This window comes from Collinsella aerofaciens (genome assembly GCF_001404695.1).
GTDB lineage: Bacteria > Actinomycetota > Coriobacteriia > Coriobacteriales > Coriobacteriaceae > Collinsella > Collinsella aerofaciens_E.
In genome coordinates this window covers 1-57,671 of sequence record NZ_CZAQ01000013.1, presented here as the reverse complement: position 1 = coordinate 57,671, position 57,671 = coordinate 1, and the positions used below count along the sequence as shown (strand labels likewise).

General features: G+C 61.5%; 49 protein-coding genes and 1 tRNA gene. 38 read left to right on the top strand and 12 right to left on the bottom strand.

All coding sequences use genetic code 11. From position 1 onward, the window contains the following. Nucleotides 1-117 precede the first annotated feature (117 nt). From purF to AQ996_RS04895, 11 genes are all read left to right on the top strand, one after another. The gene (gene purF / locus AQ996_RS04945; RefSeq protein ID WP_055251559.1) at nucleotides 118-1,788 is read left to right on the top strand and encodes an amidophosphoribosyltransferase; all 1,671 of its coding nucleotides are present in this window, start codon (nucleotides 118-120) and stop codon (nucleotides 1,786-1,788) included. Between the two features lie 157 nt (nucleotides 1,789-1,945). Beyond that, complete coding sequence (gene purM / locus AQ996_RS04940; RefSeq protein WP_055251557.1) at nucleotides 1,946-3,049, top strand: phosphoribosylformylglycinamidine cyclo-ligase; 1,104 nt, start codon at nucleotides 1,946-1,948, stop codon at nucleotides 3,047-3,049. After that, entirely contained in the window at nucleotides 3,039-3,740 is a 702-nt protein-coding gene (purN, locus tag AQ996_RS04935; protein WP_055251555.1) for a phosphoribosylglycinamide formyltransferase, read from the top strand. The genes purM and purN overlap by 11 nt, the downstream gene beginning before the upstream one ends. 152 nt (nucleotides 3,741-3,892) lie before the next feature. Continuing rightward, nucleotides 3,893-4,357, top strand: a complete 465-nt coding sequence (locus AQ996_RS04930) for a PTS sugar transporter subunit IIA (protein ID WP_055251553.1) — start codon at nucleotides 3,893-3,895, stop codon at nucleotides 4,355-4,357. Nucleotides 4,358-4,492: 135 nt separating this feature from the next. Further along, nucleotides 4,493-5,713 (top strand): peptidylprolyl isomerase, encoded by a 1,221-nt coding sequence (locus AQ996_RS04925; protein WP_055251551.1) that lies wholly within the window; start codon nucleotides 4,493-4,495, stop codon nucleotides 5,711-5,713. A 54-nt stretch (nucleotides 5,714-5,767) separates the two neighbouring features. Further along, the gene (locus tag AQ996_RS04920; protein ID WP_055251549.1) at nucleotides 5,768-6,211 is read left to right on the top strand and encodes a GatB/YqeY domain-containing protein; all 444 of its coding nucleotides are present in this window, start codon (nucleotides 5,768-5,770) and stop codon (nucleotides 6,209-6,211) included. A gap of 361 nt (nucleotides 6,212-6,572) precedes the next feature. After that, a complete protein-coding gene (locus AQ996_RS04915; protein ID WP_055251548.1) occupies nucleotides 6,573-7,304 on the top strand; it encodes an amino acid ABC transporter ATP-binding protein in 732 nt (243 codons plus the stop codon). Nucleotides 7,305-7,312: 8 nt separating this feature from the next. Continuing rightward, complete coding sequence (locus AQ996_RS04910; RefSeq protein ID WP_082435536.1) at nucleotides 7,313-8,188, top strand: transporter substrate-binding domain-containing protein; 876 nt, start codon at nucleotides 7,313-7,315, stop codon at nucleotides 8,186-8,188. Between the two features lie 25 nt (nucleotides 8,189-8,213). Then, complete coding sequence (locus AQ996_RS04905) at nucleotides 8,214-8,960, top strand: amino acid ABC transporter permease (protein WP_055251544.1); 747 nt, start codon at nucleotides 8,214-8,216, stop codon at nucleotides 8,958-8,960. Between the two features lie 3 nt (nucleotides 8,961-8,963). Further along, a complete protein-coding gene (locus AQ996_RS04900; protein WP_006235796.1) occupies nucleotides 8,964-9,602 on the top strand; it encodes an amino acid ABC transporter permease in 639 nt (212 codons plus the stop codon). A gap of 48 nt (nucleotides 9,603-9,650) precedes the next feature. After that, nucleotides 9,651-10,274, top strand: a complete 624-nt coding sequence (locus AQ996_RS04895; protein ID WP_055251542.1) for a cytidylate kinase-like family protein — start codon at nucleotides 9,651-9,653, stop codon at nucleotides 10,272-10,274. Nucleotides 10,275-10,653: 379 nt separating this feature from the next. Here the strand turns inward: AQ996_RS04895 and gltA are convergent, their stop codons facing one another. The 5 genes from gltA to glmU all read right to left on the bottom strand — a co-directional run bounded on the left by gltA (nucleotide 10,654) and on the right by glmU (nucleotide 16,724). After that, a complete protein-coding gene (gltA, locus tag AQ996_RS04890; protein ID WP_022094914.1) occupies nucleotides 10,654-12,063 on the bottom strand; it encodes an NADPH-dependent glutamate synthase in 1,410 nt (469 codons plus the stop codon). Continuing rightward, nucleotides 12,054-12,893 carry a sulfide/dihydroorotate dehydrogenase-like FAD/NAD-binding protein gene (locus AQ996_RS04885; RefSeq protein ID WP_006235793.1) on the bottom strand — a complete coding sequence of 280 codons (840 nt, stop codon included), beginning with the start codon at nucleotides 12,891-12,893 and terminating at the stop codon, nucleotides 12,054-12,056. Before AQ996_RS04885 ends, gltA begins: the two co-directional genes overlap by 10 nt. A gap of 371 nt (nucleotides 12,894-13,264) precedes the next feature. Next, a complete protein-coding gene (pth, locus tag AQ996_RS04880; protein WP_172674616.1) occupies nucleotides 13,265-13,894 on the bottom strand; it encodes an aminoacyl-tRNA hydrolase in 630 nt (209 codons plus the stop codon). Nucleotides 13,895-14,133: 239 nt separating this feature from the next. Next, nucleotides 14,134-15,120 (bottom strand): ribose-phosphate diphosphokinase, encoded by a 987-nt coding sequence (locus AQ996_RS04875; protein ID WP_055251541.1) that lies wholly within the window; start codon nucleotides 15,118-15,120, stop codon nucleotides 14,134-14,136. A gap of 191 nt (nucleotides 15,121-15,311) precedes the next feature. After that, a complete protein-coding gene (gene glmU / locus AQ996_RS04870) occupies nucleotides 15,312-16,724 on the bottom strand; it encodes a bifunctional UDP-N-acetylglucosamine diphosphorylase/glucosamine-1-phosphate N-acetyltransferase GlmU (protein WP_055251540.1) in 1,413 nt (470 codons plus the stop codon). A gap of 204 nt (nucleotides 16,725-16,928) precedes the next feature. Between glmU and AQ996_RS04865 the strand changes: the two genes are divergently transcribed. Next, on the top strand, nucleotides 16,929-17,807 hold the full coding sequence (locus AQ996_RS04865; protein ID WP_055251569.1) for an energy-coupling factor transporter transmembrane component T: 879 nt from the start codon (nucleotides 16,929-16,931) through the stop codon (nucleotides 17,805-17,807). Then, nucleotides 17,807-19,261, top strand: a complete 1,455-nt coding sequence (locus AQ996_RS04860) for an ABC transporter ATP-binding protein (protein ID WP_055251539.1) — start codon at nucleotides 17,807-17,809, stop codon at nucleotides 19,259-19,261. The genes AQ996_RS04865 and AQ996_RS04860 overlap by 1 nt, the downstream gene beginning before the upstream one ends. A gap of 25 nt (nucleotides 19,262-19,286) precedes the next feature. On the opposite strand, the gene AQ996_RS04855 is transcribed toward AQ996_RS04860, so the two are convergent. Continuing rightward, complete coding sequence (locus AQ996_RS04855; RefSeq protein WP_148315854.1) at nucleotides 19,287-20,060, bottom strand: response regulator transcription factor; 774 nt, start codon at nucleotides 20,058-20,060, stop codon at nucleotides 19,287-19,289. Between the two features lie 210 nt (nucleotides 20,061-20,270). Between AQ996_RS04855 and AQ996_RS04850 the strand changes: the two genes are divergently transcribed. The 5 genes from AQ996_RS04850 (at nucleotide 20,271) to AQ996_RS04830 (ending at nucleotide 25,672) form a co-directional block, all read left to right on the top strand. After that, on the top strand, nucleotides 20,271-21,482 hold the full coding sequence (locus AQ996_RS04850) for an MFS transporter (RefSeq protein ID WP_055251535.1): 1,212 nt from the start codon (nucleotides 20,271-20,273) through the stop codon (nucleotides 21,480-21,482). A gap of 2 nt (nucleotides 21,483-21,484) precedes the next feature. Beyond that, entirely contained in the window at nucleotides 21,485-23,131 is a 1,647-nt protein-coding gene (locus AQ996_RS04845) for an amidohydrolase (protein ID WP_055251534.1), read from the top strand. Between the two features lie 14 nt (nucleotides 23,132-23,145). Next, on the top strand, nucleotides 23,146-24,336 hold the full coding sequence (locus AQ996_RS04840) for an MFS transporter (protein ID WP_172674615.1): 1,191 nt from the start codon (nucleotides 23,146-23,148) through the stop codon (nucleotides 24,334-24,336). Nucleotides 24,337-24,414: 78 nt separating this feature from the next. Continuing rightward, a complete protein-coding gene (locus tag AQ996_RS04835) occupies nucleotides 24,415-24,852 on the top strand; it encodes a hypothetical protein (protein WP_055251530.1) in 438 nt (145 codons plus the stop codon). Nucleotides 24,853-24,973: 121 nt separating this feature from the next. Next, complete coding sequence (locus tag AQ996_RS04830) at nucleotides 24,974-25,672, top strand: DUF6580 family putative transport protein (RefSeq protein ID WP_253274605.1); 699 nt, start codon at nucleotides 24,974-24,976, stop codon at nucleotides 25,670-25,672. Nucleotides 25,673-26,207: 535 nt separating this feature from the next. On the opposite strand, the gene AQ996_RS04825 is transcribed toward AQ996_RS04830, so the two are convergent. Further along, nucleotides 26,208-27,026: an exodeoxyribonuclease III gene (locus AQ996_RS04825; RefSeq protein WP_055251527.1), complete on the bottom strand. Its 819-nt coding sequence runs from the start codon at nucleotides 27,024-27,026 to the stop codon at nucleotides 26,208-26,210. Between the two features lie 113 nt (nucleotides 27,027-27,139). On the opposite strand from AQ996_RS04825, the gene AQ996_RS04820 reads away from it, so the two are divergent. The 4 genes from AQ996_RS04820 (at nucleotide 27,140) to AQ996_RS04805 (ending at nucleotide 31,772) form a co-directional block, all read left to right on the top strand. Continuing rightward, nucleotides 27,140-27,892 (top strand): NAD-dependent protein deacylase, encoded by a 753-nt coding sequence (locus tag AQ996_RS04820; RefSeq protein ID WP_055251525.1) that lies wholly within the window; start codon nucleotides 27,140-27,142, stop codon nucleotides 27,890-27,892. 95 nt (nucleotides 27,893-27,987) lie between these two features. Continuing rightward, nucleotides 27,988-29,709, top strand: a complete 1,722-nt coding sequence (folP, locus tag AQ996_RS04815) for a dihydropteroate synthase (RefSeq protein ID WP_055251523.1) — start codon at nucleotides 27,988-27,990, stop codon at nucleotides 29,707-29,709. Continuing rightward, nucleotides 29,710-30,411, top strand: coding sequence for a hypothetical protein (locus AQ996_RS04810; protein ID WP_055251520.1), 702 nt, complete (start codon nucleotides 29,710-29,712; stop codon nucleotides 30,409-30,411). It abuts the gene before it with no gap. A gap of 191 nt (nucleotides 30,412-30,602) precedes the next feature. Beyond that, complete coding sequence (locus AQ996_RS04805) at nucleotides 30,603-31,772, top strand: ATP-binding protein (RefSeq protein WP_055251518.1); 1,170 nt, start codon at nucleotides 30,603-30,605, stop codon at nucleotides 31,770-31,772. Between the two features lie 85 nt (nucleotides 31,773-31,857). On the opposite strand, the gene AQ996_RS04800 is transcribed toward AQ996_RS04805, so the two are convergent. Then, complete coding sequence (locus AQ996_RS04800) at nucleotides 31,858-32,631, bottom strand: type III pantothenate kinase (RefSeq protein WP_055251517.1); 774 nt, start codon at nucleotides 32,629-32,631, stop codon at nucleotides 31,858-31,860. Nucleotides 32,632-32,827: 196 nt separating this feature from the next. Between AQ996_RS04800 and AQ996_RS04795 the strand changes: the two genes are divergently transcribed. From AQ996_RS04795 to AQ996_RS04770, 6 genes are all read left to right on the top strand, one after another. Then, a tRNA-Met gene (locus AQ996_RS04795) sits at nucleotides 32,828-32,904 on the top strand. A gap of 284 nt (nucleotides 32,905-33,188) precedes the next feature. Further along, complete coding sequence (locus AQ996_RS04790) at nucleotides 33,189-33,398, top strand: hypothetical protein (RefSeq protein WP_055251515.1); 210 nt, start codon at nucleotides 33,189-33,191, stop codon at nucleotides 33,396-33,398. Between the two features lie 256 nt (nucleotides 33,399-33,654). Next, complete coding sequence (locus AQ996_RS04785; RefSeq protein WP_055251513.1) at nucleotides 33,655-35,160, top strand: FAD-dependent oxidoreductase; 1,506 nt, start codon at nucleotides 33,655-33,657, stop codon at nucleotides 35,158-35,160. A gap of 133 nt (nucleotides 35,161-35,293) precedes the next feature. Beyond that, entirely contained in the window at nucleotides 35,294-37,426 is a 2,133-nt protein-coding gene (locus AQ996_RS10190) for an FAD-dependent oxidoreductase (protein ID WP_055251511.1), read from the top strand. A 17-nt stretch (nucleotides 37,427-37,443) separates the two neighbouring features. Continuing rightward, nucleotides 37,444-38,520, top strand: coding sequence for an NADH-ubiquinone oxidoreductase-F iron-sulfur binding region domain-containing protein (locus AQ996_RS04775; protein ID WP_055251508.1), 1,077 nt, complete (start codon nucleotides 37,444-37,446; stop codon nucleotides 38,518-38,520). Nucleotides 38,521-38,714: 194 nt separating this feature from the next. Continuing rightward, a complete protein-coding gene (locus AQ996_RS04770) occupies nucleotides 38,715-39,695 on the top strand; it encodes a flavodoxin family protein (RefSeq protein ID WP_216594994.1) in 981 nt (326 codons plus the stop codon). Nucleotides 39,696-39,727: 32 nt separating this feature from the next. On the opposite strand, the gene AQ996_RS04765 is transcribed toward AQ996_RS04770, so the two are convergent. Beyond that, nucleotides 39,728-41,041, bottom strand: coding sequence for a PucR family transcriptional regulator (locus AQ996_RS04765; protein ID WP_055251506.1), 1,314 nt, complete (start codon nucleotides 41,039-41,041; stop codon nucleotides 39,728-39,730). Between the two features lie 497 nt (nucleotides 41,042-41,538). Here AQ996_RS04765 and bilR point away from each other — a divergent pair, with 497 nt between their 5' ends. The 7 genes from bilR to AQ996_RS04730 all read left to right on the top strand — a co-directional run bounded on the left by bilR (nucleotide 41,539) and on the right by AQ996_RS04730 (nucleotide 50,351). After that, nucleotides 41,539-43,569: a bilirubin reductase, long form gene (gene bilR / locus AQ996_RS04760; protein ID WP_055251505.1), complete on the top strand. Its 2,031-nt coding sequence runs from the start codon at nucleotides 41,539-41,541 to the stop codon at nucleotides 43,567-43,569. Between the two features lie 449 nt (nucleotides 43,570-44,018). Next, complete coding sequence (locus tag AQ996_RS04755; RefSeq protein WP_006235758.1) at nucleotides 44,019-44,414, top strand: helix-turn-helix domain-containing protein; 396 nt, start codon at nucleotides 44,019-44,021, stop codon at nucleotides 44,412-44,414. A gap of 286 nt (nucleotides 44,415-44,700) precedes the next feature. After that, nucleotides 44,701-47,583, top strand: coding sequence for a proton-conducting transporter transmembrane domain-containing protein (locus AQ996_RS04750; RefSeq protein ID WP_055251502.1), 2,883 nt, complete (start codon nucleotides 44,701-44,703; stop codon nucleotides 47,581-47,583). Between the two features lie 12 nt (nucleotides 47,584-47,595). Continuing rightward, a complete protein-coding gene (locus tag AQ996_RS04745; protein WP_055251500.1) occupies nucleotides 47,596-48,189 on the top strand; it encodes an NADH-quinone oxidoreductase subunit B family protein in 594 nt (197 codons plus the stop codon). Continuing rightward, the gene (locus AQ996_RS04740) at nucleotides 48,189-48,908 is read left to right on the top strand and encodes an NADH-quinone oxidoreductase subunit C (RefSeq protein ID WP_055251498.1); all 720 of its coding nucleotides are present in this window, start codon (nucleotides 48,189-48,191) and stop codon (nucleotides 48,906-48,908) included. Before AQ996_RS04745 ends, AQ996_RS04740 begins: the two co-directional genes overlap by 1 nt. A 5-nt stretch (nucleotides 48,909-48,913) precedes the next feature. Further along, nucleotides 48,914-50,002 (top strand): hydrogenase large subunit, encoded by a 1,089-nt coding sequence (locus AQ996_RS04735; RefSeq protein WP_055251496.1) that lies wholly within the window; start codon nucleotides 48,914-48,916, stop codon nucleotides 50,000-50,002. 7 nt (nucleotides 50,003-50,009) lie between these two features. Beyond that, nucleotides 50,010-50,351, top strand: coding sequence for a 4Fe-4S dicluster domain-containing protein (locus AQ996_RS04730; RefSeq protein WP_055251494.1), 342 nt, complete (start codon nucleotides 50,010-50,012; stop codon nucleotides 50,349-50,351). Nucleotides 50,352-50,941: 590 nt separating this feature from the next. Here AQ996_RS04730 and AQ996_RS04725 read toward each other — a convergent pair. Further along, nucleotides 50,942-51,571, bottom strand: a complete 630-nt coding sequence (locus tag AQ996_RS04725) for a response regulator (protein WP_055251492.1) — start codon at nucleotides 51,569-51,571, stop codon at nucleotides 50,942-50,944. Further along, nucleotides 51,568-52,758: a sensor histidine kinase gene (locus AQ996_RS04720; protein WP_148315852.1), complete on the bottom strand. Its 1,191-nt coding sequence runs from the start codon at nucleotides 52,756-52,758 to the stop codon at nucleotides 51,568-51,570. Before AQ996_RS04720 ends, AQ996_RS04725 begins: the two co-directional genes overlap by 4 nt. A gap of 151 nt (nucleotides 52,759-52,909) precedes the next feature. Here AQ996_RS04720 and AQ996_RS04715 point away from each other — a divergent pair, with 151 nt between their 5' ends. From AQ996_RS04715 to AQ996_RS04705, 3 genes are read left to right on the top strand one after another with little or no spacing between them, the layout of a single operon-like run. Beyond that, on the top strand, nucleotides 52,910-53,848 hold the full coding sequence (locus AQ996_RS04715) for an ABC transporter ATP-binding protein (protein WP_055251488.1): 939 nt from the start codon (nucleotides 52,910-52,912) through the stop codon (nucleotides 53,846-53,848). 9 nt (nucleotides 53,849-53,857) lie between these two features. Continuing rightward, on the top strand, nucleotides 53,858-55,045 hold the full coding sequence (locus tag AQ996_RS04710; protein WP_055251486.1) for an ABC transporter permease: 1,188 nt from the start codon (nucleotides 53,858-53,860) through the stop codon (nucleotides 55,043-55,045). Further along, a complete protein-coding gene (locus AQ996_RS04705; protein ID WP_055251484.1) occupies nucleotides 55,032-56,237 on the top strand; it encodes an ABC transporter permease in 1,206 nt (401 codons plus the stop codon). The genes AQ996_RS04710 and AQ996_RS04705 overlap by 14 nt, the downstream gene beginning before the upstream one ends. Nucleotides 56,238-56,282: 45 nt before the next feature. Here the strand turns inward: AQ996_RS04705 and AQ996_RS04700 are convergent, their stop codons facing one another. Next, nucleotides 56,283-57,416, bottom strand: a complete 1,134-nt coding sequence (locus AQ996_RS04700) for an IS110 family RNA-guided transposase (RefSeq protein WP_055251567.1) — start codon at nucleotides 57,414-57,416, stop codon at nucleotides 56,283-56,285. Nucleotides 57,417-57,671: the final 255 nt, after the last annotated feature.

Below are 57,671 nucleotides of genomic sequence, written 5' to 3'. Positions count from 1 at the left end.
ACGGATTATTAGCTCGGTGGGCTTTTAAAAAGCGCTGCTCATGCGCTGGGGAGCACGTCGCGCCGTGCGTATAATAAGGCGGGTAACGCCAAAAATACGAGGCTCTGAGGGGATACCATGTCTCAAGAAACCATCCGCGCGGCCGAGCGTGCCGCGGGACAGGTGAACACCATGTCGACGTATGATCCGGACTCCGACCAGCTGCATGAGGAATGTGGCATTTTCGGCGTATGGGCGCCCGATCGCGACGTGGCTCGACTGACGTACTTTGGCCTGCGTGCACTGCAGCACCGTGGCCAGGAATCGGCGGGAATCGCCGTGGGTGACGGCGGCACGGTTATGGTCCGCAAGGATCTGGGCCTGCTCGACCGCGTGTTCTCCAATGCCGACCTGTCGACGCTCTCCGGCCAGCTGGCCGTGGGTCATGTGCGCTACGGCACCGCCGGCGCCAAGAGCTGGGAAGCCTCTCAGCCGCACCTCTCTACCATCAACAGCGTCATTATCGCGCTCGCGCACAACGGCACCCTCGTCAACACCGACGAGCTGCGCCGCCAGCTGATCGAGCTGGGCGTGCCATTCCTCTCCAATTCGGATTCCGAGGTCGCGACCAAACTCATCGGCTACTTTACCCAGCGTACGGGCCATCTGCGCGAGGGCATTCGCAAGACCATGGAGCTCGTGCGCGGCGGCTACGCCATGACGCTCATCAACGAGCAGGCGCTCTACGCATTCCGCGATCCACACGGCATTCGCCCGCTCGTGCTGGGCAAGCTGGTGGACGAGGGTCTGGACCAGGCCGATGCCGCAGCCGTTTCGCAGCTGCCGTCGCAGGACGGCGCCGCGACGGTCGACTCCGCCGTCCGTGTCACGCGCGCCGGCGGCTGGGTCGTTGCTTCCGAGACCTGCGCACTCGACATCGTGGGTGCCGAGTACGTCCGTGACGTCCGTCCCGGCGAGATCTTGCGCATCAGCGCCGAGGGTCTGGTATCCGAGCAGGGCGTGCCTGCAGCCGAAGAGCCCGCCAACTGCATCTTTGAGCAGGTTTACTTTGCCCGCCCCGACTCCATCATGAACGGCAAGAGCGTCTATGCCTGCCGTTACGACATGGGTCGCCAGCTGGCACACGAGGAGCCCGTCGAGGCCGACCTGGTCATCGGCGTGCCCGACTCCGGCCTGCCGCCCGCGGAGGGGTATTCGCACGAGAGCGGTATTCCCTTTGGCGAGGGCCTTATCAAGAACCGCTACGTGGGCCGTACGTTTATCGAGCCTACGCAGGAGTTGCGCGCCATGGGCGTGCGTATGAAACTCAACCCGCTGCGCGACAATATCGAGGGCAAGCGCCTGGTCGTCATCGACGACTCCATCGTGCGCGGCACCACCATGGTGCAGCTCGTCAAGATGCTGCGCAACGCCGGCGCCAAGGAGATTCACATCCGCATCAACTCGCCCGAGGTCATTTGGCCGTGCTTCTACGGTATCGATACCGACGTGCAGTCGCAGCTTATCAGCGCCAACAAGACGGTCGACGAGATTTGCGAGTATATCGGCGCCGATTCGCTGGCCTTCCTTTCGGTCGAGGGCCTGCTTAAGGTCATGCCCAAGGGCGGCTACTGCGACGCGTGCTTTACCGGCCGCTATCCCGTGGCGATTCCCGAGAGCTTTGGCCGCGACAAGTTTATGGAGGGCTTTAAGCCCCGCAACCTGGACAAGCCGCTGTACTTTGACGACGACGCCGTGGTCGAGAAATACGACGACCGCAGCTGGGAAGAGGAGCACGGCGAGGCCTAAAACCTGCCATATGGGGACAGGTATATTTTGGTAGGTTTTACCTGCTGTTTTGTTGATATGACGGCGGGTGCTGTTATGGCACACGCCGAAATGAACGCAATTATGAGCACCGTTTGGCGCCCGCGCGGCGCGACGGTAGTGGGAGAGGAAGGCTCAGATGAGCGACAGCAAGCATGTGACGTACGAGGACGCCGGCGTCGATACCGCCGAGGGCGGTCGCGCCGTCGACGCGATTAAGCAGATGGTCAAGGACACCAATCGTCCCGAAGTTATCGGCGGCATCGGCGGCTTCGGTGGCCTGTTCTCGGCCGCCGCGCTTAAGGATATGGAAGACCCGATCCTGATCAGCGGTACCGACGGCGTGGGCACCAAGCTCGTGCTCGCCCAGATCATGGACCGTCACGAGACGGTGGGCCAGGATCTGGTCGCTATGTGCGTCAACGACATTTTGGCTTCGGGCGCCGAGCCGCTGTTCTTCCTGGACTACGTCGCCATCGGTCACATAGAGGCCGAGCACATGGCAAAGATTATCAAGGGTGTGGCCGACGGCTGCAAGCTCGCGGGCTGCGCGCTCGTGGGCGGCGAGATGGCCGAGCACCCGGGCGTCATGGCTCCGGCCGACTACGACCTCGCCGGCTTTACCGTGGGCGTCGTCGACCGTCCCAAGATGCTCGACCCCGCAAACGTCCGCCCCGGCGACGTGATCCTGGGCCTGCCTTCCACCGGCGTGCACTCCAACGGCTACTCGCTCGTGCGCAAGGTCATCGGCGTCGACGGCATCAAGCCGGGCACGCCCGAGGCCGCCGCTAAGGCCGAGGAGCTGAGCCGTCCGCTCGAGGAGCTCGGTGGCGCTTCGCTGGCTGACGCCCTGCTGGCCCCCACGCGCATCTACGTCAAGCCGATCCTGGAGCTGCTGCGCGGCGGCGCCAACGTGCACGCTATCGCCCACATCACTGGCGGTGGTATTACCGAGAACCTCAACCGTGCACTCGCCGACGACGTCGACGCCGTGGTCACCCGCAACGGCGCCGAGATGGGTTGGGACGTTCCACCCGTCATCACCTACGTGTCGCGCCAGGCCGAGCTCGCGCCCAACGAGGCATGCAAGACCTTCAACATGGGCGTTGGCCTGTGCCTGATCGTCGCCCCCGAGGACGAGGCCGCGGTTACCGAGGCCCTGGTCGCGCTGGGCGAGAAGCCGTTCCGCGTGGGCGAGTGCGTCGAGGGCTCCGGTAAGGTCGTGTACTCCGATGAGCGCTAACGAGCAGATGGCTGCCGCCGAGGGCCTGGACTTTGTGCCCTATACCCGTCCGACTGGCACCGATACGGCCGAGCCGCTTAAGATCGGTGTACTCATCAGCGGTTCGGGTACCAACCTGCAAGCGCTGATCGATCTGATCGCCGCCGGCAAGCTCAACGCCTCTATTGAGCTTGTGGTGTCGAGCCGTCCTTCGGCTAAGGGTTTGCAGCGCGCTGAGCGCGCGGGCATCCAGACGCTCACGCTGTCCAAGGATGTCTATGCCGACCCTATTGCCGCCGACGAGATCATCGCGCACGAGCTGCTCGAGCGCGGCTGCGAGTATGTGGTCATGGCCGGCTACATGCGCATGGTGCACACGCCTCTGCTGGCGGCGTTCCCCAACCGCGTGGTCAACCTGCACCCGGCCCTGCTGCCGAGCTTTACCGGTGCGCATGCGATTGACGATGCCTTTGCGCGCGGCGTCAAGGTAACTGGCGTGACTGTGCATTTTGCCAACGAGGTCTACGACAACGGTCCCATCATCGCCCAGCGTGCGCTGGCTGTTGAGGAGGGCTGGGATGTCGACACGCTCGAGGAGCACATCCACGCGATTGAGCACGTGCTGTATCCCGAGGTCGTGCAAATGCTCGCCGACGGCCGCGTCCACGTGCTGGAGAGCGGCAAGGTCACAATTGACGCGCCTCGCGGCTAGCGGTGCACAGTACAATTTAGTTGAGTGGTCAGGGTGGTCATTGGCGCCAAGGCGCGCGTGGCCACCTTTTGTTTTGGGTAGTCACCTGCGACGTTCTTGAATGACTAGTCGTTTAAGAACGTCGCAGGTGACTAGGTGAGAGAGGTGAGCGCATGGCGGATAACGAAGCGCTGTTTACGCCTGAGCTGGTGTTTTTTGATTGGGAGTGTGCGACGCCGGGTGAGGTGTTTGCGCAGCTCGAGAGTGAGCTTGCTCCGCGCGGCTACATTGCCGACGGTTGGCTCGACGCCGTTCGCACGCGCGAGGATGCCTATCCCACGGGTCTTGCCATGCCGGCGGCAAACATTGCCATTCCGCATACCGATCCGGGGTTTGTGGCCAAGCCCTATATCGCGGTGGTGAAGCCCGCCGCGCCCGTGACATTTAACGCTATGGCTGGCATGGGCGCTCCGGTGCCGGCGCAGATCGTCATCAATCTGGGCATCGCCGAGCCGGGCGGCCAGGTCGAGGCCCTGCAGGCTCTCATGAACATCTTTATGGACGCCGATGCCGCATCCGACGTGCTCGGCCAGACCACGCCGCAGGGCATGGTCGACGCTATCCGCCGTCACTTCTAAGGTGCCGGCTGCCAGAGCTGCCCCCTTTGCACCAAAATGGTGCAGATTAACCTGTCCCCAATGCACCAAGCGTGCCGCGGGGGCTGCGTTGTGACACAATGGCGTTTGTTCGATTCGTTATGCGAAAGGCCAACTATGGCAAATAAGAAAAAGAACCCCGCACCCGAGCCGACGCCCGAGCAGCAGGCTCGCGCCGCCTCCAGCTCTCGCAAGAAGCAGCGCAAGACCCGCGTGTCCAAGACCGTCAAGATCGTTCTGGTGGTCATCGGCGTGCTGGCAATGCTACTTTCCGTCTCGGCCATGGCGTGCTCCGGCCTGATGTCGCAGGCCGAGGACACCTCGGGCTACAAGCTTACCGGCGGTGTAGCTGCCACTATCAACGGCACCAACCTCACCGAGGACACCGTGACCAAGCAGATCATGAGCATGCGCACGTCCTACGGCTACACCAAGGACAAGGACTGGGCACAGTATCTGGTCGACAACGACCTCACGCCCAAGAAGTACCGCAAGCAACTCATCGACTCCTACACGCAGCAGATTCTGCTTCAACAGGCACAGAAGGAGAACGGCGTGACGGTGTCGGACGAGGAGGTCGAGAAGGCTTGGAAGGACGCGTGCAAGAGCGCGGGCGGTGCCAAGGCCTTTAAGAAGACCCTTAAGACCTACGGCTACACCGAGGACACCTACAAGGACTCGCTCAAGGAGAGCCTGGCGCAGCAAAAGCTTAAGGATGCTGTGGCGCCCACCAGCAAGCCCAAGGACAGCGAGATTGTCGATTACATCAACGAGAACCTGTCCAACTACAATGACGCCCGTCGCTCGTCGAACATCCTGATCAAGGTTGATTCCGACGCTTCCGACGAGGACAAGGCTGCCGCCAAGGCCAAGGCGCAGGAGTGCCTGGACAAGATCAACTCCGGTGAGCTGAGCTTTGAGGACGCCGTAAAGCAGTACTCCGAGGACACCGGGTCCAAGGAGAAGAAGGGCGATGTGGGCTGGGATAAGCTCACCACCTTTGTCGACAGCTACCAGACGGCGCTCGAGGGGCTCAACAAGGGCGACGTGAGCGAAGTCATCGAGTCGACCTATGGCTACCACATCATCAAGTGCACCGACTACTTCCATGTCGATAATCAGGTTGACGACATCAACCAGGTGCCCAAGGCCATCAAAAAGTACGTCTCCAACGTGGTGAAGACGCAAGCGGTCAGCACCGCGTACAGCGAGTGGCTGGAGCAGTACAAGAAGGATGCCGACATCACCGTCAACCCCATGCCCAAAGACGTGCCATACAACGTCAGTCTGAAGGGCGTCACCAAGAGTTCGACCGACGATTCGTCGACGACTGAGTAATCATGGGGCGGTGCTCGCGCGAGTGCCGCCCGCGCTATTAGAGAGGATTTGCAGATGACCAACGAAGAGCTGCAGAAAGAAATGATCGCGGCCATGAAGGCCAAGGACAAGGTTCGCCTGTCCATCATTCGCCAGGTTAAGGCCGAGGTGAAGAATATCGAGGTCAACGAGCGCCGCGATGTGACTGAGGAAGACGTCAACAGCATGATCAAGCGTCTGATTAAGCAGACGAGCGAGACGCTGGAGATGTCCATCAAGGCCGGCACCGACCAAGAGCGTACCGATAACCTGACCGAGCAGGTCAAGATTTTGGAGAGCCTGCTGCCCGCGCAGGTTTCGGGCGAGGAGCTCGAGGCCCTGATCGAGCAGGTTATCGCCGAGCTGAGCGCCACGTCCAAGAAGCAGATGGGCCAGGTCATGGGCGCACTCGGTAAGGCCACCGGCGGCAACTTCGACAAGCCGGCCGCGGCAAAGATCGTCGGCGCAAAGCTTGCGTAATTTGTTATGCGGTTTTACCAAACCGCATAACGGCTCGACGCTGCAAACCCGTACACACGGCAATCTGACGTTCAATTTCAAGGGCGCGACCATAAGGTCTGCGCCCTTTCATTTCACGTCACCTTGCTCGCGTGTACGGGTTTTCGCTGACTTATGCTCAACAAGGGCGGTTGAGCGCTCATTGGGGACAGACTTAAATGAGTGCCCGCTCATTGGGTACTCATTTAAGTCTGTCCCCAATGAGTGCCCAATGAGTGGGTGGAAGATTGCGGGTTCTTTACGGGGATGTAGTGTGGGCTGCGGAAACGTGGTTCTTTCCGTACAATAGTTCAACTCGTGTAAACGCAGGGAAGGGACATTCATGGCAGACATGATCGAGATCAAGCATCTCAACAAGTACTTTGGCGACCTGCATGTGCTCAAAGATATCAATCTCACCGTCAAGCGCGGCGAGAAGCTCGTAATGATCGGGCCTTCCGGTTCGGGTAAATCGACGCTCATCCGTTGCGTCGATTATCTGGAGGAGCCCACGTCGGGCGAGGTCATCATCGACGGTACGCCGCTCACCAAAAAGAATCACCTGGAGATGGCCCGCAAGTATAGCTCCATGGTGTTTCAGCAGTTCAACCTGTATCCCAACATGACGGTGCTGGGCAACCTGACGCTCGCGCCCATCAAGCTACAAAAGAAGAGCAAGGAGGAGGCGACCGAGATCGCCATCGCCGCGCTCAAGCGCGTTGGCATGGCGCATAAGGCCGGCGAGTATCCGCAGAACCTCTCGGGCGGTCAGCAGCAGCGTATCGCCATCGCCCGTGCCCTGTGCACCAAGCAGCCCATCATCCTGTTTGACGAGCCGACCTCGGCGCTCGACCCCGAGATGGTCCAGGAGGTTCTGGACGTTATGATCGAGCTCGCGCAGGAGGACATCACCATGATCTGCGTGACGCATGAGATGGGCTTTGCGCGCCAGGTGGCCGACCGCGTCATCTTTATGGAGGACGGCCGCATTCTGGAGGAGGGCACGCCCGAGCACTTCTTCGATAACCCCGAGAACCCGCGCTGCCGCGAGTTCCTGTCCAAGATTCTGCACTAGGCGCGGTGATGGACATGACGGATATGACGAGGGCGGCCGTGTCGCGCCGTCACTTTTTGCAGCTGGCGGGTGCCGGCATGCTTGCGCTGACGGGGACCGCGCTTACCGGTTGCGGCAACTCTACCAGCGGCGAGGGCTCCGACAAGGGGTCCAAGCTTGCGGCCATTAAGTCGCGTGGCCATCTGAATGCCGGCGTTAAGAAGGACGTTCCCGGCTACGGTTATTACGACACCGCCAAGGGCCGCTTTGAGGGCATGGAAGTCGATTTGTGCTACCAGATCGCCGCTGCCGTCTTTGGCGTGAGCTACAAGGAGGCCCGCGCCCAGGAGCTTGTCGAGTTTACCGACGTAACGCCCAAGACGCGCGGCCCGCTGATCGATAACGGCCAACTTGACGTGGTCGCGGCGACCTACACCATCACCGACGAGCGCAAGAAGAGCTGGGATTTCTCGACGCCGTACCGCACCGACTACGTGGGACTCATGGTCAAGAAGCGTTCGGGCTTTACCTCGATTGAGGATCTGGATGGCAAGGTCATTGGCGTGAGCCAGGGCGCCACCACGCAGGGCCTGATCGAGCAGATGATCAAGGACAACGGCTTTAGCTGCAAGCCAGAGTTTAGGGCCTTTAGCGGCTACCCCATCATCAAGAGCTCGCTCGACGCCGGCAATATCGACGTCTTTGCCATGGACCGCTCCACGCTGGCCGGTTACATGAACGAGACCGTTGAGCTGTTGCAGCCCGAGGTCAAGTTTGGCGAGCAGGGCTACGGCGTGGCGACCAAGAAGGGCTGCGACCTTTCGGCCGTGGTCGATCAGGTGATTTGCGACCGCCTGGCCGACGGCTGGCTCGACCAAGAGGTCAAGACCTGGGGTCTTGTATAGGCGCATCGTCCAAGGAAGGAATCAAATGCTCGAAGGATTATTTGACGCCGACCGTTGGTCGACGACATTTCAAAACATGGGGCCCTTCTGGGAGGGCTTTGGCGTGACGCTGCAGGTGGTCGTTGCCGGTCTGCTGCTGTCGCTGGTGCTGGGAACGTTGCTGGGCGTGTTCTCTACCACTCGTTCGCGCGTGCTGCGCGCCATAAGCCGCGTGTACGTGGAGTTTTACCAGAACACCCCGTTGCCTGTGCAGGTGCTCTTTATGTACATGGCCGGTCCGCAGTTTTTGCAGGTCATAACCGGTGCCGACCAGCCGGTGCGCATCGCGCCGTTCGTGCTGGGCTTCTTGGGTGTGGGCCTGTATCACGCGGCCTACATTTCGGAGGTCATCCGCACCGGTATCGAGGCGGTTCCGCGCGGTCAGATGGAGGCGGCCCAGAGCCAGGGCTTCACCCGGGCGCAGGCATACTGGTACATCGTACTGCCCCAGACGTTCAAGATCATTCTGCCGCCGCTGTGTAACCAGGCGCTCAACTTGGTCAAGAACACGTCGGTGCTGGCGCTTGTGGCTGGCGGCGACCTTATGTACCGTTCCGACAACTTTGTGAGTCTGTACGGTTACCTGCAGGGATACATCGTCTGCTGCCTTATGTACTTTATCATCTGCTTTCCGCTCGCCATGCTGGTGCAGTGGCTCGAGCGCCGCTCCAAGGAGCGTCCGCGTGGCGTGAGCCTGGCCGAGCTGGGGCTCGACAACGTAGAGGAGGCCTAGCGCATGGAAATCTTCAACGCGACCAACCTGCTCTACATTTGGGGCGGCTTTGTTAAGACAATCGAGATCTCGGCGCTGTCGATCTTTTTCTCGCTCATCTTTGGCACGGTGCTGGCGCTTGTTAAAAGCTATGCGCCCCGCCCGTTCCGTATTTTGGTGAGCGCCTATATCGAGCTGTTCCGTTGCACGCCGAACCTGCTGTGGATTCTGTTTATCTACTTTACGGTGCAGGGTTTGGACATTGTGATTTCGACCATCGCCTTTACGCTGTTTACCAGCGCCGTTATGGCCGAGATCGTGCGCGGCGGCCTCAACTCGATTCCGCGCGGCCAGTTTGAGGCAGCGCAGAGCCAGGGTTTTGGCTTCTTTGCCACCATGCGCTACATCATTCTGCCGCAGACGTTTAAGACGATCATCCCGGCGCTGTTTAGCCAGTGCACGACCGTCATCAAGGACAGCTCGTATCTTTCGGGCATTAACGTGGCCGAGCTCATGTACACGGCAAACGTCGTGATGGCCCATGCGATCGACCTGTCGCAGGTGCTTATGCTCTACGGCCTGGTGTTTGCGATGTACTTTGTGCTCAACTTTGGTATCTCGCTGCTGGTTCGCGCATATCAGAGGCGAATGGTGGCAGCGTAGAATGTGGCAAAGGGACAGCCCCTTTGTCACATAGAGAAAGGAATCGCGATGAGCGATCTGGAGAATAAGAAGAATCCTGTGGTCATTACCATCGCGCGCGACTTTGGCGCCGAGGGCCACGAGATTGGCCGCATGCTTGCCGACGAGTTGGGGATTCCGCTGTACGATAACGAGCTGCTGGTGCGTGCGTCGCTGCGCGCGGGCGAGTCGCTCGACAAGATGGCCGCCTACGACGAGCGTCTGGCCGTGGAGAACATGGCGTTCCTGCCCGACCGCTACGACGCGCGTTCGTACTCGGACAAGTTGTTCCAGAAGATGAGCCAGGTGATTTTGGACCTGGGCGAGACCGAGAGCTGCATTATCGAAGGCCGCCTGTCCGATTACCTGCTGCGTAACAACCCCAACCACATTGCCGTGCTGGTGACCGCCCCCTTTGAGGACCGCGTCGAGATTGTGCGCAAGAAGCGTGGCCTTAATAAAAAGAAGGGCGCCAAGCTGGTCAAGCAGCAGCAGAAGGCGCGCGAGGCGTTCTATAAGCGCTACAGTGCCGGAAAGTGGAAGATGACGAGCGGCAAGGATATCGTCGTCAACCGCGCCAAGCTGGGCCGCGAAGGCTGCAAAGACGTCATAGCCGCTGCCTACCGCTACAAAGTGGCTCAACTCGAAGGCTAGCCGACCAAAAACCACCACAAAGGGTACAGGCACCTTTGTGGTGGTTTTTGTTTTAGGCCGAGGGGAAGGCCTTGGCGGCAGTGCCTATCCTCGGCTTTTGCATAGTCTCGATCTGTAACACCAAGCCAGCGAAAATGGCTCTAACTGTTACAGATTGAGATGCAGCGTGGCCGGCCGGCACAATATCTCAATCTGTAACAACTGCAGGGCTCAACGGACTCCAGCTGTTACAGATTGAGACAAAACGACCGGGCAAGTCCCAAACCACCACAAAGGTGCCTGCCCCATCGTGGTGGTTTGGGCGGCCGGCATAAAAAAGTCCCCGCCGGGCGTGTGCTCGACGGGGACTTTGCCGTTTGGTGGCTAGCGCTGTAGGTGATTACTCGCCCAGCAGGCTCTTGGTGATCGAAGCGGCGGCCTTCTTGCCGGCGCCCATCGCCAGAATGACCGTAGCGGCACCGGTGACGATGTCGCCGCCGGCCCAGATGCGGGGATCGGTGGTCTGGCCGGTCTCCTCGTCAGCGACGATGTAGCCCCACTTGTTGAGCTCCATCTTGCCGCCGATCTTCTTTGCGAAGGGGTTGGCGTTGGTGCCGATAGCCGAGATAGCGACGTCGCAGGGGATCTCCTCGATGGCGCCCTCGATGGGCACCGGGCGACGACGGCCGGACTCGTCAGGCTCGCCGAGCTCCATCTTCTGGACCTTGACGGCGCACACGGAGCCGTCCTCGCCAGCGACAAACTCGAGCGGGGAGACGAGCGGCAGAACCTCGACGCCCTCGGCCTTAGCATGGTGCAGCTCGGCGCGACGGCAGGGCATCTCGTCCTCGGTACGACGGTAGGCGATGATGGCGTGCTCGGCGCCCAGGCGCTTGGCGGTACGGACGGCGTCCATGGCCACGTTGCCGCCGCCAAAGACAACGACGTTCTTGCCGTGCTTGGTGGGGGTGTCGTACTCGGGGAACTTGTTGGCCTTCATCAGGTTCACGCGGGTGAGGTACTCGTTCGCGAAGAAGACGTTGGGCAGGTTCTCGCCGGGGACGTTGAGGAACTTGGGCAGGCCAGCGCCGGTCGCCACGTAGATGGCGTCGAAGCCCTGCTCGAACAGCTCCTCGGCCGTGGCCATGTTGCCCACGACGGAGTTGTACTCAAACTTGACGCCCATGTCCTCCAAGCCGTCGATCTCGCGCTTGACGACTGCCTTGGGCAGGCGGAACTCGGGGATGCCGTAGACCAGCACGCCGCCGCCGGTGAAGAAGGCCTCGAAGACGGTAACGTCAAAGCCGTTACGGGCGAGCTCGCCGGCGCAGGTGATGCCGGACGGGCCGGAGCCGACGACGGCGACCTTCTTGCCGTTCTTGGGGGCCATCTTGGGCGTGGAAGCGAGCTCGGGGCGGTCACCCAGGAAGCGCTCGAGCTGGCCGATGGCCACGGGCTCGGACTTCTTACCACGGATGCACTTGCCCTCGCACTGGTTCTCCTGCGGGCAGACGCGGCCGCAGATGGCGGGAAGCATGGAGTCCTCGCGGATGGTATCGAGAGCGCCGCCGAAGTCCTTCGCGCGGATCTGCTCGATAAAGCGGGGGATGTTGATGTTGACGGGGCAGCCCTCAACACAGAACGGCTTCTTGCAGTTGAGGCAGCGCTCGGCCTCGGCCAGCGCCATCTCCTCGGTGAAGCCCTTGTCGACGGGGCGGAAGTCGCAGGCGCGCTCGGCAGCCGGCTCCTCGTTATCGGGGGTGCGGGGCGACTTCATATCGGCAACGAAACGACCGTTAACTAGTGGCATGCGCAGCTCTTTTCCTCATAAGCCTTGAGGGACTCGCCCTCTTCGGAACGGTAAGCGGCCTGGCGGGCACGAAGGTCATCCCAGTCGACCAGGGTGGCATCGAAGTCGGGGCCGTCGACGCAAGCGAACTTGGTCACGCCGCCCACCTCGACGCGGCAGCAGCCGCACATGCCGGTGCCGTCAACCATGATGGGGTTGAGGGACGCGGTAATGGGGGTGTCGTACTTCTGGGCGGTGAGGGTCGAGAACTTCATCATCGGAACGGGGCCGACGCAGAAGACCTGGCTCACGGCCTTGTCCTGCAGCAGGCGCTCCAGCGGAGCGGTGACAACGCCCTGCTCGCCGTAGGAGCCGTCATCGGTGGTGATATGGATGTGGTCCTCGTCGAGGAGCTCGCGGAACTGGTCCTCCATGAGCAGGAGGTCCTTGGTGCGGGCGCCCATGATGGCGTGCACCTCGTGGCCGGTCTCGACCAGGTGCTTGGCGACCGGGAAGGCAATTGCCAGGCCGACGCCGCCGCCAATGACGGCGCAGGGGCCCTCGGCCATCTCGGTGGGAACGCCCAGCGGGCCCACGACGTCGCGCAGTGACTCGCCGGCCTCATAGGTGGAAAGCATCTCGGTGGTCTTGCCGATCACCATGAAGATGAACTCGACCCAGCCCTCGTCACCGTTCCAACCAGCTAGGGTAAACGGGACGCGCTCGCCCGTCTCGTTGGCGCGAACCATGAGGAACTGTCCAGCGTGCGCATGCTTGGCGATCGCGGGCGCCTCGATGCGGAACTTGAACACCTTCTCCGAGAACTGCGTCTTCTCCAGGATCTTATACATAGAACCCCTCTCTTGTTAGGGCCGCCGAACCGTGCCTCCACGGAAATGGACGGTAGCCCGAGTAAAACCGTACGCGCACAGGCGTTGTGCAGACATACGGTGCAAATTATACCCTCATGGACATGCTGTTTACGTGTGTCTTCGGCGGTTGGGAAAAGGGTTTATCCACTTCGACCTACCAAATAGGGATAGGTTTATTTTGGTCGGTTTATCAGGCAAAACGGCAAAGGGGGCCGGCCTCGGGTTGTGATGAGGCCGGCCCCCTTTGGGGTGTTATGCGTGTATGGCGGCGCGGGGTTTATTGCGATGCGGCCACCGGGGCGTTTCCGCAGATAAAACCTGCCAAAATTAACATCCCTAAACGGTAGGTTTTAGTGCCTGCCGTTGGCGGAGGCGGCGCCGTTGACGTGGTCGCGGGCGTAGATTACGCCGTGGACGATGGCCAGACCGGCGGCATCTGCGGCGCGGGCGCAGGTGTCCTGGAAGTCCTCGGCCTCGCGGGCGCGCAGCTGCTTGAGCACATAGTCTGCCACGGCCATCTTGCCGGGAGGGTTGCCGATGCCGGTGCGGATACGGCTAAAGTCGCGGCTGCCCATCTTGTCGATGATGGAGCGCAGGCCGTTGTGACCGGCATGGCCTCCGCCCACCTTGACGCGCACGTCACCGGCGGGAATGTCGAGCTCGTCGTGAATCACGAGCAGCTCCTCGGCCTTGATCTTGTACTCGCGGCAGAGCTTGGAGATGGGTCCGCCCGAGGTGTTCATGTACGACTGCGGCTTGACCAGCACGATCTGGCGCTTGCCACCCTCTTCCTCGGGATCGTTGATGTTGATGAGCGCGACCTCGGCGCCGGCCTGGTTTTTCCAGTACGTGACGCCGGCCTGACGGGCCAGCTCGTCAATCGCCTTAAAGCCGGCGTTGTGGCGGGTCTCGGCATATTCCTCGCCAGGGTTGCCAAGTCCGGCAACCATGCGAATCTTAAGCGGCTGTGCAGCTGCCATATTTATCCTTCCGTTAAACAAATAGTTCAATCAACGACAAAGGCTACCACGCCCGCCGAAGGCGAGGAAAGGGTACGGCAAAGTCATTTCAGAAAACAGCTGCCCCGAGACAGCAGGAAGCCCGGTAGGCCGGGAGGGGTTATCTAAGCCGACATCCCGCAGCCGCGAAGCGGCGAGGACGTCGGCGTGATAACCCCGCAGGCCTACCGGGCTTCCGGTGAGATGCGAGGGTCAAGCGACTACAGCGCGAAGTCGCCGCCGACGAGCGTGGAGACGGGCTCCTCGTGGTAAACGGCGGAGATGGCCTGAGCGAACTCCTCGGCGACCGAGATGGTCTTGATCTTGCCGCCGACCTCGACGGGGATGGCGTCGGTGACGACGCACTCGACGATGGGGGCGTCGTTCAGGCGCTCGATGGCCGGACCGGAGAAGATGCCGTGGGTGGCGCAGACGTAGATGTCGCCAGCGCCCATAGCCTTGAGCTCCTTGACGTTGGCGCACAGGGTGCCAGCGGTGTCGATCATGTCGTCATTGATGACGCAGGTCTTGCCCTTGATGTCACCGATGATGCCCATGACCTCGGCGGCGTTGTGGCGCGGACGGCCCTTGTGGGCGATGGCCAGGTCGCAGCCGAGCATGTCGGACAGCTTCTTGGCGGCCTTGGCACGACCCACGTCGGGGGAGACGACAACCAGGTTGTCGGTGTCGAAGTTCATGGCGTTGTAGTACTGGCCAAACAGCGGCAGTGCGGATAGGTGGTTGACCGGGATATCAAAGAAGCCCTGGATCTGACCCTGGTGCAGGTCGAGGGTGATGATGCGGTCGACGCCGGCGCGCTCGAGCAGGTTGGCGACGAGGCGGGCGGTGATGGGCTCGCGCGGGCCGGCCTTGCGGTCCTGGCGGGCATAGCCGTAGTGGGTGATAACGGCGGTGATGGAGCGGGCGGATGCACGCTTGGCAGCGTCGGTGGCGATGAGCAGCTCCATGAGCATGTCGTTGACGTTGCCGCCGGCCACGGACTGAATCAGGAAGACGTCGGCGCCGCGGACAGTCTCGTCGTAGCGGGCGTAAATCTCACCATTGGCGAACTGCTTTAGCGTAAGGCCCGAAAGCTCGACCCCAAGGTACTCAGCGATCTTCTGAGCGAGGGGACGGTTGGAGGAACCGGAATACACGCGGATGGACTTGCGCATATTCTCCGACTTCTCGGGATCATTAATCGGCATTACCCTTCTCCTTTATATCGAATGCCATATAGATGCCTTGTTGCATTGTAACCGCGCGGCGGGGTTTATCGGGTCCTGATAACGTCTTTACCGTCAACGGACACGAACCGACCACTCATCCGGTCGCGCAGGTCACGATAGAAAAAAGGAGCCGTCCCCATGGAACAGCTCCTTTTGTGCTTGATAAAACGTTATACCTCGTCGTCCTCGTGCAGACGGCGGCGATAATCGGCGGCCCAGCCCTCAATATTTACCTGGCGGGCGCGGCCCAGACCGAGTGCGTCGGCCGGGACCGGCTCGGTGATGACGGAGCCGGCGGCCACGAGTGCACCGTCGCCAATCTGGGCGGGCGCGACCATCATGGTGTCGGAACCGATGAAGGCATCCTTGCCGATGACGGTCTTGTGCTTGTGGACGCCGTCGTAGTTGCAGGTGATGGAGCCCGCGCCCACGTTGACGCCGGGGCCCATGGTGGTGTCGCCGATGTAGGACAGGTGCGGCACCTTGGAGCCCTCGCCGATCGTGGACTTCTTGATCTCCACGTGCGTGCCGGCTTTGGATCCGTCGAGCATATGGGTGCCCGGGCGCAGGTAGGCGCGCGGGCCGCAATCGACGCCGTTCTCGATGACGGCCTCGATGGCGATGGTCTCATCGATGGTGCAGCCGCTGCCGACGGTGGTGTCGGTGAGGCGGCTGTTGGGGCCGAGCTGGCACTCCTCGCCCACGGTGACGTGGCCGATCAGGTGCGTCTGCGGCCACACGACGGTGTCGCGGCCGATGGTGGCGTCGGGGCCGATCCAGGCCTGCGTGGGGTCGATGAACGTGACGCCCTCTGCCATCCAGTGCTCGTTGATGCGGTCGCGCGCGATGGCGGTGAGCTGTGCGAGCTGGATGCGGCTGTTGACGCCCAGGCCGTCGCGGTAGTCGTCGCAGTGGAAGATGGAGACTGCCTGGCCGTGACCCTTGAGGATTTCGAGCATGTCGGGCAGGTAGTACTCGGACTGCGCGTTGTCGTTGCCGATCTCGTTAATGTGGGCGGCGAGCTGCGCGCCGTCGAAGGCGTAGCAGCCGGCGTTGCACTCGAGTAGCTCGGCGGCCTGCTCGGGCGTGCAGTCCTTCTGCTCGATGATGCGCTCGATCTGACCATCGGCGCCCAGTTTGATGCGGCCGTAGCCAAAAGGATCGGGCGGGGTCATGGTCATGACGGTGCAGGCGAGCTCGCCGGTGGCGACGGTCTGTGCGAACTTGGCGACGGTGTCGGCGGTGATGAGCGGCAGGTCGCCGTTGAGCACGACGACGGAGCCTTGCGTGATGCCGCAGGCCTCGAGCGCGACCTTGACGGCGTGGCCGGTGCCCAGGCGCTCGGTCTGCTCAACGCACTCGACCTTGGTGGCGCTGGTGGCGTAGGCGCCGTCGATAAGGGCACGCATCTCGTCGGCGTGGCTGCCGATGACGACCACGACGCGGCTGCAGCCGGCCTTGATGGTGGCGTCGACGATCCACTGGACCATGGGCTTACCTAGGATCTTGTGCGAAACCTTGCAGTGGTTCGACTTCATGCGGGTGCCCTCGCCGGCAGCGAGGATAATTGCGGTTGCGTCCATGTGATCTCCTGTTACGTTATAGAGACGTGTGTTTGGAAACGATACACGGCGCAATATGATACCGCAGGCATATGACGAGCGCGTAACGATTGACGCATTGCCGCCGATGTCGGTGCCGTTGACGCGGTGTTTGCGCTGGTTGTGTATGGTGGCGGCGCTGCGGCGTTGACGTTTGAGCGAGGGGATGGGGTGCCCGTGGATATCATGCGAGAGGAATCGGGCAACGAGCCCGTCGCGGCATTCTCGATGTCGCATCCGGCTGTGCCGGCACTCTATATAGTGCTGACGCTGGGGCTCACTATGTTCTCGATGCAGCCGGTACTGATTGCGCTGTCACTTGCGGGCGGGCTGGCGTATGGATTTGCGATGCGTGGGGCTGCCCGCACGCTGGGCGCACTCCGCTGGCAGCTGCCGGTGATTTTGATTATCGCGCTGCTCAATCCGCTGTTTAGCGCCTCGGGTTCGACGGAGCTGTTCCGTATTGGCATGCGCGCGGTGTATCTGGAGAGCATGGTATACGGCCTGTGCATGGGCGGGCTGTTTGTGGCGAGCGTGTTGTGGTTTGAGGCGGCGGCATCGATGCTCGAATACGACAAGGTACTCGCGCTGCTGGGCAATGCCGCGCCGGTGATTGCGCTCATGATCTCGATGTGCATGAGGCTTATCCCGCAGTTTTTGCGCCGCGGTCGTACGGTGCTGGCGGTGCAGGATGCGATTGATGTGCCGGGCAGCGCGCCGGCCGACCCCGTGCGTTCGCGTTTGCGGGCATCGAGTGTGTTGATGGGCTGGGGCATGGAAGATTCGCTGGAGCGCGCGGACGCGATGCGCTCGCGCGGGTGGGGTGCCGCGACGCGTCGTACGACGTATGCGCGGTATCGACTGGGGCGCAGCGACGTTGCCGCGCTGGCTGGGCTTGCGGTGTTTGGTGCCGCCGCGGTGGCGGTGGCATGGACCGCGACAACGCAGTATTCGTTTTATCCGCAGCTCTCGGTGCCGGCGCCGTGGCGGGGCTATGTCGTGTACGCTGCCTGGATGATGCTGCCTTGCGCGTCGCACGCGATTGATGAGAAGAGGTTTGGCTGATGGCTCGGTTGGATAGGGGCCCGGTGTCGGGCGCGGCGTGCGGCCCGGATATTCCGGCGATTGAGGTGCAGGGCCTTAGTTTTGCCTATCCCGGGGCCGAGGCACCGGTGCTCGAGGGGCTTGATTGGCGTGTTCCCCAAGGTGCATTTGCGCTGCTTGTTGGCGGTACCGGTTCGGGCAAGTCGACGCTGCTGTCGCTGCTCAAGCCCGAGATCGCGCCGGCGGGCGAGCGCACTGGTGATGCGCGCGTGCTGGGCGAGAACGTTGCCGACATGGACGTGCGGGCATCGGCGGAGCGCGTGGGCTATGTGTTCCAGGATTCCGAGAACCAGATCGTGTGCGAAACCGTGTGGCACGAGATGGCGTTTGGCCTGGAAAACTTGGGGCTAGCACGTGATGAGATGCGCCGTCGCGTAGCTGAGACCAGCTATTTCTTTGGTCTGGAGGACTGGCTTCATCGCGATACCGATACGCTTTCGGGCGGCCGCAAGCAGCTGCTGTCGCTTGCCGCCGTCCTGGCGCTGCGTCCGCGTGTGCTGCTACTCGACGAGCCCACGTCTCAGCTCGATCCCGTTGCCGAGAAGAATTTTCTGCACGCGCTGTTTCGCGTGAACCGTGAGTTGGGCTGCACGGTTGTTGTGGCTACGCATCAACCGCGTCCAATGCTCGAGTATGCGACGTGTGCGTACCGGATTGAGGACGGTCGCGTGCGCGAGGTGGTTGACCTGGCGAGTTTGGGTAGTCGCGAGGGACTTTTGGCTTTGGACTCTTGCCGGCCCGCGCAAGGGGCGGCGACGAGTGCGGCGGCAGCTATTCGCGAGGGCTGGTTTCGCTACGATCGCGCGGGCGGTTGGGTGCTGCGCGGGCTCGACGTGGCGTTTTCGGCCGGTACGGTGCATGCGATCGTGGGCGGCAACGGCTGCGGCAAGTCGACGATGCTTTCGGTACTGGCCAAGACTGCCAAGCTGCAGCGTGGTCGTATGGTGCGCGGGGCGGCCTCGGCTGCGCTGCTGCCGCAGAACCCCAAGGCCCTGCTGGTTGCCAAGACGGTGCGCGACGAGCTGATGGAATGGTCTTCGACCTGCGGATATGACGAGGACGCGGCGCGGGAGTGCGCGGCGCAGCTCGGATTGGACGGCCTGGATGCGCGCCACCCGTACGATCTTTCGGGCGGACAGCGCCAGCTGCTTGCGTTGGCAAAGCTGCTGCTGATCGGCCCCGAGCTGCTGTTGCTTGATGAGCCCACCAAGGGCCTTGACCTGGCAAGTCGCTGCATTATCGCCCGCGCCCTGCGTGACCATGCGAAGGCTGGCGGCACCGTCATCATGGCCACGCACGATCTGGATTTTGCCGAGCAGGTTGCCGATGACATTGCCATGATGTTTGACGGTGAGATTGCCTGCATGGAGCCGCCGGCCGACTTCTTTGCCGACAACGTGTTTTACAGGGCGTGATCGGGTCCGCGGGGCGAGAGTGGATTTACTGTTTGAGGGCCGTGTACTGCTGAAGGAGTGCCATGAGCCCAACACGGCTGTTGACCTGCGTTTTTCGAAAGATGTTTTCCAGATGCTTTTTAACGGTGCCAGTGCTGATGGAGAGCTCTTCGGCGATGGCTGCGTTGTCCAGACCTGATAACACGCAACGGCATACATCGATCTCGCGTGCCGAGACGTCGTAGTCGTGAGCGAATACGACCTCGGACGAGCTGCGGTCGGCTCGTACACGCCATTTGGACAATCGGTTCGTGAGGTGCGGTTCGATGAGCTCAAGGATCTGAACCTCACGGTCGGTAAAGTCGCCTTCTTCTTTCTTGCGATTGAGGTTGAGTGATCCCAAAAAGCCCTCGTCATTAAAGAAGCTGACGTTGACGACGTGACGGCCGCCGAGATAATCCTTCATATAGCTGCTGTCGATATCGCCAGGGCTGAGCTGGTCGGACTCGCGCAGTACTGTCGAGCGCGTAAGATTGCGGTGGGCGACGATCATGTCCTGCTGCCAGTACTTTTCGGTGTAGAGCTCGAGCATCCCAGCGGGGACATCGATGCCAAGAGGGTCAAGAAAGACGCGCGTTTTCCATTCTTGCGGGGTGGATACGAGATCCCTGGAAAGGTCGCTCAGGAAAAATGCAGCCGACTCGTAGGGGATGAGAAAACGCAGCTTTTTGAGGACGGTCGAGCGAAACTCGCGGTCGCTGTCGATGGAATTAATCGAAAGCACGAGATCGTTTAAGCAGAGCCATTCAGAATCGGACAAAAAGCTCAAGATGACCTCCGATGAGATTGCGTAGTGGTTTAGCTGGCATTTTAGTTAATATGCGTAGAGATACTACTCCTTTTTTCGAATGATGATAAGCCGTTAGCCGAATGGTTTCGGTGAGGGGCCAATCGCAAAATATGAATACCTAAGAGCCAGGGCCCGGTTCTCCAAGCTGTTTGATTATTCCGACTTATTAAAGGAGTCATCATGGAAGAGAAGCTTCCTTCATGGCGTTGGGCGATTGTTTCAGTCGTTTGCTTGCTGTGCTTTATGGCTAACTACATGCAGTACCAGGTCTCAGCACTCGCCGTCGAGGTCATGCCTATGCTCAATATCGATACCGTCGGCTTTTCGATGCTGTTCCTCGTTCCTATGCTTACCGCCGTTTTCTTCTCAATTCCGCTGGGTGCCCTTGGTGACCGTATCGGTTCTAAGAAAGTTGTCACGGTTTGCACCGCAATTTCGGTTGCCGGCGGTTTTCTCCGCTGCTTTACGCTCGATTCGTTCACGATGCAGATGGCATCGATGTTCCTGATTGGCATGGGAATCTCGGCACTCAACGCCAACCTCATCAAGGTGCTCGGCACCTGGTTCCGTGAACAGACTGGTTTCGCCATGGGCTTGTTCTACGCGGCTTCGTGCGTTGCCATCGTTGTCGCTCAGATCTGTGCTGGCTTGTTCGGCAGCGTCTTTAACTCTTATATGGTCGCTGCTGTCGTCATGACCATCTCCTGGGTTCTTTGGATCGTGCTTGACCGAGATGTGCCCGAGGGGCAATCGCTCCCCGAGCCCGAGCCCGTGCTCGACTACCTCAAGGTTGCTATCAAGAGTCCTGGCGTGTGGCTAATCTCCATCGGCGTCGGTTTTGGACTTGCCTCTACCACTGCCTATGCCGGTTTCCTGCCTCAGGCGCTTCAGCTTGGCAAGGGCATAGACGTCGCCACTGCTGGTTTCATGGCCGCAATTGTTACCGTCGGCAGCTTTTTCGGCTGCATCGTTGGGCCTGCGTTCTGCGATAAGCTTGGGAAGTTCAAGGGTTTTCTCATCGTCACTACTCTCATCGGTGCCATATCGATGTTCGTGACGTGGTACACCCCGGTCGGCTTCCTTCTGTGGACGATTTTGGTCATCAATGGCTTCTTTACCGCCATCAACGGCCCGATTATGCAGTCCATGCCTGTTCTCCTTCCCGAGATTGGTGATAAGTATGCTGGTTCCGCTGGCGGTATCGTGGGTACCATCTCCCTGCTCATGAGCTATTTCCTGCCTATCGGTATCTCCGCCATTGCCGGTGCCGATTACACTATGAACATGGGTCTCGAGAGCCTCTGCTTCCTGCTTTCCGTGGTTCCGGTTTTCTTCCTGCCCGAGCTCGGTCGCAAGGCCATGCAGGCCGCCGTCGCTAAGGACAGTGAGTAGCCATGGAGGCGGTAGTCCCTTCCGATATCGTCCTTAAGACGACGGCGCTGTTTACGGCCGAGGAACTTGAGCCTCGCGCTGGGTGCGTTGCAGTTCGCGGCAGCGAGATTGTGGCCGTGGGCTCTCCCGACAAGGTGCAGCCGTTTATCGGTCCCGATACTGAGGTTATTGACGCCGGCAACAAACTGGTCATGCCCGGATTCAACGATTCACACATGCATTTTGCGCTTGGTTCAATCCAGAAGGATGAAGACTTCTGTTGCGATCTGATGTTCCTGCCGAGTGAGCAGGCTTGCGTGGATGCTGTGGCAAAGTTTGCTGCCGAACACCCTGACAATCCGTGGATTTACGGCCAGGGTTGGTATTCGCCTGCATGGGAAAACCCGATTGACCCTGATTGCCGCAGCCTCGATGCACTCGATATCGACCGCCCAATCGTGCTTTCGGATTTTTCGATGCACGTGGTGTGGTGCAATACCGCCGCGCTTAGGGCGGTTGGTATTGATCGCAATACACCGACGCCTGAAGGTGGTCTTATTCGCCACTTTGACAACGGCGAGCCGAATGGCTTTTTATCCGAGCCCCAGGCGACGAACATCTTGCTCGATGTTGTGCTCAATAAGCCGGACCTTGATGCGTCGTTGCTCAAGTCGATGCGCAAGTTCAACAAGCTCGGCATAACTTCGATTGGTGATATGTATCCTTTGGGCGTGACTACGCCCGGCGTGTACGACATCTATGACCGTCTGGCGAGCGAGGACCTGAGTACGCTGCGTATTAGCTACTATTCTGCGCTCGACGCTCCGATGTCAGAGTCGCAGGCCCTGCGTGTGCGTCATCACGGCGAGCGCGTCCGAATGGCAGGCCTCAAGTACATTTTGGACGGCTGTCCCGAGGCGTACACGGCCTACATGCATGAGCCGTATCTTAACGCTCCTACGGGGAAGGACTTTCGCGGCGAACCAGCATGCAACCAGGAGACGCTTGACCGCATGATGCTCGAGGCCAGCAAGAATGGCTTCGATGTTCGTATCCATGCTATCGGCGACGCATCGGCCACGATGATTATCGATGCCGTCGAGCGTGCCGAGGAGGTGTGCGGCAACAAGGGGGCGCGTTTTGCTATCGAGCATACAGATAACCTGAAGCTCGAGGATATTGCTCGCATGAAGCGCCTGGGCATTAATGCTGCGATTCAGCCGCAGCATCCCATCGGAGGCCTTGGGCAGGGCGTGTACGAGGAGTCTCTTGGCGAAGAGCGCATGAGCCACATGTGGCGCTATAGGGAAGAGGCCGATGGCGGAATCCACTTAGGGCTTGGTACTGACTGGCCTGCGGTGATGTCAATCGATCCTATCGATACCGTGTATGCTGCGGTGACGCGTAGCGAGTTTGACGGGCACCCGGCGGAGGGATACTTCCGCGAGAATGCCCTGACGCTCGGCGAGACGCTGCAAGCGCACACGCTCGGCTCAGCATATGTCGAGGGCTTTGAGCGCCGTTTGGGCAGCCTTGCCGCCGGCAAGCTTGCCGATATCGTCATCCTGTCGGGCAATCCGTTTGAAATGAACCCGATGGCGCTTCGCGATCTCGAAGTCGAGACGACGATCTTTAACGGACGCGTCGTCTATCGCAAGGATGAAGCATAGATAGGGTGATGAACGTGAGCAAAGGGACGGTCGAAAAATATGCCCTGCTGTTTGTGGTGTGCGGCATCGTGTTTGCTGCGAACTACGCGCAGTATCAGGTGTCGGGATTGGCACATCTGGTTGTGTCGGACCTGCATCTGACCTCGGCCGAGTTTTCAGCCGTCCTGTTTGCCCCGTTTGTTCCTGCCGTTGTATTCGGCATGCCTGTCGGCGTTTGCGCCGATCGATATGGCGTGAAGGTGCTCGTATTCATCGCATCGGCGATTTCTGCAATTGCAGCGGCTGCTCGCGCGGAGTGCGCATCGTTTGCGACGCTGTTCACGGCGACCATGCTTCTGGGCGCGGCACCATGCGTCGTGAATGCCATCGTTCTAAAAGTGCTTGGTTCCGCTTTTGGCGGAGAAACCGATAGGGCCATGGGATGGTTCTACGCTGCGGGGTCGGGCGGAATCGCCTGCTCGCTTGCAACCTCTCCTCTCTTTGCAACGTCCGGACGAGCATATGCCCTTGCTGCCGTTTTATTTGCCATGTTTGGATTGCTGTGGCTGCTGGTTGCGCCATCGGCAGATGTTCTGCAGGCTGCAGATGGCCTTGGCGTTCAGGGTGCGGAGCCTGCTTCGTCGTCGGCAAGTGCGTTTGCGACGGTAATCAAGATGCCGATGGTTTGGCTCGTGGCGATACTGCTTGGAGTCGCCCTTGCATCGGCTACGGCGTACTCGGGCTATCTTGTTTCAGCGCTTGAGGCTTCAATCGAACCTCAGGTCGCCGGGCTTCTTGCCTCTTTCGTGACGCTTGGGTCGATTGTCGGCAGCGTGGCCGGTCCCTACGCGCGAGCGCAATTTGGCGACTATCGCGTGTTTATGGCCATCGCCGCAATGGCGGGGAGTGCCCTTATGTGGGCCGGAGAGGCTTTTGTCTCTCAGCCTTCTGTCGGGCTCATGTTTGCGATTGGCGTTTCGACTGCCGTCGCCGGTCCGGTCGTTCAGTCGCTACCCTACATGTTGCCCGAGGTGCGCGAGGGGCTTGCAGGAAGCGCCGGTGGCGTGGTGAGCACCGTTTCGCTGGGGCTTACGTTTTTGATTCCCGTGGCCCTCTCCTTCTGCATTGGCGAGAGCTATGAAACGCTTCTATTTGGGTGCGCTGTTTTGTTTGGCGCGACGGCGCTGGCGTCTCCATTCCTGCCGTCTCCCGATTCACTTATGTAACACCTGTTTTCGCCCTTTGGGCCTGGCCGACAAGGGCAAAAGGAGTTGGTCTACTTGACACTAAAAAAGAGTACCGCTGTGACCATTCTCAACGGCATCGTTAATCCTCTATTCATGTGTTCATTTCTGCCGATTGTTGAGGGAAAGCCTGGCTTAGATTTTCAGGGACTTACTGGTTTCTGGGGGCAGCTTATTCTGGCCATCGGTATTGCACAGTTCGTGGGCTTTTTGCCGCTCTTTGGCAAAGCAATTGAGACGTGCGTTGAGCTTTTTGGTTTTGATCGGAACACTCCGGGCGCACGGATTTGCGGAACCGTTGTGGGCGCTACTCTGCTCTTCTGCATTATCGGGCTATTTGAAGTCGCGTTTCAGTCAGGCGTTGGCGTTATCGACGGTGTGCCGTTTTTCTCGCGTTGGGTTCGCCTCGTGGTGGGCGGATGGGCCTTTGTCGTTGTGGGCGGCTTGCTGTTTGATCCCTTTGTCGCGGCCATTGCCGCTAAAGTTACGGGCGAATAGCGCCAAGACCGGTCGCGTGGCGAAAGCCTGATCGACTGGCAGCCAAGGCCGGCCGGGGGATTGGTCGGCCTCATTTTGCCCGTGCTACCATAAACGGACATTCGTTTGATGGGGGCTGCCGTTGTCGCGCGTCTTGCAACATATGGAAATCCCGCTGCTGCTGGCGGTTCCTGCGGTGATGGCTGCAGCGTTGCTGGCAGGTATTGAGCAGGCGGCGCTTGCCATGCTTGTCGTGGTGGCGCTGGTGCTTGCGCTGTTCTTTGCGGGTTACGAGGCGTCGCGCCCGGGCCTGCGCCAGATTATGCCCACGCTGGTGTTGGCGGCGTTGGCCGCGGCGGGGCGCATCTTGTTCGGTCCCATTCCCGACTTTAAACCGGTGAGTGCCATCGCCATTATCGCGGGGGCGACGCTTGGTCGCCGCAATGGTTTTATGGTTGGCGCGTTGGCAGCGCTGACCAGCAATTTCTTTTTTGGGCAGGGCATGTGGACGCCGTGGCAGATGTATGCCTGGGGGCTGGTTGGCTATGTTGGCGGCGCGCTAGCGTATGCGGGTGTGTTCGACCGCGTCGACGGCACCGTGCGCATGCCAGCACTGCTGGCGTACGGCTTTGCGTCGGGCCTGCTCTATGGCGTCGTGATCAACGCGTATGACATCATTGGTTTTGTACAGCCGCTTACTTGGGCGGGTGCCGTGGCGCGTCTTGCCACGGCAGTGCCGTTCGATATTACGCACGGCCTTGCGACCTGCGTGTTTTTGGCCGCCTTGTACAAGCCTTGGTGCCGTCGCATTAACCGTGTCGTCGTGAAATACGGGCTGTAGGGCTGGTTGCGCCGGGGCGGGAATCAATACTGCCGAAGTGCCATTTCAAAACTATGCCGGTTTACGGGGTTAGATTAGCGCGGGCCGACCATACCAGCATTTTTCGAAATAGGGCACACCGTCTACCTGCGGGTTTATTATCTCGGAATTGCGTATGGTTAGGGGTTCGCGATTCAGCCCCGTAAACCGGCATAGTTTTGAAATAGCCGGCTGATACGACGGGCATCGTGGCCCTCGGAGAGCCAAATTGATCCATTTTCTTCCGTCCCCAGATGTCCCCAGGGAATCAGTTGACGGCGCTTGCCACGAAACTGGCCCATCTACTACGTTTAGCTTGATACTCCCGACCATGACCGCGTTTTATGAAAAACCGCAGGCTTTCTACCTGCGGTTTTCTTTTTGCGTTGTTCACTGTGGTTGAGGGTAGTGGCTTAAACGTAGTAGATGGGCCAGTTTCGTGGCAAGCGAGCTGCGTGGATGATCTCGCGAAGTGAAAATGATTCCTTTTCCTCCGTCCCCAGGAGATCAGTTGGGGCTAGAGCTCTAGGGTGAGGGTGACGGGGCAGTGGTCGCTGCCAAAGATGTCGCCGCGGATGCCGGCGTCGCGCACATTGCCGGCGATTGCGTTGCTTACCAGGAAGTAGTCGATGCGCCAGCCTGCGTTGTTCTTGCGGGCATTAAAGCGGTAGCTCCACCAGCTGTAGACGCCCTCGACGTCCGGATTGGCCGCGCGCCAGGTGTCGGTAAAACCGGCGTCGAGCAGCTCGGTAAACTTGCCGCGCTCCTCGTCCGAAAAGCCTGCGTTGCCGCGGTTGGACTTGGGGTTCTTAAGATCGATCTCCTCGTGTGCCACGTTAAAGTCGCCGCAGGTCACCACGGGCTTGCCGGTCTCGCGCTCTAGTGCGCTCAAAAAGCCACGATAGGCATCGTCCCAGGCCATGCGTACATCGATGCGCGCGAGCTCATTTTGGGCGTTGGGCGTATAGACGTCGACAAACCAAAACTTGTCGAACTCGAGCGCGCAGACGCGGCCCTCGGTCGCGGCTTGGGCGACGAGCTCGGCAGCCTCGCCTTCGCCGGCGTAGGGCAGCAGTGCGTTGGCGCGTAGCACGCGCAGCGGTTCCTGGCGGCTAAAGACTGCGGTGCCCGAATAGCCTTTACGCTCGGCGTAGCTCCAGGTTTGGTGATAGCCGGGCAGGTCAATATCGACCTGGCCCTCTTGCAGCTTGGTCTCTTGCAGCGCCAGGATACCGACGTCGAGTTCTTGCGCGATCTGGATAAAGCTCGGGTCCTTTTTGAGCACGGCGCGCAGGCCGTTGACGTTCCACGAGGCGAAAGTGTAAGTCTGAGGCATGGTGTCCTTTCGACGGGGTTGGCAGGCTTAAGATTAGCGCAACAGGGGCGGGGTGGAGTCCGCGAGTGATAGTGCGAACGCCGCCGTCCCGGAGACACGGACGGAGGACATATATGACGCAGGCAATATCGGACCCCAAACAGGCCTCCGCCGCGCTGGCGGAGCTGTTCGGTACCCACAAGCGTGTGGTGTTCTTTGGCGGCGCCGGTGTTTCCACGGCGAGCGGCATCCCCGATTTCCGCAGCGTGGACGGCCTGTATCACCAGCAGTTTGCCTATCCGCCCGAGACCATGCTCTCGCACAGCTTTTACGAGACACATCCGGCGGAGTTCTTCGACTTTTACCGCACCAAGATGATCGCGCTTAACGCTAAGCCCAACCGCTGCCACACCAAGCTGGCCGAGCTGGAGCGCGCCGGCAAGCTTGATGCCGTGGTGACGCAAAACATCGACGGCTTGCATCAGATGGCGGGCTCGCAGCGCGTGTTTGAGTTGCACGGATCGGTCCATCGCAACATTTGCCAGTCGTGCGGAGCGGTCTATAGCGCCGAGTGGATTTGCTCGCGCGAGCACGAGGACGCCGCGGGCGTGCCCGTGTGCCCCGCGTGCGGTGGTCGCATCAAGCCCGATGTGGTGCTCTACGAGGAGCCGCTCGACGAGCATGTGTTGACCGGTGCCGTTGCCGCCATCGCCGCGGCCGATGCCCTCATTGTGGGCGGGACCTCGCTCGTGGTGTATCCGGCGGCAGGCCTTACGCGATACTTTACCGGCGATACGCTGGCCATATGCAACCTTGCTCCCACCGATCAGGATGCAAATGCCGACCTGCTGATTTCTTGCGACATCGCGGCCGCGTTTGCGTTCTAGCCCGCGCGCGCGGATACAATAGAAAGACTGAGTGCAAAGCGACCCCGCCGCCAGCTCCCCAAGCTCGGCGGCGTGGGCATTTTAGGAGGATGTTCATGGCGAACGACAGCAAGACATGGCGGTGCGGAAAGTATGAGCTCAGCTTTGACCGCCCGCGCATCATGGGCGTCCTCAACGTGACGCCCGATTCGTTTAGCGACGGCGGGGAGCACTTCGACCCGGACGCCGCGATCGAGTATGGCCTGACGATGCTCGACGCCGGCGCCGATATCATCGACGTAGGCGGCGAGTCCACGCGCCCCGGCTTTACCCCGGTCAATCCCGACGAGGAAGCGCGCCGCGTGCTGCCCGTGGTGCGCGCGCTGGCCAAGGAGGGCGCCATCGTCTCGATCGACACGCGTCACGTGGCGGTTGCCAAGGCGGCCGTGCGCTGCGGCGCCTCGATCGTCAACGACGTGACCGGCTTCACCGACCCCAAGATGGTCGAGTTTGTTAAGACGAGCACCTGCGGCGTCATTGTGATGCATGCCGGCGAGGTTGCCGCGCCCACCCGCACGCACGCAACGGTGCAGCTCGATACCTCGGCCGCGGCGTTTGTTGCCGAGAAGGCGCGCGAGGCGGCTGCCGAGGCCGCGCGTGAGGCCGAGAAGCCGGCTCGTCGCCGTCGCGGCAAGTTGCTGGGTGAGCCTAAGCCGGAGGCCAAGCTTCCGGGTGGCGTGGTGCAGCCCTCGTTGCCGTTTGGCGAACCTGAGCCCGCGACCGAGCCTGCAAGCGAGCAGGAGACGCCTGCCGCCGAGCAGGCTGCTGCCGCCGAGACCGTCGCGCCCGCGCCCGAGGTCGCATCGGAGCCCAATGACCACCTGGCCGCCATGATGCGCCGCAGCGCCCGCCGCGAGGAAGCCTACGTGCCCACCTCGCAGCTCCGCCGCTTCACCCTGCCCGATTCGGCGCCCATCATGCGCCGCGTCATGGGCTTTCTGTCCGACCAGGCCCGCGCGCTCATCCACGCCGGCGTGTCGCGCGACCGCATCTGCATCGATCCGGGCCCGGGCTTTGGCAAGACGGCCAACGAGGATATCGTCATCCAGCGCGAGACCGCCAAGATGGCGTCGCTGGGCTATCCGCTCATGTGCGCCGTATCGCGCAAGCGCTTTGTGGGCGCCGTCTCGGGCGTGACCGAGGCCGCCGAGCGCGATGCCGCTACGTTTGGCGTGTGCCTGGGCGCCATCCAGGCCGGTGCCAACATCGTGCGCGTGCACGACGCCGCGGGTTTTGCGCAGTTCCTGAACGGCTACTGGGCGGTTGCCAAGCCGCAGCCGCGCCGCGCGTTTGTGGCCGTGGGCTCCAACCTGGGGCATCGCTGTGACAACATCCGCGCCGCACGCGACATGATCGCCGAGATTCCACTCACCTGCGTGTCCAACTCCTCCAAGATCTACGAGAGCGAGCCGGCCTACGAGATGCGCCAGGACGCGTTTGCCAACGCCGTCATCGAGATTAAGACCGAGCTGGCGCCGCTGGTGCTGCTCGACGAGCTCATGAAGATCGAGGCCGAGCTGGGGCGCGACCGCTCCAAAAAGGCCAAGGCCAACGGCCCGCGCACCATCGACCTGGATCTGCTGTGGATGGACGGCGAGACCCACGGGGGCAAAAAGCTGCGCCTGCCGCATCCGCTGATCGGCGAGCGCGACTTTGTGCTGGTGCCGCTCGAGGATCTGATGCACGATCCGGCGCGGTTCTTCCGCTACAACGGCGTCGAGGTCAAGGAGCCCGAGGACCGCGTGGGCCATATCGTGGGCGAATTGGGGCGCATGTAGATGATCGAGATGAATGCTGTTGCCGCCGGCACCGAGCTCGACGCGGCGCGTGACGCGGGCCGCGAGGGCGTGTCCGCGGGCTGGTGCGCGTGGAGCGCGGGCGATGCTTCGCTGACGTTTTCGCTGGTCGTTCGCCCCGACGTGAACATGCACGCCTTTCACGGTCTTCCGTTTGTGGCCGCGATGGGCATGATGGACGCGCTCGTGGGCACGACGTCGACGCCGGGCCTGGGCCTTGCCGGTAAGGTGGGTATCCAGTGGCCGAGTGACATCGTGTGCGGTGCGCCTGCGTTTGAGACGTCACTCGCGCGTGTTGCCGTGAACGGCGGTGCCGGTGCTGCGGGCATGTTTGCCGCGGTGACGGTTGATATTGAGCGTGCGGCGCTGGGTGAGCTTGGTGTGGATATGGCAGATGAGGCGCTGATCGAGGCATTGGCCGCCGCCGTGCTGGTCCGCGTGGACACCTGGGCGGTTGCCGCCAACACACCACAGGGCGCTGCCGGCCCGCTGGCTCCGGTGCTGGGCGAGTACTTTGACATGGTGCCACTGTTGGGTCGTCAGGTCGCGGCGGTGTCGCCCAACGGCTTGCCGCTTGCGGTCGGTGTGTTTGCGGGCCTGGACATCTGGGGCCGCGCGACCATCAAGACCGATGCCGGCGAGCAGGAGTTTCCGCCCGAGGCCGTACGGATTCGCGGACTGTAACGCGAGGCGCCCGCGCTCAAAGATAGCGATGACAACAAGACCCTCCTCGGCTGTGCCGGGGAGGGTCTTGTTGTCTGGGGAATGGGTTGTCAGCACCCTATTCCTCAAAACTGAATAATTTTCGTTTTTGAGGAATAGCGATAGAAGACCGCAGGGAGGCACCAACGAAACTCATCAATAGAACGTCATATATGGACACGTTGACGAGCCTTATTGGCGTACCGGACATCAAGGTCATAACGGGCATTCGCCGTAGCGGTAAGTCAAAACTGCTCGAGGCCCTCCGCGATTACGTGGAGGCAAATCTGTCCAATTCGAATGTCATCCATATCAATTACAACCTCGACGAGTTCGAGGGCCTGCTCGAATATCATGCCCTGCTCGCCTATGTGAAAGAGCATCGAGTGTCCGACAAGCAAAACTTCCTGCTTATCGACGAGGTTCAGATGTGCGACGGCTTTGAACGCGCGATCAACAGCCTCCATGCATCCGAGCAGTACGACATCTTCATCACCGGATCGAACGCCTTTTTGCTGTCGAGCGATCTGTCGACGCTCTTTACGGGGCGCACGTTCGAGATCGAGGTTTTCCCATTCTCGTTTGAGGAGTATCGCCTCTATAGTGACGAGGGCGAGGTCGATCGCGACTTCGATGAGTACGCGAGAACCGGCGGTATGTCCGGCTCTTACCCTTATCCACTGCAGGAGCAGCGCTACCAATATTTCTCCAATGTCTTCAAAACGCTCATCGTGAGGGATATCGTGCAGCGGCATAACGTGAGAAACGAATCGGCACTGCTGCGCATTGCCGATTACATGATGGACAACGTCTCCAACATAACGTCGGCACGCAACATTACAGATATTTTGAATGCGGATGGGCTAAAGATTACGAACAAGACGGTCGGCACGTACATGGGGTACCTGTGCGATGCGTTTGCCTTCTATAAAGTTCGTCGGTACGACATTCGTGGCAAAAAATACCTTAGGAGCGGCGAGAAGTATTACCTGGCAGACCACGCGTTCAAATACGCACTGCTTGGTACACGTGATATGGATTGGGGACGCGTATACGGGAACATGGTGGCCATCGAGCTGCTGCGCCGCGGATACGAGGTATACGTCGGTGTGCTCTATAAAAAGGAAATAGACTTTGTAGCAATCAGGCGAAGCGAGAAGCTCTACATTCAGGTGAGCGACGACATCAGCTCGGATAAGACGTTTGAACGCGAGATTTCGCCACTGCTGAGCATTGGCGATGCGTATCCCAAGATGATTCTTGCCCGCACGCATCACGAGGCCACGGATCGCGATGGGGTGCAGATCGTGGACCTGGCGAGGTGGTTGTGCGGCGAGGCTTAGCAAAAAATCCTATTCCTCAAAACTGAAAAATTTTCGATTTTGAGGAATAGGATTGGCGGCTGGTTGCTGCGACCTGGCGTTTACTCTATCCCAGCTCCTGCATGCGGCGGTAGATTTCGCAGATGCCCTTGATGGTGAGTTGCCCGTCGACTATGTCGAAGGCGTCGGTCGAATCGGCAACGATGCTGGCGAGGCCGCCCGTGGCGATAACGGTGGCGTCCTCGCGCCCCAGCTCGCGCTTCATGCGCGCGACCAGGCCCTCGGCCATGGCGGCGGCGCCCATCACGGCACCGACCTTGATGCACTCTTCGGTGTCGCGACCGATGGCGTGTTCGGGCGCCTCGAGCGGCACGCTGGCGAGCTTGGCGGCACGGGCGGCAAGCGCGTCCATGGAGATGCGGATGCCCGGCGCAATCGCCCCGCCAATGTAATAACCGTCCTCATCGATGACGTCGATATTGGTCGCGGTGCCAAAGTCCACCACGATTGCCGGCGCGCCGTAGAAAGTCTCGGCCGCAACGGCGTTGGCGACGCGGTCGGCACCTACGGCTTGGGGGCGCGCCGCGCGCAGCTTGGTCACGGCAGCCGTCTGCGGCCCGATGACGATGGCATCCGCCGCGATGCGGTCGGCCACGGCGTGCCACTCGCGCGAGAGCTGCGGCACCACGCCCGCAAAGGCGATCGCATCGACCGCATCGAGCGAGAGGCCGTACATCTTAAAGAAACCCATCAGGCGCACGTGGATCTCGTCGGCGGTATAGGAGCGGTCGGTGGGCATGCGCCACGACTGCACCAGCTCGTCTCCGTCAAACAGGCCCATGGCCGTCTGCGTGTTTCCCATATCGATAGCGAGCAGCATGTCTACTCCCGGTGTTGGCATAAAAGGACGCGCACCATTGTATACGTGCCGTCGACGGCGCTCGGCTGCGATTCGTTTACGTTGATAGGGGCTGAGGGGTTTAAATATGAAGGAATTATGCTCTACGAGATTTTCCTTGCCGTTTACCGAACTCCCGCGTAATATTCTTTCTTGCGTCCATGAGGCGCCCAGACATTGCGGGGTGGAGCAGTCTGGTAGCTCGCCGGGCTCATAACCCGGAGGTCGTAGGTTCAAATCCTGCCCCCGCGACCAAGAACTTGCAGCTCGTCGGCCTAGCCGGCGAGCTTTTTTGTTATTCCGGGACCGTGTTTTTCGGTCCAATTCTCAGCCTCTCAAACAAAATCTCGATCTGTAACATCTAGACCCGATTTGGGCGGCTAGGTGTTACAGATTGAGATGTTGAGTCCCCGCCTGGACGGTTTGTCTAAATCTGTAACACGAGGGATGGATTTTGCCGAGTAACTGTTACAGATTGAGATTTTCTGCCGGGACGGTTTTGGTTTGTCTCGATCTGCTCCAATGTGCCCTGCGTCTTTATGGGTCTTGCCACGTCGTTCTTCACGTTTATGCTGCAGCAGCCGATCAACTTTGGCCACCTCTTCGCATTCTGGGCCTTTGGAATCGCGCTCGCGGTTTGCCTGGTTATGTCGGGAACGCTCGTGTGCTCGGCAATCTTTGGAAAAGAGCGCGCTATTCAGGCGCTTACGCCGCTCGATGTGCTCGAGGCACGGCGGAACCATAAATAAGAAAACTCGATTATCAGGGGCGGACGCCGTGAAGCACACCGCCCCCCTCCTGTACGTGTGGCGCCAGGGCCATGCGCTCGAAAGCGTTGCCCAAACGCATGGTTCATCCGCACAAAGCCCATGGTCGCTATGGGCAAACATCGGTGCGCCTGCACATGGCTTTGAGTCTGTTTTCGAGCGAAAGTATGGCTGTCGATACGCATGCAATTCGCATGAAGTCCGGGTTCGTCCAAGAGCCCTATAAAGGAGGATTCGCATGAAACAGTTAGAGACCGACGTCGTTGTCGTTGCCGCGGGTCTGAGTGGCCTTGCCGCAGCGGTCGCTGCAGCCGAGGCAGGCGCTCGCGTCATTGCCCTAGAGAAGGCCCCCATTACCGGTGGCGCCGCCAACATGGGCATGGGGCCTGCCGCCGCTGGCTCTCCGCTTCAGAAGGCTTCGATGATCGAGGTCACGCCTGGCGAGCTCTTCCGTCGCCATATGTTCTACACCCATTACCAGGTCGATGCTCGCCTGGTGCGCGACTACTACTTTAAGTCGGGCGATACCATCGCATGGCTGCAGGATATGGGCGTGGTGTTTAACTCCGTGCGTCCGGCGTTCCGCGCCCGCGAGCGCACGCGCGCCTATTCCGACGGCGAGTACACCTGGCATGTCGTGCAGCCCGAGGATGGCTCGGAGCCCGGTCCTCGCGCGGCGACCACGATGACCAAGCGCATGACCGAGCGTGCCCAGGACCTGGGTGTCGAGTTTATGTTTGAGTGCCCGGGCACCGGCCTTATCAAGGGCGAGGACGGCGCCATCTGCGGCGTGACCGCCAAGGACAAGGACGGCGAGGAGTACCAAATCTCGTGCAAGTCTGCGATTGTCGCTACGGGCGGTTTTGGCCACAACGCTAAGCTAATCAAGGAGAAGCTCGACTTTGAGTGGGGTAAAGACCTGTTCTCGTTTGCCATTCCGGGCATGGACGGCGACGGCATCAACATGTGCCACGAGGTCGGCGGCGGCCACACCCCGGTGACCATGGAGCTCATGTATCAGATCCCCGACAACATGAACCACTTCTATGTCGAGGGCGCATTCCGTCAGCCGTGCTACTGGTGCAACCGCCTGGGCGAGCGCTTTATGCCGGAGGACGAGATCTTCAACACCACCTTTGTCGGCAACGCCATCAACCATCTTCCCGGCAAGGTCGCCTATGCCATCTTTGATTCCCGCATGCTCAAGCACTGGAAGAAGGATGGCCCGGATATCGTCAGCCACGTTCATCCGCACGACCTGTACGACGGCTTTGAGGAGCAGTGGAACCGCGACCTGGAGGCTGGCTACCCGGCGATTTGCCAGGCCGATACGCTGGAGGAGCTTGCCGAGAAGGCGGGTATCGACGTGGAGGGCCTGCTCGCCAACGTCGACGAGTACAACGAGATGTGCGACAACGGCTGGGACGACATCTTTGAGAAAGAGCGCGAGTTTATGAAGCCGCTCGAGAAGGGCCCCTTCTATTGCTGCAAGCAGTACTGTGGCGCCTACGGCACCCTGGGCGGCGTGCTCATTAACCACAAGATGGAGGTCATGACCGACGACTACGAGGTCATCCCTGGCCTGTACTGCGTTGGCACCGATGCCTGCACCATCTATGGCGACTCCTATAACTACTGCATTCCGGGTAACACCATGGGCTTCTGCCTTAACTCGGGTCGCATCGCCGGCGAAAACGCCGCCGCAGCCCTCTTTGAGGACGCGGGCGACGAGGAGTGGTCGTAACACCGCAGCTGTTCGCGCCTGCAGACACCCACGCGTTGGGTGCGGGCGGGGATTTGCCCTACAAGCGAGGCGCTCGGGATCGCTTTGGTCCCGGGCGCCTTTCTGGACAAGAGCGACGTTTTGAGGGGAACGAATGAAGCTAACGATTAATGGAGCCGAGGTCGAGGCACGCGAAGGGCAAAATGTCCTGGAAGCCGCGCTCGATGCCGGTATCTATATTCCGCATCTGTGTAAACATCCCGATCTTGAGGCCGTCGGCGGATGCCGTCTGTGCATGGTCGAGATCGAAGGCCAAGATGAGCCGGTGTGTGCCTGCAAGACGCAGGTTGCCGAGGGAATGGTCGTCAACACGACAGGCGAGCAGGCCGAGCGCGTGCGCAAGCTGGCAATGGAGCTTATCTTGGCCACGCATCCCGCCGATTGCACCGGCTGCCCCAAGTACGGCAAGTGCGAGCTGCAGTCTATGTATCAGTACCTGGGAGTTTCGCCTGCGCGCTGGCGCACCAAGAGCCGTCCGGTCGCCACGGACGAATCGAACCCGCTGATCACCCATATGTTCACCCGCTGCATTCGGTGCGGTCGCTGCGTGCGCGCGTGCCGCGAGCTGCGCGGCGCCGGCGTCTTGGACTACCAGCGCACCGAGGACGGCATTCGCATTGGTACGGACGGCAGCGTGAGTCTGCAAGAGGCCGGATGCCGTTTTTGCGGTGCCTGTATCGAAGTGTGTCCCACGGGCTCGATCGTCGACACGCTCAATATGTTTGACGAGAACAAGTCCTATGCCGATAACGTGGCCCCCTGTCGCTCGGGCTGCCCCGCCCACGTGGATATCCCGCGCTACCTGCGTCACATCCGCAACGGCGAGTACACCCGAGCCGCCGCGGTGGTGCGCGAGAAGGTCCCGTTCCCCGAGAGCCTGGGCGACATTTGCGTCCATAGCTGCCAGGATGCCTGCAAGCGCAACGAGCTCAACGGCACGCCGGTTTCGGTTTGCCGTCTTAAGCGCGCCGCGGCCGTGCGCGATGCGGGCGACTGGAAGGCCAACGTGCGCCATGAGCCGCTGAGCGGCAAGAGCGTCGCCGTTGTGGGTGCCGGTCCCGCCGGCTTGACCGCCGCACTCTATTGCGCCGAGAAGGGCCACAAGGTCGTGGTGTTCGAGGCCAACGAGAAGGTCGGCGGCCAGATGCGCTACGGCATTCCGGCGTATCGCCTGCCCGATGCCACGGTCGATGCCGAGGTTGCGACGATTTTAGAGATTGCCCAGGGTGATGACGCCGAGCCGCGCATTGAGCTGCGCTGTGGCGAGCGAATCGCCGAGCCCCAGGCGCTTTTGGAGCAGGGCTTCGATGCCGTGCTGGTTGCGGTGGGCACGCATGACGGAACGGTGCTTCCCATGCCCGGCCACGACCTCGAAGGCGTGCTGCGTAACACCGATTTTCTGAAGGCCGCCCGTATGGGCAGCGCCCCGGACCTGACGGGCAAGCGCGTCGTGGTGCTTGGCGGCGGCAACGTGGCGTACGACTGCGCCCGCACTGCCGTGCGTCTGGGTGCCGCCTCGGTCGATGTCGCCTGCCTTGAGGCCCAAGACGCGATGACCTCGACGCCCGAGGAGCGTGCCGAGGCCGCCGAGGAAGGCGTGGTCCTGCACGATGCCTATGCCTTTACCAGCATTAACGAGACCGAGGACGGTTCGGGCAAGGTCGGTTCCATGACGATCCGCAAGATCGAGCGGTTCTACTTTGACGAGAACCACCGCGCCGTCACCGAACTGCTCGACGGCGGCGAGAAGACCATCGATGCCGACTGCGTGATCTTTGCCGTGGGTCAAAAGCCCGAGGGCACGGCCCAGATGGGCCTTGAGCTTACGCACGGCCCGTATATCGTGGCCGATACCGAAGGCAAGACGAGCGTTGAAGGCATCTGGTCGGCGGGCGACTGCGTGACGGGTACCAAATCGGTGATCGCGGCAATCGCTGCAGGTCGCACGTGCGCCTCGGCCATCGACCGCGCTTTGGGTGGCGATGGCAACATCGACGAGGAGCTGACCGAGCATGATGCTCCCGAGCAGTGGATTGGCCGCGTCCCCGAGGGCTTCTACGACGATGCCGTGCAGCCCGAGTTTGTCGATGCCCAGACGCGTAAGGATAACTTCGATACGTTTGAGTGCCCCTATACCGACCATGAGGCTACGTGCGAGGCGAGCCGCTGCTTGCAGTGCGATTTGCGCCTAACGATCAGTACGCCGCGCCTGTGGAACGAATACTAGGAAAGGAGCGATAACCCATGACGATCATCAACTTTATGCCTGCGCATAAGCAGGCTCCCGTCGCGCTCTGGCTCCTTAAGAAGGACGTGGCGGCCGCTGCGGAAAAAATTGCAGGGGCCGGTGCCCAGGCGGTTTTGGTACCGGCAGGCGATGAGGTCTCTGCCGCGCTCGCGGATGCGTTGGGCGAGTCCTGCCGCGTGATCGAGTGCGACCCGAGCCTGGGCTTTGTCTATGCCAACGGTTCGGCCGCGGCCAAGATGCTCGACGGCGAAAAGCCTCTCCCATCTTGCTGCGAGGGCGATGGCGCCGACCGCTGCCTGAGCGGATCAGAGTTACTTGCCGCCGAAGGCAAGCGCTGGGTGTGGATTGACGGGGCCGAGGAGCCCGTTGAGGTCGACCGTGTCGTGAGTGCGGAATCCCTGGTTGCCGCGGCGGGCGCCGACGACGCTAAAGCGGTGGGGATTGGCTATCCCAGCGGTCTGCTGCTGAGGCCCGATGACACCTCAAAGATTGAGCTATGCAGCGACTACGTGCGCGTCTACACCGCCAAAAACTGCATGGCAAAGGCGCTTTTGGACATTTGCACGCTCTATCGTCACGAGAGCTGCGGACGCTGTGTCTTTGGCTACGAGGGCTCGCATCAGATTGCAACGATTCTTGCCGATATCTGCCGCAAGAAGGGCAAGCCGGGTGACTTGGCGCTCCTTCGCGACCTTTGCCCCGTGATGCAGGCGCAGTGCCTGTGCGAGCAGGGTCGCGTGCTGGCGCGCACGGTGCAGTCGTTCCTCGACCTGTTCGAGGGCGAGATTATGCAGCACACCACCAAGAAGGTCTGTGCCGCCGGGGAATGCCAGGCATTCTTGACCTTCCATATCCTCGCCTCCAAATGCCAGGCATGCAACAAGTGTGTCGATTCGGACGTTTGCGAGGAGGACGCGATTCTGGGAAGGCCGCGGTTCATCCACGTGATCGACCAAAAGGCTTGCACCCAGTGCGGTGCCTGCCTGGATATCTGCGACAACGGCGCGATCGTCACGGCTGGGGCCGTCAAGCCCAAGTGCCCGCCCAAACCCATTCCCTTTAAGCGCAAATAAGAGCGCCGACCCCTTCCGTTTTGTCCCTTGTAGGCATGCGGGAGGGGCCTTTGTTTATCTGCACGAGGTATTCCGCAAATACCGAGCGGGCCTTGGTTGCCTGGACGGTGCGCATGTTTTACGTCTGCCGTACGCTTTTTGCGAAGTACACACGGGCAGAATCCGTGTCCAAAATGCTCTGGAGAGGAGCGACCATGTCGTTTAAAGTGATGGCGATTTGTGCCGGCAGGCACGGTGGCAACGGCGAGGCTTTGGCCAAAGAGGCCCTTTGCGCGGTGCGCGAGGCTGGCGGCGAGGTCGAGCTGATCAATTTGTTCGACTATAACATCTTGCCCTGCACCGGTTGCGAGGGCTGCACCATGCAGATGGGAAAGATGGGCGCCGGCCTGCAAAAGGAATATCACGGCTGCGTTCTTAAAAACAAAGACGATGTAGATGCGATTATTCGCGAACTGCAGACCTGCCAGGGCGTGATCTTCTCGGTTCCGACCTACGACCTTACGCCCAGCTCGGTGTACACCCGCTTTGCCCAGCGCTTCTTGGCATACGAGCTTTCGTTCTTGCTTGCCATCGGTGCCGTAAAGGAGAATCCGCATACCGTTGCCGGCCTCATCTCCGTCGGCGGCTCCATGCACGATTGGCAGTCCCTGGCACTGGAGAGCCTGCAGGCGACTATGTTTACCATGTCGATGACTGTCGTCGATCGCTATATGGCGCAGCGCGACGGCCGCCCGGGCAATGCTTTTGTGTGGGGAGACGACGTGGAGTGGGGCGGACAGATCGCCCGCGCCCACAAGATGGGCGAGAACATCGTCAAGGCCATTCGCACGCCTGTTGACGAGCGCTGCTGGCTGGGCGATCCGGATGACGGCGTGTGTCCCAACTGCCACAGCTCCCTGGTGTACCCCGGCGACAAGCATTGGGATGGGGTCGAGTTTCCCTGGGAGTGTGCGGTCTGCGGCGCGGGCGGCGATATCGTAACCGACGAGCGCACCGGTCGCCCCAAGCTCAAGATTGCCGAGAACGGCCTGATTCGCGACCGCAACGACGACCACGCGCGCCGAGCACCTCAACGAGATCAACAAGACCCGCGACGAGTTCTTCGCCCATATGGACGAAGTAAAGCCGCTCATGGAAAAGTACGCCAAGATGACGTTCCCCACGCTGGAGATTAAGCGCGACTAGTTTTGCCCAAGCCCCGCCCGGCCTACTTGCGGCAGTGCAGGTCGGCGCTGGTGCGGGGCTTAATCCTCGGCTCAAGAAAGCCAAGGTAGATTAGGGTGCGAATCGAGAGGTGGAACAAAAAGAGGTCCTCTCCCGATGCCAAGTCGTTACCGGTGATTTCCTTTATGCGGTTAATGCGATAGAGCAGCGTGTTTTTGTGAAGCGACAAGATCGCGGCGGTGCGCACCGTGTTACAGCTGTGCTGCATAAAGGCAAAGAGCGTCTCGACCAGCTCGGAATCGTGCGACTGGTCATGCTTCCAAAGTGCCCAGATTGCCGGATGGCAGTAGTTTATAAGGTTGATGTGGTCGTTGCAGATGTCGAGCATTTCCATGTAGGTGTATTCGCAATAGCGATACACATGGGTGTCTTCGAGGATTTTGGTAAAGGTCGAGCCGTATCGAATGGCGGCGCGTGCCTGATTGAGGTGCGAACGCACATCGGTTGCCTGGGAAAACTCGTTGCTGATGCCAATGAACAAATTGTTCGTGGCAGCAACGCGGGCAAGGATCGCCTCATCGTTGGCGGGTAGCTGCGTGGAGGGCGGACGGCTTACCAGCGCCACGAGCTCACCTTCGTACATGGTGATAAGGCTATGGTGCAGTAGCGGCTGCAATTGTCCTCGGATGCTCTCCGCCTCGCGCGCCTCGAGCTGGGAATCTTTTTTGAGCAGGCATACAACGTAGAGGGCGGGAAGCGGCGCAAAGCCGACGAGCTGCATTTTGCGTGTGCAGGTGATGGGGTTGGGGATTTCGTCGTCCAGGAGGCGCGAGAGAAAATATGGCCCCTGTTGCGGGCCGCCCAACGAAAGAAAGCCGCCTTTCTGCAGTTCTTGCGCGAGCAGTCGGACAAAGAACTCAAAGACCTCGCGATCGCTATCGCCAAAGGCGTGATTGCGTTCGATCATCATCGCCCGGCCCAGACACGTGCCGTGCACCTTGATCGCATCGGTCATGGTGTTGAGGCGGAACATGTCGTTATAGCGTGTAAGCGGGCCTGTCGAGCGGGCAATCTCCTCGTCTAAGCCGCATTTGATGATGTATCGCACGGCTTCGTCCTGCAGCATGTCATCTTCGGAGAGCTCGGCGCGGGTGATGGCTGCAAAGGGGGAGTCGTCGTCATCGTCGAGCTCAAAGCCGCCGCGGGCGGCATAGCGGTACACGGGATCGACGACGAGCACCGGGTTGTCCATAGCGGCAGAGGCCGTTTGCGTGAGGCTCTTGAGCCCCGCGTCGCTCAAGAGCGCCTCGAGCAGCGCTTGCTTTGCGGTAGACGTATCGGTGGTACTCGGTTGCATGGGTGTCCCTTCTGCCGCGTCTTCGCCGTAGTCGACGCGTGACCAAATTATTATTGCAGGCTGTGCAGTATTAGGTTGTTTAAAAAGGTGAGTGTGGCGGTCGTTTCCTCGAACGGGGTGGCGCTGTTGTTGGAGAATGTCTCGATCTGTAACAGGTGGGTCCGGTTTTGGTCTGTAGTTGTTACAGATTGAGATGTTTCGGCAGGACGGTCTTCGTTTGTCTAAATCTGTAACACGAGGGACGGTTTTTACTGAGTAACTGTTACAGATCTAGATCTTTCGGCAGGCTAGATTGGTTTGTCTCAATCTGTAACAGTTGCTCGGCAAAATAGGGTCTTACTGTTACAGATCGAGACAAACCGACGGGCCGCCCCGCCCCATCCACCTGCCGCTACCTGCTATCTGCCGATTTCCGTTGCGTCACCGTGCTCCCATGCCATATCCTCTAGATAACTACGCGGCAACATCGCCGCCGCGCCTACAAGAGAGGAATGTCCATGACCGCACCTGCATCCAAGCTGCTCCAGCCCATTACGGTTGGCCCCCTTGAGCTCAAGAACCGCATTATGTTCCCGCCGCTTACCACCGGCTACGAGGAGCGCGACGGTTCCATTGGCGAGCGCAGCCTGGCTTTTTACGAGCGCCTGGCCCGTGGCGGCGTGAGCTACATCGTCATCGGCGACGTCGCTCCCGTCATGACCGCGAGCCCCACGCCCAAGCTGGCGACCGACGCTCAGATTCCCACGTTTAAGGCGCTGGCCGACGCCGTCCACAAGCACGGCGCCAGGGTCGCGCTGCAGCTGTTCCACCCCGAGTACGACGTGCCCGGTGTCGGCCGCATGGTCATGGGTTCCATGGCCGCCGCCAAGGCCGCGCAGGAGGCCAAGGCCGCCGGCGACGAGGAGACCTTCGCCGCCAAGATGGCCGAGTCCAACGAGATCCGCAAGCAGGCCTACGCCAAGTTGCACCACGATATGCAGCACTTTGTGAACGAGGCGAGCGTAGAGCAGCTCACCCAGATCAAGGAGGCTATCGCCGCCTCGGCCGCTCGCGCGCAGCAGGCCGGCATCGACGCCATCGAGGTCCACGGCGACCGCCTGGTAGGTTCGCTGTGCTCGGCCATCCTCAACCAGCGCACCGACGAGTACGGCGGCTCGTTCGAGAACCGCGTTCGCTACGCGCTGGAGGTCGTCGCTGCCATTAAGGAAGCCGCGCCGCAGCTGATGGTGGAGTACAAGCTCCCCGTGATCATGGAGAACCCCGACGGCACGCCGCGCGGCAAGGGTGGCCTGCAGCCCGACGAGGCCTGCGAGTTTGCCAAGCTGCTCGAGGGCGCGGGCATCGATATGATTCAGGTCGCACAGGCCAACCACACCGGCAACATGGGCGACACCATTCCGCCCATGGGCGCCATGCCCTACAACTGGACGCTGCCCGTGGCCGAGCGCGTCAAGGCCCTGGTCTCCGTGCCGGTGGCAACCGTCGGCCGCGTTGTCTCGGTTGAGGCCGGCGAGAAGATTCTGGAAGACGGCTCCGCCGATATCATCGCTTATGGCCGCTCGCTCATGTGCGACCCCGACATTGCGCTGAAGGCCGCCACGGGCGAGCCCATTCGCGAGTGCCTCAACTGCAATAAGGGCTGTGTCGACGCGATTCAAAACCGCAAGTACATCTCGTGCGTGCTTAATGCCGAGAACGGCGACGAGGCGACCATCGCCATCAAGCCGGGCGAGGGCGACAAGAAGATCGCCGTGGTGGGCGGCGGTATTGCCGGCCTGGAGGCCGCGCGCGTGGCGGCCAAGCGCGGTTACGACGTGACCGTCTACGAGGCGAGCGATCATCTGGGCGGCCAGATTGTGCTGGCGGCCGCGCCTCCGCGCAAGGACGAGATCATGCGCTCGGTCGAGTACTACGAGAAGATTCTGCCTGGCCTGGGCGTGAAGGTTGAGCTCAACCATGCCGCTACCGCTGAGGACCTCAACGCCGCCGACGCCGCGATTGTGGCCGTGGGCGCGCACGACGTGGTCATCCCCGTTCCGGGTGCCGACTCGGAGAAGGTCGTCTCGAGCTGGGACGTGCTGGCCGGCAAGGTGGAGCTTACGGGCCGCGTCGCCGTCATTGGCGGCGGCCTGGTGGGCACCGAGACTGCCGAGTACCTGCTGCAGCACGGCTGCGAGGTGGCGATCGTGGAGATGCTCGACAAGATTGCCGCGGGCGAGTCCGAGACCATTCTGCCGCTGATTATGAGCGACTTTGCCGAGCACAACGTGGAGCAGCACGTGAAGACCCGCCTGACCGCCATTACCGACGAGGGCGTGGAGGCTGTTCGCACCACCGAGGACGGCGCCGAGGAGCCGGTGAAGATCGCCTGCGATTACGTGGTGATGGCCGTGGGCTCCAAGGCCAACGCGTTTGACCTGGATGGCGTGACGGTGCCCGTGACCTGCGTGGGCGACTGCTCGGGTGAGCGCACCGCCGACATTGCGAGCGCCATTCGCACGGCGTATCACGCGGCCAACGAGCTGTAGTTGAACATCGCGGCCAGGCGGGACGGTGGCACGGATCCGTCTCGCCCGGCTGTGTCCCGTCGGGTGTCAATCGGTGCGGGGCCTGCAAGCGCAGCAGGTCCCGCCCTTTTTGTTTTGCTCCGGTGGATGGCAATGCGCGGTAATCATGAGGAGTGAGGACGTCTACTGTCTCGCAGATCACTCAAAATTATTGGGGGAGGGGTTAATAACTATATCCTCTATACCAAAGGACATAAAGAGATGCCAATTTTGTTGACAAGCGAATGACGATTAGCTGCGAGTTAGCTACCAGCGTAAATAATCGATAAAGAAATGTCGTAATTTGGTGCCAAATGCCCAGATAACGCCGCGTCTATTTTAATTAACTGCTTTGAGCAAACAGTAAAATGCTACTATCTAACTTGCACGTAAGAAAGCAGATTAACGGTTAAGGCTAAGAAGTGGCAGGTATGTCGGAAGCAACTAGGACTCGCACGCATGCGCCTGAGGTTAGGCAGCGCGCCGTCGAGATCCTCCAAGAGGGGGTCGGTCATCGCGCCCTCGCTGCGGAGCTTGGCATTCCCCAGGCCACGGCTCGTCAGTGGGCCCGCGCGTATGCCGTGGGCGGTGCCGACGCCGTTCTCAACGCCGGTTCGCATCATCACACCTATTCGTACGACGTAAAGCTCGCTGTGGTTAAGGACCGTCTGGAAAACGGCTTGACGGTTCGCGAGGCCATGATCAAGCACAAGATTCCCAGCGAGTCTTCGGTCAAGGCTTGGTGCCGTCAGTACCGCGAGAGCGGTGAGTCCGCACTGGTCGATAAGCCGCGCGGTCGCAAGCCGCGCGTTAAAAAGGCGGAATAGCAAACGGGATGGTGCGCCCACAGGGGCGCATTTTTCTTGCCGCGCCAACTTTTTGGACCGGCGCGAGCCTATTGGGACATCCTCCAAAGTGCCCAATAAACCGCGCGCAGTGGCCCGCGCGTCCGTCGCTGCGGTAAAGGGACGTCACCCCTCTACTCCAATGCGGACAGACTCCTTGCCCCGTACGCCTAAAACTCCCCAGTTGACCGAAAACCTGCCACCGCAACCCCGTAATTGAGCTATAACGTTAAACAATTGCAGCGTTTTTGCATGGGGGAGTGATGGTATGACGCTACTGTATTTCCTTACCCTGTTTCCGCTGGTACCGGCGCTGGGCATGCTGCTCGCGCGCGGTGACCGCACCCGCGATGCGGTGGGGCTCATAGGCTCCGGCATTATTATGGCGGTGACAGTTGTAGTCGCCGTCATGTTTTTTGGCACGGGTCCGCAGAGCTTTGAGGTTGCCCCCGGCACCTCGCATGTGCTCTCGATCATCAGTTCCGTTATCGACGTCATCCTGTGCGCCGTCATCCTGTACAACGCGTACAAATATAGGAACGCGCTCACCACGGTGCTCAGCGTAGTCCAGTTGGTGGGCTCGCTCGCCTTTGCAGCCATGACGCTGCCCGCGACCGAAGCCGTCACCGCAACCCCGCTCTACCTGGACTACATGAGCGTGATCATGGTCCTCGCCGTCGGCATCGTCGGCAGCCTTATCTGCGTGTATGCCCTGGGCTACATGAAGGACTTCCAGGCCCACGACGAGCACGAGGCTGCGCTGCGCGGGCAGACCGCGCCCGACCGTCGCCCGCAGTTCCTGGCGCTTATGTTCCTGTTCCTCTCAGCCATGTTCGTCATCGTGACGAGCGACAACCTTGAGTGGCTGTTCTGCGGCTGGGAAATCACCACCGTGTGCTCGTTCCTTATGATTGGCTACACGCGCACGCCCGAGGCCATCAAGAACGCCTTCACCCAGATCATCCTCAACATGCTGGGCGGTATCGCGTTTTTGGCCGGACTCATGTACCTGCACGTTAACAGCATGCCGCTGACCATCTCGGGCATGATCGAGCTTTCCGGCGCCGGAACCGCGCAATCTGCGCTGCTGGTGATGCCGGTCATTCTGTTGTCGCTCGCCGCGCTCACCAAGGCCGCACAGATGCCGTTCCACACGTGGCTGTTGGGTGCCATGGTTGCCCCCACACCCACGAGCGCCCTGCTGCACTCGTCAACCATGGTCAAAGCCGGCGTGTTCCTGATGGTCAAGCTGAGCCCACTCTATGCCATCTATCCCGTGACCGGCTTTATGGTCACGAGTGTGGGTGCCATCACGTTTTTGCTCGCTGCCCTCATGGCCATCTCGCAGAGCAACGCCAAACGTGTGCTCGCGTACTCCACCATTTCCAACTTGGGCCTTATCAGCGCCTGCTTGGGTGTCGGCGCGCCCGAGGCCGTATGGGCCGCCATCTTCCTAATCCTGTTCCACACGGTGGCAAAGTCGCTGCTGTTCCTGTGCGTGGGCACGGCCGAGCATCATATCGGCAGCCGCAATATCGAGGACATGGACGGTATGTTCAGCCGCATGCCGCACCTGACGCGCCTTATGATGCTGGGCATCATGGGCATGTTTGTGGCGCCGTTTGGCATGCTCGTGTCCAAGTGGGGCGCCCTGGTGGCGTTTGCGCAGACCGGCAACGTGCTCATGATCATGGTGCTGGCCTTTGGCTCGGCCGCGACGTTCTATTTTTGGGGCAAGTGGCTTGCCAAGCTTTCGGGCGTCGACCCCACGGCTCAAAACGCCGAGGTCAATGTCCATAAGACCGAATGGATGGCGCTCAACACCATCGCCGCGCTGCTGATTCTGTGCTGCGTGGCGTTTCCGGTTATCTCGAGCGGTCTGGTATCGCCCTATCTCGCCATGGTGTTTGGACGCGTGCCGTACGTTATTGGCAAGGACGCCATGTATCTGATGGTGGTTATCGTAGCGTTTATCGCCGTGGTGCTGCTGACGTCGTTCCGCGTGAGCAATAAGCCGCACGTCAACGTGTACCTTTCGGGCGTGGGAACCGACAAATATCGCCATTTCCGCGGCTCGATGGGACGCGAGGTGAAGGCCGAAAAGCGCAATTGGTACTCGGAGGACGCCCTTGGCGAGAAGCGTATTGGCCCCGCGGGTAGCGTCGTGTGCTGCAGCATTATCTTGTTTGCGCTGCTGTGTTGCGCGTGGATTGGGCCCGAGCGGCTTGCCATGAGCGCGCCCTCGGTGTTGCGCGGCAAGTATTTTGAAGGTTCGGGCGTCGTGGGCATCTTTATTGGCACCGTGGCGTTTGCCTTGATTGCGCCTTTGGTTGGTGGCCTGATCGACGGCGTTGACCGTAAGCTTTCGGCTCGCATGCAGGGCCGCGTGGGCCCGCGCCTGCTACAACCCTTCTACGATGTGGCCAAGCTCCTGCGCAAGGCCCCCGCCAGCGTAAACACCATGGACGACACCTACATGGCGTGCGCGCTCATCTTTACCGTGGTGGGCGGCGGCATCTTTGTGTCGGGCTCCAACACGCTGCTGTGCGCGTTTATGGTTACCCTCGCCGCGATCTTTGTGGTGTTGGCGTCCGCCTCGACGCAAAGCCCGTTTGCTCAGGTCGGCGCCGACCGCGAGCTGCTGCAGGTCATGAGTTACGAGCCCGCCGTTCTGCTGATGAGTGTGGGCCTGTACCTTGCCACCGACAGCTTCGATTCCATTGCTGTGACGGGGCAGTCGGCCCCTATCATCGTGTACAGCGCGCCCATTTTCCTCGCGTTGCTCGCGGTGCTTACCATCAAGCTGCGCAAGTCGCCGTTTGACCTTTCGTACTCGCATCATGCGCATCAGGAGATCGTCCAGGGCGTCGCCACCGAGATGAGCGGCGGCACGCTGGCCAAGATGACCCTTATGCACTGGTGCGAGACCGTGCTGTTTTTGATGTGGGTGGGCATGTTCTTTGTTTGGGACAACCCCGTGAGCTGGGTTGTAGCCCTGGTCGTGATGGTCGCGACGTACTTTGTCGAGGTGCTGATCGACAACACCTTCGCCCGTAGCACCTGGCGCAGCTGCTTTAAGCTCGGCTGGGGCGTGGCACTGGTGTTTGGCCTGCTCAACCTTATGCCCATCCTCGTCGACGTGTTTATTTAGGAGGCGGCATCCATGGATCATAAAATGTCGCGCTCGCCGTGGGTTATTCATTACGACGGTTCGAGCTGCAACGGATGCGATATCGAGGTGCTGGCCTCGCTCACGCCGCTGTTCGATGCGGAGCGCTTTGGCGTGGTCAACACCGGCAACCCCAAGCATGCGGATATCTTTTTGGTGACGGGGTCGGTCAACGCTCAGAACCTGCCTGTCGTGCGTCAGATCTACAACCAGATGCTCGAGCCCAAGTGTGTGGTGGCCTGCGGTATCTGCGCGTGCTCGGGCGGCGTGTTCCGCGATGCCTATAACGTGATCGGCGGCGTGGACCGCGCGATTCCCGTGGACGTGTACGCGCCCGGATGCGCCATTCGCCCCGAGACCGTGATCGATGCCATCGTGGAGGCGTGCGGCATCCTGGACCAGAAGGAGGCCGTGATGCGCGCCGGCGGCGATCCGCTTACCGTGGGCGGTGCCGCTACTTGGGACGGTGGCGTTGAGTTGGGCGAGGACGGGTTTGTGGCCGCGGCTGAGGCCGGCGACGCGCCCGCCGCTGGTGACGCACCTGCTGGGCCGTCCTCCGCGTCCGTCGCTGCAAAGGAGGCCGAGTAATGCAAAAGGCAATCTATACCACCGTCGAGCTCGATGCGCTGCTGTCGCATGTCCAGGCGCTCAAGGGCGCCGGTGCCCGCTTTGTGCAGATGCACGCCGAGCGCTGTGTGGACGACGGTTCGTATCGCCTGGTCTATACGTTTATCAACGTTCATGCTGCTCAGGAGCATATTGCGCAGGGCGGCAGCTATGCGATCGAGAACCTGGTGGTTGAGGGTATCGACCAGTATCAGGAGATTCCGTCCATCAGCTCGTATTATCCGGCGGTATTCCCGTTTGAAAACGAAGCGCACGATCTGTTTGGTCTTGCCATCACCGATATGCAGATCGACTTTAAGGGCTTTTTCTACCAGGTCTCGACCGCTGAACCCATGAGCGTTATCACACCCGAGGTGAAGGCCGCGCGTGAGAAGGCCATGAAAGTCCGCGCGGCCGCCGAGGCCAAGGCGCGCAAGGCCGCGGCCGAGAAGGCCGCCGCGGCTGCCGCTGCTGCAGGGGAGGGCGCCGCGGGCGCTGGCGATGCCGCGGGCACTGTCGTCGCTCAGCCCGCTGCGGCTGCCGGCTCCGATACTCAGCATGATGAGGCTGCTGCGAAGGCCGCGCTCAAGGCTGCCGAGATTGAGGCGAAGCTCGCCGCCATGGATCCCGAGAAAGTGGCCAAGGTCCGTGCGGCGCTTGCCGCCAAGGCCGCCCGCGATAAGCAGAAAAAGGAGGCGTAAGGTCCATGGCACATCGCTCCGTTATTCCGTTTGGCCCGCAGCACCCAGTGCTGCCCGAGCCGCTTCATCTGGACCTGGTGATCGATGACGACCGCGTCATCGAGGCAATTCCGCAGATCGGCTTTGTGCACCGCGGACTCGAGAAGCTCACCGAAAAGCGCGATATGCATCAGTTTGGCTACATCGCCGAGCGCATCTGCGGCATCTGCGCCGTGGGCCATAGCTGCGGCTACGCCAGCGCCTGCGAGCGTATGCTCGGCATCGAGGTGCCTGGTCGCGTGCAGTATATCCGCACCATTCTGCATGAGCTTTCGCGCATTCATTCGCATCTGCTGTGGTTGGGTCTGCTTGCCGACGCCTTTGGCTTCGAGGCGCTGTTCTATCGTTCGTGGACCCTGCGCGAGCAGATTCTCAAGATCTTTGAGAGCACGTGCGGTGGTCGCGTGATTCTGTCGATCAACGAGATCGGCGGCCTTAAGCACGACATTGAGGACTCCGAGCTGGCCGGCATTGTCCAGACGCTCGACGCCATGCGCCCCGACTACGAGGCCCTGGTGCATACGTTTTTGGACGACGACAGCTGTGGCGAGCGTCTGCATGGCGTGGGCGTGATCAGCAAGAAAGATGCGCTGGAGCTTTCGATGGTCGGCCCGTTTGGGCGCGCCTCGGGCGTGGACTACGACGTGCGCATGTTCGGCGACGGTGCCTATGCGGACCTGGCTGCGTTTGAGCCCATCGTTGCTACCGATGGCGATTGCTATGCCCGCTGCCAGGTGCGTTGTGCCGAGGTCACGCAGGCTATGGACATCATCAAGGAGCTTGTGGGCAAGATTCCGCACGACGGTATCGGCGGGCGCACCAAGCTCACGCCGGCCGACGGCGCGCGCGGTGAGGTTGTGATTGAGCAGCCGCGCGGCGAGGCGTATTACTATGTGCGCGGCAACGGCACCAAGAATCTGGACCGTTTCCGCGTGCGCACGCCGACGTCGCAAAATCTGGCGGGCCTGACGCATGCGCTGCAGGGCGCGCTCATTGCCAACGTGCCTATGATTATCCTGACCATCGACCCCTGTATTAGCTGTACGGAAAGGTAGGCGCGGCATGAGTTTGCTGACATTTGCCAAGACGGCCTTGGGTTCTATGGTCAAGCAGCCGGTCACGGTGTGCTATCCGCAGGAGAAGCTCGCGGCACCCGAGCGCCTGCGCGGGCATATCGTCAACGACATGGACGTGTGCATCTGCTGCGGCATGTGCGCGCGTCGCTGCCCGGCGGGCGCGCTCGCGGTCGATCGCAAGGGCGGAACGTGGTCGATCGACCCGTATGCCTGCGTGGTGTGCGGCGAGTGCATCGAGAGCTGCCCCAAGCACTGCCTGACTATGGATACCGCGCGCACTCCAGTCGCGGCGGACAAGACCCCCACGGTAGAAACCAAGCCGGAGTAGCGCTGGAATGGGGCTGGTATAGCGCTGGAATAGGGGCCGGCGGGGCAAAAATGCCCCGCCGGCCCCGCGCGTGAACGCGTGTGCGGGCCGCCACGCGACCCGTCCAGCCCGAAAATGACCCGTCTGCCACGAAATGGGCCCATCTACTACGTTTAAGCCGCTACCCTCAACCATGGCAAGTAATGCGAAATAAAAACCGCAGGTAGAACGCCTGCGATTTTTCATGAAAAGCGGGTATGGTCGGGGATATTGAGTCAAACGTAGTAGATGGGCCGATTTCGTGGCGGGCGCTGTCAGCCGATCTCCGCGGGCGGAAGAAAACGGATCATTTTTGTTCCGCGAGGCCTGGGATGGTATCCGTGCAGGACTATCCGAACAAAACTATGTCGGTTTACTACGATGAATTCGACATTCCCGACCATGACTGCATTTTTCTAAATATTGCAGGCGTTCTACCTGCGGTTTTGCAAGCGCGCAATTTGCCGTGGTCGAAGGCGGGCGATTCATCGTAGTAAACCGGCATAGTTTTGAAATGGTATTAAATCGGTAGCAGCCATTTTGCTATGCCGGGGCGGTTGGCCGTTGGGTAATTACCCTCGCAGGTAGGCGATGGCGATTTGGGTGCGGTTGCGCAGACCCATTTTGGCAAGGATCGAGCTGATGTGGTTGCGCACCGTGCCTTCGCCCATATAGGCGGTGGCGGCGATTTCCTTGTTATCGAGACCGCGGGCGATGAGCTCGGCGACTTCGAACTCGCGGTCGGTCAGACCGGCAAAGGCCGCGGGCCGGTGGGGCGCGCCCGTCTTGTTGCCCATCCCGTCAAAGTCAACATCTTCGATCGCCTTACCCTCGAGCACGCGTTTGCCGCTCATGACCTGCGCCAACGCCGGAGGAATGGCGGCGACATCGGTTTTAATCAGGTAGCCGCGGGCGCCCAGTTTGAGCGCCGACACAATGTACTCGTCATCCGAGAATGTCGTCAGGAACACCACGAGCGCCGCAGGATCGCGCTCGAGGATCTCGCGCGCCGCCGATAGGCCGTCTCGTCCCGGCATCTGAATGTCGAGCAGCGCGATGTCGGGCGAGTGCTCAGCGTAGAGCGCCACTGCGTCGTTGCCGTTGGCACCGGTGCCCACCACCTCGATCTGCGGCTGGGCGCCCAGGATAATCTTGAGCGAATCGACCACTAGGTGGTCGTCGTCGACAACGATGAGCCTCATCGGCCATCATCTCCTTGCTGTTTGGGGACGGTGGCAAACACGCGCCAGCCGCCGGCGCCGGCACGCGGGCCGGCGGTGAAGGTGCCGCCAAGCGCCTCGATGCGCTCGCGCATAGAGGCGAGCCCCATGCCCTCCGCGGCGCCGTGGCCGCTTGCTTGAACCCCGCCCGCGCCATCGTCGGTAACGATGAGCTGGTAAAACGACGGATGCTCCATGCAACGTACAGTGACAGCATGGGCGCAAGCGTGGCGCATGGCGTTGGAAAGCGCCTCGCGCAGCACCGCCGCAAAGCAGTTGGCGACGTTGGCGGGCGCATGCTCGGCCAAAACCTCAAGCCCAATCTGCGGACCGCTGTCCGAGCGCGCGCCTTCAACGATGCGTTCGAGCTGCACGGAGAGGTTGGTCGCATTGTCGTTGAGCGCGTGGACGCTGGCGCGCACGAGCTGGAGCGCCTCGTCAACGGTGTATTTGACGTCGGCGAAATCGGCGGCAACGCCGGGCTCGTTGGCATGGACCACGCGCAGGGCTTCGGTTTGAAGCGAAGCGCGCGTGAGCTGGTGGCCCACGTTATCGTGGATCTCGCGCGCGATGCGGGCGCGTTCGGCGAGCGTCGCGAGCTCGACTTCGTAGTCCTGACGGTCGGCGAGGTCGCGGTTGCGTGCCTCGAGTGCCAGGGCGCGTTCTTGCAGCTTGTCGCGGGTGCGACGCATGCGTTCCTGTTCGCGCTCCAGCTGCGCGGTGCGCAGCGACAGCAACGTGGCGGCGACCGAAAGGATGGCGGTTAGCAACAGCGTTCGGGTGGTGAGCGCGCCGCAGCGAAGGTCCGTGGCAAGTGCGCAGGCAAACATGGAGCCAATTGCCAGCGCGGGCCAGATGCGTTCACGGCGCACGCGTCGCGCGATGTCATAGAGGGCGAGAGGTGCGAACGGCACAAACGGCGGCACGAAGACAGCCGCGATGACGTAGGCGTAGCTGCCGGCCTCGCTGGCGCGACGGGCGCGTTCTCCCTGCGCGACCTCGGCCAGTGCGGCGATGACAACGCCAAGGCAAAACGCCGCGACCAGGCGAGCATCCACAGCAAGGCCCGTGGCGGCTGCGATGCAGCACGCCAGCACGATCGATTTGTCGAATAGCCTGTTCATACGGGTATTGTACGCGATGCCGCGCACGGGGGAGGCGCCACTCAAAGCAACCGTGACATTCCTCCCGCGCGGCGGGGCGGTCGCGTCAGCAGGCTACGCGACCGCCCCGCACTCGTGACAAAGCTCACTGGTGCGCGCCGTCAGCTCCTGCGATGATGCAATCATACCGGGCCACAAGCAACAGAAGGGCCGCCTCATGACAGACATCGTCCACGTCGAAAACCTCGTTAAGCGCTACGACGACCTTATTGCGCTCGACCACTTTAACCTGAGTATCGCCCCCGGCGAGATCTTTGGCCTGCTGGGCCCCAACGGCTCGGGCAAGACCACGTCCATCAACTGCATCCTGCAGCTGCTCGCCTACGACAAGGGCACCATCGAGCTGTTCGGCGAGCGCATGACGCCCGCCCGCTACGATCTCAAGCGCCGCATCGGTGTGGTGCCGCAGCAGGTGGCGGTGTTCGACGAGCTCACCGTGCGCGAGAACATCGACTATTTCTGCAGTCTCTACGTCAACGACCGCAAGCGCCGCCGCGCGCTGGTGGACGAGGCGATCGACTTTGTCGGCCTGGGCGACTTTACCAAGTTCCGCCCTGGCAAGCTCTCGGGCGGCCTGGCGCGTCGTCTCAACATTGCCTGCGGCATCGCGCACAAGCCCGAGCTCATCTTTTTTGACGAACCCACGGTGGCGGTCGACCCGCAAAGCCGCAACGCCATCCTGGAGGGCATCTGCCGCCTGCGCGACGAGGGCGCCACGGTGGTGTATACCAGCCATTACATGGAGGAAGTCGAGCAAATTTGCAGCCGCATCATGATCATGGACGGCGGCCGCGTGCTGGCGCAGGGCACCAACGACGAGCTCAAGCGCATGATTCAGATGGGCGAGAAGATTGTAATCGAGGTCGGCGAGGTTCCGAGTGCGGCGCTCGGTGCCGTCGCAAGCCTGCCGCACGTTCTGGACCTTTCGGCAACGGCGGGACAGCTCACGTTTTCGTGCGAAGCGAGCCCGCACAACCTGACGGACATTCTCGATGCGCTGCGCTCGCATGACGTGCCGCTCGGCCGCATCTATTCCGAACCGCCGACCCTCAACGACGTGTTCCTCGAGATCACCGGCCGCGAGCTGCGCGACTAGGGGGCGGCCATGTTCAACACCATCATCACCACGGTCAAGACGCTGCTGCGCCGGCCGAGCACGTGGGTTTGGGGCGCGGTCTTTCCCGTCGCGCTTTCCACGATGTTTATGTTTATGTTTGTGAACCTCAGCTCCGACGGTAAGATCGACCCGGTGCCGGTTGCCGTCGTGGCGGACGAGGCCTGGGACGCTTCGACCTTTAAGAACGTGGCGGCTTCGCTTGCCAAGGAAGGTGACGACCAGCTGCTCGATGTGAGCGAGTACGAAGACTTGGCTGCCGCGCGCAAAGCGCTCAAGGCCGGCGAGGTCGCGGGCATCTATACGGTTGATGCCGCGGGCACGCCCAGGCTCACGCTGCTATCGAGTTACGACAGCTCGCGCGCCTCGTCGGTGCTTACCGATCGCAGCATCCTTGAAACGGTGGCAAGCTCGTATACGCAAAATGCCGAGCTCATGGCCCAGATTGCTCAAGATGACCCGGCGGCGCTCGCCGACCCGGAGGCGGTTGCGCACGCCCTGTCGCTCGAGGGCGGAACCCGCCGCATGAGCCTGACTCGTGCCACGCCCGATGGCACGGTCATCTACTACTACGCGCTCTTTGGCCTGGTCGCGATGATGTCTGCCGAGTTTGCCGCCTTGAGCGTCGTCGATTTGCAGCCTAATCTGTCGGGCCTTGGCGCGCGCCGCTGCGTGGGCGGTCTTTCCAAGACGGCGTCGCTGGCCGGCATTTTTGTCGGCTCGTGGCTGGTTTCCTTTGCATCGATGGCGGTTGCGATCGGCTACGTGCGCCTGGTCGTGGGCGTCGACTTTGGCGGGCGCGAGGGGTTGTGCCTGCTGGGCGGGGCTGCATCCGCGCTTGCCGCCACGGGCCTGGGGCTTTTTGTGGGCACGCTTCCCGTTAAGGGCGGCAAGGCATCCAAGTCGGGCATCCTCACGGGCTTTGCCACCACGTGCGCCCTGTTCGCCGGCCTCTACGGCGAGCCGGCGATGGCGCTTGCCGACGACGTCGCCCGCGCTTGTCCGGTCGAGTGCTGGCTCAACCCCGTCAAGCTCATCTGCGACATGTTCAATCGCCTGTATTTCTTTGAGGACCTGGGGCCCTTCGCTGTTCGCGCCGGCGCGCTCGTCCTGATGGCCCTGGTGTTTGTCGCCGCCGCTACGCTGATCTTTGGAAGGAGCCGCTATGAGCACCTTTAAGACCGCGCTTCGCATGGCGCTGGCGCACCCGTTCTACCTGCTCATCTATACGGTGTTCATCTCGCTCATGGGCGTATTCATCGCGGCTTCGGTGAGCTGGAACTCGTCGCAGCTTACCGAGTACAAGCCCTACGACACCAACGTGATCGTGGTCGACCGCGACAATAGCGACCTTTCGCGGGCGCTTACCAAGCACCTGGGCTCACGCTTTGACCTGGTCACGGGCGTCGGCGACGACACATACGACCTTGCCGACGCGCTCTCCAAGAGCAACAGCGCCAAGGGCAGTGCCGATTGCGTGTTCTTTATCCCGGAGGGGTTTGAGGACGATCTTGTTGCAGCCGCCCGTGCGGGGGAGGCCCTGCCCAAGCTCGACGTGACCTATGGTTCCGGCACCATGGCGGCGGCGCTTTCGTCCGCCGAGGCCTCGCGCTGGATCTCGCTCGCGGGCGCTGCGGCGGCGCTTGAAACCGCTGCTTCCAACGGTGACGTCGCAAGGGCCGCCGAGCACGCGGCCGCAAAGCGCGCGGAGGTCCAGATCGAGCAGGTCAAGGTCGACTCGACTGCTGCTACCACGCTCGAGTCGTACTTCAACTTTGGCGCGTACGCGATCATCTCGTCGGTCATCGTGTCGGTGGGACTGGTGTTTTCGGGCATGAACGAGCCCGAGCGCGTGCGCCGCATGGATGCCAGCCCGGTCTCTGAGCGCCAGCGTTCGCTCGCTGTGTTCGCGGCCGCCGCCGTGCTCACCGTCTGCATCTGGCTCGTGTCGAGCATGATGGGCGTCGTGGGCTTTGCCAGCGCGGTTGCCGAGGTCGGCGTGGGTCGCGTGTGCCTGGCGCTGGCGGCAACGTTTGCCCTGGCGTGCACGCCGCTGGCCGTTGGCTTTACGCTGTCGAGCCTGGGCGCGCGCGAGGAGCTGCTCAACGGTGTGGGCAACCTGCTCGGCATGCTCATGACGTTTTTGGGCGGCGCCTGGATGCCGCTGTCGCTCATGGGCTCGGCCGTGCAGACGGTGGCGCACTTTGTGCCGACGTATTGGGTGAACGACGCGATCGGCAAGGCGCTCGCCGCGGACCTGACGTCCACCGTGCTGGGCGACATCGCCTGCGATCTGGGCGTCACGGTGCTCTTTGCCGCGGCCATCGCCGCCGTAGGCCTAGCCCTCGCGCACAACAAATCCCACGCCTAGCCACCTAGTCATTGGGTGTTCCTATAGTTTTGTCAACCGTCGGGGCTACTCCCGGTAGGGCACCCGGTCGCGCATCACGGCGTATATCGCCCTGAGCCGCTTCCTCGCGACGGCCTTGAGCGCCCGCCCGTGCCCCATGCCCCGCGCCCTGCAGGCCCGGTAGTACTCGCCGTAGCGCCCCGAGGACCTCACCAGGCTGTTGCACGAGAAGATCAGCAGGGACTTGAGCCTCGCGTCGCCGCGCCTGGACGCCCTGACCGACCTCACCGACGTTCCGGAGCTCCTCACCCTCGGGGCTATGCCGCAGTACGAGGCCAGGTGGTCGTGGTCCGGGAACCTCCCGATGTCGACCGACACCGCGAGCTGCGCCGCGGTCCTCGGGCCGATGCCGGGCACGGTGAGCAGGCACGCGTAGGTCTCGTCGCCCTCGAGCAGCGCCGCCGTCTCGGCCTCGAGGGCCCCGGCCTCGTCGAGGGCCTCCGATATCCGGGCGGCCAGGAACCTGACCTGCCTGTTCTCGGCCTCGACGAGCGCCGGCGGGGGCGCGGTGGAGGCGGCCGCGGCCTCCCCGGCGGCCTCGGCCCGCGGGCCCCCGGCCCCGGAGCGGGCGATCCCCCACGCCCCGCCGAACCCGGCGAGCAGCTCCAGCCACCGCCGGTCCGACAGGTCGACCGCGGCCTCGAGGGCCGGGCAGGACTCGAGCAGCACCGCGCGCAGGCGGTTCTTGTCCCTGGTCGCGCAGGCGACGACGTGGTCGCGCTGCGACGAGAGGGCGCGGGCGGCCTCGAGGGCCTCGCCGCGGCCCGGGACCCCCGACAGGGAGTCCGGCACGCCCAGGGCGGTCCGCGCGATCACCGCGGCGTCGCGCTCGTCGGTCTTGGCCTCGCCGGCGAACAGGCCCGCGGCGCGGCTGGCGGCGAGCCCGGGCAGGTAGGCGACCCCGAGCCCCGCGGCGCGGGCCCGCCTCACGGCGAGGGACCCTATGTTGCGGAACTGGTCGACGACGACGAGCGTGCCGGCGGGCGCGGAGGCGAACAGCGCGTCGAGCTCGGCCTCCCTGTTGCGGACGGGGGCGCTGGCCAGCACCTCCCCGTCGCGGTCGATCAGGCAGGCCCAGTGCGATGACTTGCCGACGTCCAGGCCGAGCACGGCCGCGGGTCTGGTGGATGGCGCTTTCACGGTGGTATCCTTCCGGTAGTCGTTCGACCGGATGGCCTCCCCCTCGGCACTCACATTACCAGCCGCGGCACCTGCCCGGCACTTTCCTATCAGCCGTCGGGGGCGGCGCGTCCCGCGCCGGCAGCACCCAACGGGCCCTCTCGGGGGCAGGGACGTTCGGCCGTGCGCGGGCGCCCGGTCGGCGGCCCGTTCTGGGCGCGCCTCAATCGTAGCCCGAGACGGTCCCGGGCTGACAATTTCGACTGTAATGGACGT

Coding starts and splice junctions, on each gene's coding strand:
- AQ996_RS04825 (WP_055251527.1), bottom strand. CDS start 27,026: ATGCCTCAGACTTACACTTTCGCCTCGTGGAACGTCAACGGCCTGCGC.
- AQ996_RS04820 (WP_055251525.1), top strand. CDS start 27,140: ATGACGCAGGCAATATCGGACCCCAAACAGGCCTCCGCCGCGCTGGCG.
- AQ996_RS04915 (WP_055251548.1), top strand. CDS start 6,573: ATGGCAGACATGATCGAGATCAAGCATCTCAACAAGTACTTTGGCGAC.
- AQ996_RS04905 (WP_055251544.1), top strand. CDS start 8,214: ATGCTCGAAGGATTATTTGACGCCGACCGTTGGTCGACGACATTTCAA.
- folP (WP_055251523.1), top strand. CDS start 27,988: ATGGCGAACGACAGCAAGACATGGCGGTGCGGAAAGTATGAGCTCAGC.
- AQ996_RS04895 (WP_055251542.1), top strand. CDS start 9,651: ATGAGCGATCTGGAGAATAAGAAGAATCCTGTGGTCATTACCATCGCG.
- bilR (WP_055251505.1), top strand. CDS start 41,539: ATGACCGCACCTGCATCCAAGCTGCTCCAGCCCATTACGGTTGGCCCC.
- purN (WP_055251555.1), top strand. CDS start 3,039: ATGAGCGCTAACGAGCAGATGGCTGCCGCCGAGGGCCTGGACTTTGTG.
- AQ996_RS04865 (WP_055251569.1), top strand. CDS start 16,929: ATGCGAGAGGAATCGGGCAACGAGCCCGTCGCGGCATTCTCGATGTCG.
- AQ996_RS04885 (WP_006235793.1), bottom strand. CDS start 12,893: ATGTATAAGATCCTGGAGAAGACGCAGTTCTCGGAGAAGGTGTTCAAG.
- AQ996_RS04730 (WP_055251494.1), top strand. CDS start 50,010: ATGAGTTTGCTGACATTTGCCAAGACGGCCTTGGGTTCTATGGTCAAG.
- AQ996_RS10190 (WP_055251511.1), top strand. CDS start 35,294: ATGAAGCTAACGATTAATGGAGCCGAGGTCGAGGCACGCGAAGGGCAA.
- AQ996_RS04785 (WP_055251513.1), top strand. CDS start 33,655: ATGAAACAGTTAGAGACCGACGTCGTTGTCGTTGCCGCGGGTCTGAGT.
- AQ996_RS04845 (WP_055251534.1), top strand. CDS start 21,485: ATGGAGGCGGTAGTCCCTTCCGATATCGTCCTTAAGACGACGGCGCTG.
- pth (WP_172674616.1), bottom strand. CDS start 13,894: ATGGCAGCTGCACAGCCGCTTAAGATTCGCATGGTTGCCGGACTTGGC.
- AQ996_RS04705 (WP_055251484.1), top strand. CDS start 55,032: ATGAGCACCTTTAAGACCGCGCTTCGCATGGCGCTGGCGCACCCGTTC.
- AQ996_RS04850 (WP_055251535.1), top strand. CDS start 20,271: ATGGAAGAGAAGCTTCCTTCATGGCGTTGGGCGATTGTTTCAGTCGTT.
- AQ996_RS04790 (WP_055251515.1), top strand. CDS start 33,189: ATGGGTCTTGCCACGTCGTTCTTCACGTTTATGCTGCAGCAGCCGATC.
- AQ996_RS04875 (WP_055251541.1), bottom strand. CDS start 15,120: ATGCCGATTAATGATCCCGAGAAGTCGGAGAATATGCGCAAGTCCATC.
- glmU (WP_055251540.1), bottom strand. CDS start 16,724: ATGGACGCAACCGCAATTATCCTCGCTGCCGGCGAGGGCACCCGCATG.
- AQ996_RS04755 (WP_006235758.1), top strand. CDS start 44,019: ATGTCGGAAGCAACTAGGACTCGCACGCATGCGCCTGAGGTTAGGCAG.
- AQ996_RS04860 (WP_055251539.1), top strand. CDS start 17,807: ATGGCTCGGTTGGATAGGGGCCCGGTGTCGGGCGCGGCGTGCGGCCCG.
- AQ996_RS04725 (WP_055251492.1), bottom strand. CDS start 51,571: ATGAGGCTCATCGTTGTCGACGACGACCACCTAGTGGTCGATTCGCTC.
- AQ996_RS04930 (WP_055251553.1), top strand. CDS start 3,893: ATGGCGGATAACGAAGCGCTGTTTACGCCTGAGCTGGTGTTTTTTGAT.
- purF (WP_055251559.1), top strand. CDS start 118: ATGTCTCAAGAAACCATCCGCGCGGCCGAGCGTGCCGCGGGACAGGTG.
- AQ996_RS04810 (WP_055251520.1), top strand. CDS start 29,710: ATGATCGAGATGAATGCTGTTGCCGCCGGCACCGAGCTCGACGCGGCG.
- AQ996_RS04745 (WP_055251500.1), top strand. CDS start 47,596: ATGGATCATAAAATGTCGCGCTCGCCGTGGGTTATTCATTACGACGGT.
- AQ996_RS04775 (WP_055251508.1), top strand. CDS start 37,444: ATGACGATCATCAACTTTATGCCTGCGCATAAGCAGGCTCCCGTCGCG.
- AQ996_RS04740 (WP_055251498.1), top strand. CDS start 48,189: ATGCAAAAGGCAATCTATACCACCGTCGAGCTCGATGCGCTGCTGTCG.
- AQ996_RS04910 (WP_082435536.1), top strand. CDS start 7,313: ATGGACATGACGGATATGACGAGGGCGGCCGTGTCGCGCCGTCACTTT.
- AQ996_RS04750 (WP_055251502.1), top strand. CDS start 44,701: ATGACGCTACTGTATTTCCTTACCCTGTTTCCGCTGGTACCGGCGCTG.
- AQ996_RS04710 (WP_055251486.1), top strand. CDS start 53,858: ATGTTCAACACCATCATCACCACGGTCAAGACGCTGCTGCGCCGGCCG.
- AQ996_RS04925 (WP_055251551.1), top strand. CDS start 4,493: ATGGCAAATAAGAAAAAGAACCCCGCACCCGAGCCGACGCCCGAGCAG.
- purM (WP_055251557.1), top strand. CDS start 1,946: ATGAGCGACAGCAAGCATGTGACGTACGAGGACGCCGGCGTCGATACC.
- AQ996_RS04735 (WP_055251496.1), top strand. CDS start 48,914: ATGGCACATCGCTCCGTTATTCCGTTTGGCCCGCAGCACCCAGTGCTG.
- AQ996_RS04765 (WP_055251506.1), bottom strand. CDS start 41,041: ATGCAACCGAGTACCACCGATACGTCTACCGCAAAGCAAGCGCTGCTC.
- gltA (WP_022094914.1), bottom strand. CDS start 12,063: ATGCCACTAGTTAACGGTCGTTTCGTTGCCGATATGAAGTCGCCCCGC.
- AQ996_RS04805 (WP_055251518.1), top strand. CDS start 30,603: ATGGACACGTTGACGAGCCTTATTGGCGTACCGGACATCAAGGTCATA.
- AQ996_RS04920 (WP_055251549.1), top strand. CDS start 5,768: ATGACCAACGAAGAGCTGCAGAAAGAAATGATCGCGGCCATGAAGGCC.
- AQ996_RS04900 (WP_006235796.1), top strand. CDS start 8,964: ATGGAAATCTTCAACGCGACCAACCTGCTCTACATTTGGGGCGGCTTT.
- AQ996_RS04800 (WP_055251517.1), bottom strand. CDS start 32,631: ATGCTGCTCGCTATCGATATGGGAAACACGCAGACGGCCATGGGCCTG.
- AQ996_RS04715 (WP_055251488.1), top strand. CDS start 52,910: ATGACAGACATCGTCCACGTCGAAAACCTCGTTAAGCGCTACGACGAC.
- AQ996_RS04770 (WP_216594994.1), top strand. CDS start 38,715: ATGTCGTTTAAAGTGATGGCGATTTGTGCCGGCAGGCACGGTGGCAAC.